Annotated in this window: 56 protein-coding genes and 1 tRNA gene (2 of these 57 running past the window's edge); 31 read left to right on the top strand and 26 right to left on the bottom strand. The window is 69.1% G+C overall.

From position 1 onward, the window contains the following. The 3 genes in view from sdhA to sdhC are tightly spaced (at most 14 nt apart) and all read right to left on the bottom strand, a layout consistent with a single transcriptional unit that may run on beyond the window. On the bottom strand, nt 1–727 hold the 5' end (the start) of the coding sequence (sdhA, locus tag OED01_RS10915) for a succinate dehydrogenase flavoprotein subunit (protein ID WP_264155306.1). It extends 1,079 nt beyond the left edge of the window; the window shows 727 of its 1,806 coding nt (coding positions 1–727); it begins with the start codon at nt 725–727; its stop codon lies beyond the left edge, outside the window. A gap of 14 nt (nt 728–741) precedes the next feature. After that, complete coding sequence (locus OED01_RS10910; RefSeq protein ID WP_264155305.1) at nt 742–1,197, bottom strand: succinate dehydrogenase hydrophobic membrane anchor subunit; 456 nt, start codon at nt 1,195–1,197, stop codon at nt 742–744. After that, complete coding sequence (gene sdhC / locus OED01_RS10905; protein WP_264155304.1) at nt 1,197–1,631, bottom strand: succinate dehydrogenase, cytochrome b556 subunit; 435 nt, start codon at nt 1,629–1,631, stop codon at nt 1,197–1,199. The genes OED01_RS10910 and sdhC overlap by 1 nt, the downstream gene beginning before the upstream one ends. A gap of 146 nt (nt 1,632–1,777) precedes the next feature. On the opposite strand from sdhC, the gene OED01_RS10900 reads away from it, so the two are divergent. From OED01_RS10900 to OED01_RS10860, 9 genes are all read left to right on the top strand, one after another. Further along, nucleotides 1,778–2,893 carry a mannose-1-phosphate guanylyltransferase gene (locus OED01_RS10900; protein ID WP_264155303.1) on the top strand — a complete coding sequence of 372 codons (1,116 nt, stop codon included), beginning with the start codon at nt 1,778–1,780 and terminating at the stop codon, nt 2,891–2,893. A gap of 131 nt (nt 2,894–3,024) precedes the next feature. After that, the gene (locus tag OED01_RS10895) at nt 3,025–4,137 is read left to right on the top strand and encodes a BMP family lipoprotein (protein ID WP_264155302.1); all 1,113 of its coding nucleotides are present in this window, start codon (nt 3,025–3,027) and stop codon (nt 4,135–4,137) included. 97 nt (nt 4,138–4,234) lie between these two features. Next, the gene (locus OED01_RS10890; protein ID WP_264155301.1) at nt 4,235–5,749 is read left to right on the top strand and encodes an ABC transporter ATP-binding protein; all 1,515 of its coding nucleotides are present in this window, start codon (nt 4,235–4,237) and stop codon (nt 5,747–5,749) included. Continuing rightward, nucleotides 5,746–7,062 carry an ABC transporter permease gene (locus OED01_RS10885; RefSeq protein ID WP_264155300.1) on the top strand — a complete coding sequence of 439 codons (1,317 nt, stop codon included), beginning with the start codon at nt 5,746–5,748 and terminating at the stop codon, nt 7,060–7,062. Before OED01_RS10890 ends, OED01_RS10885 begins: the two co-directional genes overlap by 4 nt. After that, nucleotides 7,059–8,345: an ABC transporter permease gene (locus OED01_RS10880; protein ID WP_264155299.1), complete on the top strand. Its 1,287-nt coding sequence runs from the start codon at nt 7,059–7,061 to the stop codon at nt 8,343–8,345. The genes OED01_RS10885 and OED01_RS10880 overlap by 4 nt, the downstream gene beginning before the upstream one ends. Nucleotides 8,346–8,353: 8 nt before the next feature. Then, nucleotides 8,354–8,752: a cytidine deaminase gene (locus tag OED01_RS10875; protein ID WP_264155298.1), complete on the top strand. Its 399-nt coding sequence runs from the start codon at nt 8,354–8,356 to the stop codon at nt 8,750–8,752. Next, on the top strand, nt 8,752–10,044 hold the full coding sequence (locus OED01_RS10870; RefSeq protein WP_264155297.1) for a thymidine phosphorylase: 1,293 nt from the start codon (nt 8,752–8,754) through the stop codon (nt 10,042–10,044). Before OED01_RS10875 ends, OED01_RS10870 begins: the two co-directional genes overlap by 1 nt. Nucleotides 10,045–10,086: 42 nt before the next feature. Next, nucleotides 10,087–11,202 carry an adenosine deaminase gene (locus OED01_RS10865; protein ID WP_264155296.1) on the top strand — a complete coding sequence of 372 codons (1,116 nt, stop codon included), beginning with the start codon at nt 10,087–10,089 and terminating at the stop codon, nt 11,200–11,202. Nucleotides 11,203–11,207: 5 nt separating this feature from the next. Next, nucleotides 11,208–12,059 carry a carbohydrate kinase family protein gene (locus tag OED01_RS10860; protein ID WP_264155295.1) on the top strand — a complete coding sequence of 284 codons (852 nt, stop codon included), beginning with the start codon at nt 11,208–11,210 and terminating at the stop codon, nt 12,057–12,059. 4 nt (nt 12,060–12,063) lie between these two features. Here the strand turns inward: OED01_RS10860 and OED01_RS10855 are convergent, their stop codons facing one another. From OED01_RS10855 to OED01_RS10825, 7 genes are read right to left on the bottom strand one after another with little or no spacing between them, the layout of a single operon-like run. Next, nucleotides 12,064–12,810 (bottom strand): alpha/beta hydrolase, encoded by a 747-nt coding sequence (locus OED01_RS10855; protein WP_264155294.1) that lies wholly within the window; start codon nt 12,808–12,810, stop codon nt 12,064–12,066. 9 nt (nt 12,811–12,819) lie between these two features. Further along, the gene (locus OED01_RS10850; RefSeq protein WP_264155293.1) at nt 12,820–13,965 is read right to left on the bottom strand and encodes a mannitol-1-phosphate 5-dehydrogenase; all 1,146 of its coding nucleotides are present in this window, start codon (nt 13,963–13,965) and stop codon (nt 12,820–12,822) included. Then, nucleotides 13,962–14,396: a PTS sugar transporter subunit IIA gene (locus OED01_RS10845; RefSeq protein ID WP_264155292.1), complete on the bottom strand. Its 435-nt coding sequence runs from the start codon at nt 14,394–14,396 to the stop codon at nt 13,962–13,964. Before OED01_RS10845 ends, OED01_RS10850 begins: the two co-directional genes overlap by 4 nt. Continuing rightward, complete coding sequence (locus OED01_RS10840; RefSeq protein ID WP_264155291.1) at nt 14,396–16,057, bottom strand: PTS mannitol transporter subunit IICB; 1,662 nt, start codon at nt 16,055–16,057, stop codon at nt 14,396–14,398. Before OED01_RS10840 ends, OED01_RS10845 begins: the two co-directional genes overlap by 1 nt. After that, nucleotides 16,054–17,745, bottom strand: coding sequence for a phosphoenolpyruvate--protein phosphotransferase (gene ptsP, locus OED01_RS10835; protein WP_264155290.1), 1,692 nt, complete (start codon nt 17,743–17,745; stop codon nt 16,054–16,056). Before ptsP ends, OED01_RS10840 begins: the two co-directional genes overlap by 4 nt. After that, nucleotides 17,745–18,026 (bottom strand): HPr family phosphocarrier protein, encoded by a 282-nt coding sequence (locus tag OED01_RS10830; protein ID WP_264155289.1) that lies wholly within the window; start codon nt 18,024–18,026, stop codon nt 17,745–17,747. Before OED01_RS10830 ends, ptsP begins: the two co-directional genes overlap by 1 nt. Beyond that, a complete protein-coding gene (locus OED01_RS10825) occupies nt 18,023–18,337 on the bottom strand; it encodes a PTS sugar transporter subunit IIB (protein ID WP_264155288.1) in 315 nt (104 codons plus the stop codon). Before OED01_RS10825 ends, OED01_RS10830 begins: the two co-directional genes overlap by 4 nt. Nucleotides 18,338–18,480: 143 nt before the next feature. On the opposite strand from OED01_RS10825, the gene OED01_RS10820 reads away from it, so the two are divergent. Further along, nucleotides 18,481–20,415 (top strand): BglG family transcription antiterminator, encoded by a 1,935-nt coding sequence (locus OED01_RS10820; protein ID WP_264155287.1) that lies wholly within the window; start codon nt 18,481–18,483, stop codon nt 20,413–20,415. 12 nt (nt 20,416–20,427) lie between these two features. On the opposite strand, the gene OED01_RS10815 is transcribed toward OED01_RS10820, so the two are convergent. From OED01_RS10815 to OED01_RS10795, 5 genes are read right to left on the bottom strand one after another with little or no spacing between them, the layout of a single operon-like run. Continuing rightward, nucleotides 20,428–20,688: an HPr family phosphocarrier protein gene (locus OED01_RS10815; protein ID WP_264155286.1), complete on the bottom strand. Its 261-nt coding sequence runs from the start codon at nt 20,686–20,688 to the stop codon at nt 20,428–20,430. Nucleotides 20,689–20,707: 19 nt separating this feature from the next. Further along, nucleotides 20,708–21,178: a hypothetical protein gene (locus OED01_RS10810; RefSeq protein ID WP_264155285.1), complete on the bottom strand. Its 471-nt coding sequence runs from the start codon at nt 21,176–21,178 to the stop codon at nt 20,708–20,710. Beyond that, nucleotides 21,175–21,432 carry a hypothetical protein gene (locus OED01_RS10805; protein ID WP_264155284.1) on the bottom strand — a complete coding sequence of 86 codons (258 nt, stop codon included), beginning with the start codon at nt 21,430–21,432 and terminating at the stop codon, nt 21,175–21,177. The genes OED01_RS10810 and OED01_RS10805 overlap by 4 nt, the downstream gene beginning before the upstream one ends. 13 nt (nt 21,433–21,445) lie before the next feature. Then, nucleotides 21,446–23,119 (bottom strand): phospho-sugar mutase, encoded by a 1,674-nt coding sequence (locus OED01_RS10800; protein WP_264155283.1) that lies wholly within the window; start codon nt 23,117–23,119, stop codon nt 21,446–21,448. Continuing rightward, complete coding sequence (locus OED01_RS10795) at nt 23,116–23,949, bottom strand: purine-nucleoside phosphorylase (RefSeq protein WP_264155282.1); 834 nt, start codon at nt 23,947–23,949, stop codon at nt 23,116–23,118. The genes OED01_RS10800 and OED01_RS10795 overlap by 4 nt, the downstream gene beginning before the upstream one ends. 48 nt (nt 23,950–23,997) lie before the next feature. On the opposite strand from OED01_RS10795, the gene OED01_RS10790 reads away from it, so the two are divergent. Further along, nucleotides 23,998–25,446, top strand: a complete 1,449-nt coding sequence (locus OED01_RS10790; RefSeq protein ID WP_264155281.1) for an NAD(P)H-quinone dehydrogenase — start codon at nt 23,998–24,000, stop codon at nt 25,444–25,446. A 59-nt stretch (nt 25,447–25,505) separates the two neighbouring features. On the opposite strand, the gene OED01_RS10785 is transcribed toward OED01_RS10790, so the two are convergent. Next, nucleotides 25,506–27,272 carry an acetyl/propionyl/methylcrotonyl-CoA carboxylase subunit alpha gene (locus tag OED01_RS10785; RefSeq protein WP_264155280.1) on the bottom strand — a complete coding sequence of 589 codons (1,767 nt, stop codon included), beginning with the start codon at nt 27,270–27,272 and terminating at the stop codon, nt 25,506–25,508. Nucleotides 27,273–27,364: 92 nt separating this feature from the next. Then, nucleotides 27,365–28,021 (bottom strand): Maf family protein, encoded by a 657-nt coding sequence (locus tag OED01_RS10780; RefSeq protein WP_264155279.1) that lies wholly within the window; start codon nt 28,019–28,021, stop codon nt 27,365–27,367. Nucleotides 28,022–28,058: 37 nt separating this feature from the next. Here OED01_RS10780 and OED01_RS10775 point away from each other — a divergent pair, with 37 nt between their 5' ends. From OED01_RS10775 to OED01_RS10755, 5 genes are all read left to right on the top strand, one after another. Then, entirely contained in the window at nt 28,059–29,339 is a 1,281-nt protein-coding gene (locus OED01_RS10775) for a class I SAM-dependent RNA methyltransferase (RefSeq protein ID WP_264155278.1), read from the top strand. Nucleotides 29,340–29,382: 43 nt separating this feature from the next. Then, nucleotides 29,383–30,045, top strand: a complete 663-nt coding sequence (locus OED01_RS10770) for a response regulator transcription factor (protein WP_264155277.1) — start codon at nt 29,383–29,385, stop codon at nt 30,043–30,045. Further along, nucleotides 30,035–31,270: an ATP-binding protein gene (locus tag OED01_RS10765; protein WP_264155276.1), complete on the top strand. Its 1,236-nt coding sequence runs from the start codon at nt 30,035–30,037 to the stop codon at nt 31,268–31,270. The genes OED01_RS10770 and OED01_RS10765 overlap by 11 nt, the downstream gene beginning before the upstream one ends. Then, entirely contained in the window at nt 31,267–32,265 is a 999-nt protein-coding gene (locus OED01_RS10760; RefSeq protein ID WP_264155275.1) for a hypothetical protein, read from the top strand. Before OED01_RS10765 ends, OED01_RS10760 begins: the two co-directional genes overlap by 4 nt. 249 nt (nt 32,266–32,514) lie before the next feature. Beyond that, nucleotides 32,515–33,759, top strand: a complete 1,245-nt coding sequence (locus OED01_RS10755) for an ROK family transcriptional regulator (RefSeq protein ID WP_264155274.1) — start codon at nt 32,515–32,517, stop codon at nt 33,757–33,759. A gap of 40 nt (nt 33,760–33,799) precedes the next feature. On the opposite strand, the gene OED01_RS10750 is transcribed toward OED01_RS10755, so the two are convergent. The 3 genes from OED01_RS10750 to OED01_RS10740 form a co-directional block, all read right to left on the bottom strand. Continuing rightward, entirely contained in the window at nt 33,800–34,018 is a 219-nt protein-coding gene (locus OED01_RS10750) for an acyl-CoA carboxylase subunit epsilon (protein ID WP_318841102.1), read from the bottom strand. Continuing rightward, nucleotides 34,015–35,613: an acyl-CoA carboxylase subunit beta gene (locus tag OED01_RS10745; RefSeq protein WP_264155273.1), complete on the bottom strand. Its 1,599-nt coding sequence runs from the start codon at nt 35,611–35,613 to the stop codon at nt 34,015–34,017. The genes OED01_RS10750 and OED01_RS10745 overlap by 4 nt, the downstream gene beginning before the upstream one ends. Nucleotides 35,614–35,720: 107 nt before the next feature. Beyond that, nucleotides 35,721–36,026, bottom strand: a complete 306-nt coding sequence (locus OED01_RS10740; protein ID WP_264155272.1) for a hypothetical protein — start codon at nt 36,024–36,026, stop codon at nt 35,721–35,723. 120 nt (nt 36,027–36,146) lie between these two features. Between OED01_RS10740 and OED01_RS10735 the strand changes: the two genes are divergently transcribed. Next, entirely contained in the window at nt 36,147–36,794 is a 648-nt protein-coding gene (locus OED01_RS10735) for a DUF6226 family protein (protein ID WP_264155271.1), read from the top strand. Here the strand turns inward: OED01_RS10735 and OED01_RS10730 are convergent. Then, the gene (locus tag OED01_RS10730; protein WP_264155270.1) at nt 36,791–37,738 is read right to left on the bottom strand and encodes a hypothetical protein; all 948 of its coding nucleotides are present in this window, start codon (nt 37,736–37,738) and stop codon (nt 36,791–36,793) included. The two genes, OED01_RS10735 and OED01_RS10730, sit on opposite strands and share 4 nt — an antisense overlap. Before the next feature lie 86 nt (nt 37,739–37,824). Further along, nucleotides 37,825–38,517 carry a phosphocholine cytidylyltransferase family protein gene (locus OED01_RS10725; protein ID WP_264155269.1) on the bottom strand — a complete coding sequence of 231 codons (693 nt, stop codon included), beginning with the start codon at nt 38,515–38,517 and terminating at the stop codon, nt 37,825–37,827. A 231-nt stretch (nt 38,518–38,748) separates the two neighbouring features. On the opposite strand from OED01_RS10725, the gene OED01_RS10720 reads away from it, so the two are divergent. The 3 genes from OED01_RS10720 to OED01_RS10710 are packed head-to-tail and all read left to right on the top strand — an operon-like array spanning nt 38,749 to nt 42,273. Next, entirely contained in the window at nt 38,749–40,425 is a 1,677-nt protein-coding gene (locus OED01_RS10720) for an ABC transporter ATP-binding protein (protein WP_264155268.1), read from the top strand. Further along, on the top strand, nt 40,401–41,966 hold the full coding sequence (locus tag OED01_RS10715; RefSeq protein WP_264155267.1) for a hypothetical protein: 1,566 nt from the start codon (nt 40,401–40,403) through the stop codon (nt 41,964–41,966). The genes OED01_RS10720 and OED01_RS10715 overlap by 25 nt, the downstream gene beginning before the upstream one ends. Before the next feature lie 40 nt (nt 41,967–42,006). Continuing rightward, entirely contained in the window at nt 42,007–42,273 is a 267-nt protein-coding gene (locus OED01_RS10710) for a DUF3039 domain-containing protein (RefSeq protein WP_264155266.1), read from the top strand. Here the strand turns inward: OED01_RS10710 and OED01_RS10705 are convergent. After that, on the bottom strand, nt 42,270–43,595 hold the full coding sequence (locus OED01_RS10705; protein ID WP_264155265.1) for a nicotinate phosphoribosyltransferase: 1,326 nt from the start codon (nt 43,593–43,595) through the stop codon (nt 42,270–42,272). The two genes, OED01_RS10710 and OED01_RS10705, sit on opposite strands and share 4 nt — an antisense overlap. A gap of 72 nt (nt 43,596–43,667) precedes the next feature. Here OED01_RS10705 and murI point away from each other — a divergent pair, with 72 nt between their 5' ends. The 5 genes from murI (at nt 43,668) to OED01_RS10680 (ending at nt 47,275) form a co-directional block, all read left to right on the top strand. Continuing rightward, a complete protein-coding gene (murI, locus tag OED01_RS10700) occupies nt 43,668–44,519 on the top strand; it encodes a glutamate racemase (protein WP_264155264.1) in 852 nt (283 codons plus the stop codon). Then, nucleotides 44,512–45,249: a ribonuclease PH gene (rph, locus tag OED01_RS10695; protein WP_264155263.1), complete on the top strand. Its 738-nt coding sequence runs from the start codon at nt 44,512–44,514 to the stop codon at nt 45,247–45,249. Before murI ends, rph begins: the two co-directional genes overlap by 8 nt. Then, the gene (gene rdgB / locus OED01_RS10690) at nt 45,246–45,842 is read left to right on the top strand and encodes an RdgB/HAM1 family non-canonical purine NTP pyrophosphatase (RefSeq protein ID WP_264155262.1); all 597 of its coding nucleotides are present in this window, start codon (nt 45,246–45,248) and stop codon (nt 45,840–45,842) included. Before rph ends, rdgB begins: the two co-directional genes overlap by 4 nt. 119 nt (nt 45,843–45,961) lie before the next feature. Then, nucleotides 45,962–46,243 (top strand): hypothetical protein, encoded by a 282-nt coding sequence (locus OED01_RS10685; protein WP_264155261.1) that lies wholly within the window; start codon nt 45,962–45,964, stop codon nt 46,241–46,243. A 114-nt stretch (nt 46,244–46,357) separates the two neighbouring features. Then, the gene (locus OED01_RS10680; protein WP_264155260.1) at nt 46,358–47,275 is read left to right on the top strand and encodes a cation diffusion facilitator family transporter; all 918 of its coding nucleotides are present in this window, start codon (nt 46,358–46,360) and stop codon (nt 47,273–47,275) included. A 1-nt stretch (nt 47,276) separates the two neighbouring features. Here OED01_RS10680 and OED01_RS10675 read toward each other — a convergent pair whose 3' ends face one another. Next, nucleotides 47,277–49,691 (bottom strand): ATP-dependent DNA ligase, encoded by a 2,415-nt coding sequence (locus OED01_RS10675; RefSeq protein WP_264155259.1) that lies wholly within the window; start codon nt 49,689–49,691, stop codon nt 47,277–47,279. A gap of 60 nt (nt 49,692–49,751) precedes the next feature. Here OED01_RS10675 and ku point away from each other — a divergent pair, with 60 nt between their 5' ends. Next, entirely contained in the window at nt 49,752–50,567 is an 816-nt protein-coding gene (gene ku, locus OED01_RS10670) for a non-homologous end joining protein Ku (RefSeq protein ID WP_264155258.1), read from the top strand. A gap of 36 nt (nt 50,568–50,603) precedes the next feature. On the opposite strand, the gene OED01_RS10665 is transcribed toward ku, so the two are convergent. Both OED01_RS10665 and OED01_RS10660 read right to left on the bottom strand, forming a co-directional pair. After that, on the bottom strand, nt 50,604–51,362 hold the full coding sequence (locus OED01_RS10665) for a DedA family protein (protein ID WP_264155257.1): 759 nt from the start codon (nt 51,360–51,362) through the stop codon (nt 50,604–50,606). Nucleotides 51,363–51,410: 48 nt separating this feature from the next. Continuing rightward, nucleotides 51,411–51,492: transfer RNA gene (locus OED01_RS10660), tRNA-Leu, on the bottom strand. A 142-nt stretch (nt 51,493–51,634) separates the two neighbouring features. Here OED01_RS10660 and OED01_RS10655 point away from each other — a divergent pair. From OED01_RS10655 to OED01_RS10635, 5 genes are all read left to right on the top strand, one after another. Continuing rightward, the gene (locus OED01_RS10655; RefSeq protein ID WP_264155256.1) at nt 51,635–52,777 is read left to right on the top strand and encodes a CpaF family protein; all 1,143 of its coding nucleotides are present in this window, start codon (nt 51,635–51,637) and stop codon (nt 52,775–52,777) included. Next, the gene (locus tag OED01_RS10650; protein ID WP_264155255.1) at nt 52,774–53,634 is read left to right on the top strand and encodes a type II secretion system F family protein; all 861 of its coding nucleotides are present in this window, start codon (nt 52,774–52,776) and stop codon (nt 53,632–53,634) included. The genes OED01_RS10655 and OED01_RS10650 overlap by 4 nt, the downstream gene beginning before the upstream one ends. Continuing rightward, nucleotides 53,631–54,590, top strand: a complete 960-nt coding sequence (locus OED01_RS10645; protein ID WP_264155254.1) for a type II secretion system F family protein — start codon at nt 53,631–53,633, stop codon at nt 54,588–54,590. The genes OED01_RS10650 and OED01_RS10645 overlap by 4 nt, the downstream gene beginning before the upstream one ends. A 9-nt stretch (nt 54,591–54,599) precedes the next feature. Then, on the top strand, nt 54,600–55,325 hold the full coding sequence (locus OED01_RS10640) for a hypothetical protein (protein WP_264155253.1): 726 nt from the start codon (nt 54,600–54,602) through the stop codon (nt 55,323–55,325). A 746-nt stretch (nt 55,326–56,071) separates the two neighbouring features. Continuing rightward, nucleotides 56,072–56,231, top strand: partial view of a hypothetical protein gene (locus OED01_RS10635; protein WP_264155252.1) — the 5' portion only. The gene runs 77 nt beyond the window's last position; only the first 160 of its 237 coding nucleotides appear in the window; it begins with the start codon at nt 56,072–56,074; the stop codon falls past the right edge of the window.

Raw genomic sequence — 56,231 nt, 5'->3', positions numbered from 1 at the left:
TGCGCCAGATGATCCCGACGCCGTCACCGGTCAGGGTGTGGGCGTTGGAGGTGGTCTTGAAGATCTTCCCGAAGCCGCCCGTTGCGAAGATCACGGCCTTCGACTGGAACACGTGCAGCTCGCCGGTGGCGAGGTCGTACGCCACGACGCCGGCGACCTGGGTGGCGCCGGACTCGTCCTGCACCGTGATGAGATCGAGGACGTAGAACTCGTTGAAGAAGTTGATGCCCAGCTTCACGCAGTTCTGGAACAGCGTCTGCAGGATCATGTGACCGGTGCGGTCGGCGGCGTAGCACGCGCGGCGCACCGGCGTCTTGCCGTGTTCGGCGGTGTGGCCGCCGAATCGACGCTGGTCGATCTTGCCCTCGGGGGTGCGGTTGAAGGGCAGACCCATGTTCTCCAGGTCGATGACCGCGTCGATGGCCTCTTTGGCGAGGATCTCCGCCGCGTCCTGGTCGACCAGGTAGTCACCGCCCTTGACCGTGTCGAAGGTGTGCCACTCCCAGTTGTCCTCTTCGACGTTGGCCAGCGCGGCGGCCATGCCGCCCTGCGCTGCGCCGGTGTGCGAACGCGTCGGGTACAGCTTCGAGATGACGGCGGTCTTCGCGCCGGGTCCGGCCTCGATGGCCGCTCGCATCCCGGCGCCCCCGGCGCCGACGATGACGACGTCGAACTGGTGGTAGTGCACTCCGTCGCGGACGACGGAGTCATGAGTCTGGGTGGTCACTCTCTAGCTCTCTCTCAGTTCCCGACCGAACCGTTGGCCACGCACATGTCCCACAGAGTGCTGGACTCGTCCACGCCCAGGCAGGGGTCGAACGTGAAGACGACCAGCGTTCCGAGCACGATGAGCAGGCCGGCGGCGAGACCGAGGGCCCAGATCAGTGCCTTGCGGGCGGTCGGGTGGGTGACGTAGTCGTTGACGATGGTCCGCATGCCGTTGGCGCCGTGGATGAGGGCGAGCCACAGCATCAGCACGTCCCACCACTGCCACCACGGGTCGGCGAACTTTCCGGCGATGAAGGCGAAGTCCAGCGCGTGGATGCCCTCGCCGAGCATCAGGTTGACGAAGAGGTGGCCGAAGATGAGGATCACCAGGAGCACCCCGGAGACCCGCATGAACATCCATCCCCACTTCTCGATGTTGAAGCGGCGGGTGCGGCGTCCGGATGCCGCGACGGCGGGCTGAGCGGTCATCAGTGTCCTCCTCCGAAGCCGGCGAACGCGAGGGCGAGGTGGCGCGGGACGAATCCAGCCATCAGCACCGCCCACAGGCCGATGACGATCCAGAACATCTGGCGCTGGTACCGCGCGCCGTTCTTCCAGAGGTCGACGAGGATGATGCGCAGGCCGTTGAGCGCGTGGAACGCGATTCCGGCGACGAGGACGACCTCGCCGAGCGCCATGACCGGATTCTTGTAGGTGCCGATCACCGCGTTGTACGCCTCCGGCGACACGCGGATCAGCGCTGTGTCCAGCACATGCACCAGGAGGAAGAAGAAGATGGCGACGCCGGTGATGCGGTGAAGCACCCAGGACCACATTCCTTCACGGCCTCGGTAGAGCGTGCCGCGCGGGGTCTTGGATGTCGTCTCCGAAATCGACGGTGTCAAGCGAGTGCTTGCGGACACGGTCGTCCTCCCTGATCGATCTGGATCGGCAGCGCGCACAGGCGTGCCCGAACGCTCCCCATCCTATTCCTGTCCCTGGCCGGGAGCGAGGAAGGCGAACCTAAGTATCTCGATGTCGAGATTTCTCGCCGCGGTAGGGTGAGGGCATGACGGAGCCGATCGATGACTTCTACGCAGTGATTCCGGCCGGGGGCATCGGGAGCCGTCTGTGGCCCCTGTCCCGTGCGGATGCGCCGAAGTTCCTGCACGACCTCACCGGATCGGGCAATTCGCTGCTGCGTGACACCTGGGATCGGCTCGAACCGCTCGCCGGCGCCGATCGCATCGCCGTCGTGACGGGACGCGCGCATCGCGCCGCCGTCGAGGCGGAACTGCCCGGCATCCCCGACATCAACGTCTTCCTCGAGTCGGAGCCTCGCGAGTCCGCGGCGGCCATCGGCCTCGCCGCCGCGATCCTGCACCGCCGCGATCCGGACGTGATCATCGGCTCGTTCGCCGCCGATCACGTGATCCGTGGCACGCGCACCTTCGAGTTCGCCGTCCAGCAGGCCGTGCACGTCGCGCGCGCCGGGTACATCTGCACGATCGGCATCCAGCCCTCGGAGCCGTCGGTCGGTTTCGGCTACATCCGCAAGGGGGAGGAGCTGATCGTCGACGGGGCGCCGGAGGCGGCGACGGTCGAGCGGTTCGTCGAGAAGCCCGACCTCGAGACGGCCAAGTCGTACTACGCCGACCGCTCGTTCCTCTGGAACGCGGGCATGTTCATCGCCAAGGCGAGCGTGCTGCTGGACGAGCTTGCCGCCAACGAGCCGGAACTGCACGCCGGACTGATCGAACTCGCCGCCGCGTGGGACGATCGCGATGCCCGAGGTCCGGCGGTCGATCGCATCTGGCCGGGACTCAAGAAGATCGCGATCGACTACGCCGTCGCCGAGCCCGCGGCGGAGAAGGGGCGCCTCGCCGTGATCCCCGGGCACTTCGACTGGGACGATGTGGGCGACTTCGCCTCCCTCACCAAGCTCATCTCCAACGGCCGCAAGAACGATCTCGCCGTGCTCGGTCCGCAGGCGCGCGTCCTGACCGATGCCGCATCGGGCATCCTCGTCAGCCAGACCTCGCGCGTGATCAGCCTGGTCGGGGTGAAGGACATCGTCGTGGTGGACACGCCGGACGCCCTGCTGGTGACGACGATCGAGCACGCGCAGCGCGTGAAGGGCGTCGTCGAGTCGCTCAAGCTCACCGGGCGCGGCGACGTGCTCTGACTCCGGGGTGCGTCGGCTCTATTTCGGGTTTGTAACCATTAACCGCGCTGGTGCTCCAGTCCGCCGTAACACTGGGTAATTTGTCCTCGGGGCCTTGCGAATGGCGCGGGCCAGTAGTCGTGGAGGCTTACGTGACCATTTCCACTCGAAAGCGCGCACTCGCCGCGCTCGTGGCGACCGGCGTCGCCCTGTCGCTTGCAGGCTGTGGAGCGGCTCCGGAGGAGACCGAAGGCGAAGGCGCTGGGCCGGTCGACTCCGACTTCCTGCCCTGCCTGATCTCCGACGCAGGCGGCTGGAACGACAAGTCGTTCAACCAGTCCGCGAAGCAGGGCATGGATGCCGCCGCCGAAGAGCTGGGCATCGAGCCGCTCGAGTTCGAGTCGGCCAACGACAACGACTACGCGCCGAACCTCGAGACCGCCGTGTCCGAGGGCTGCTCGTTCATCGTCTCCGTCGGCTTCAAGCTGTCGGCTGCGACCGTCGAGTCCGCACTCGCGAACCCCGAAGTCAACTACGCGATCATCGACGACTGGGCGGACAACGACTTCGACGGCGAGACCGACGCTCCGAACATCAAGCCGCTCGTCTTCGACACGGCTCAGGCCGCGTACCTGGGCGGCTACGCATCCGCCGCATGGTCGGCGCAGAGCGGCGTGAACAAGGTCGGCACCTTCGGCGGAATGCAGATCCCGTCTGTGGCCGTGTTCATGGACGGCTACCAGCTCGGTGTCGAGAAGTACAACGAGGACAAGTCCGCCGCGGTCGAGGTCTTCGGCTGGGATGCAGCCACGCAGAAGGGCTCCTTCACCGGCGGGTTCGACGCGAACGACACCGCGAAGCAGACCGCTCAGGGCGTGCTCGACCAGGGCGTGGACGTCATCCTGCCCGTCGGCGGCCCGGTGTACCAGAGCGCGGCAGCGGCCATCACCGACAGCGGCAAGGACACGCTGCTCGTCGGCGTCGACAGCGACCTGGCCGTCGCCGACCCGAGCGTGGCCGACCTGACGTTCGTCTCGATCATGAAGGCGATCGACGTCGCCGTCCAGGACGCGACCATCGCGGCCGCCGAGGGCGAGTTCGACGCGGCTCCGTACGTGGGCACGCTCGAGAACGAGGGCGTGAAGCTCTCCGGCTTCGGCGAGTTCGAGGCAGAGCTTCCCGAGGGTCTGACCGACGAGCTCGCAACGCTGCAGGAGCAGATCATCGCCGGCGACATCACGGTGGAGTCCGAGAACTCCCCGTGAGCTGAGTGAACACGAAGCGGGGCGAGTGGTCGTACGCGACCGCTCGCCCCGCTCCGTGAACGGACACTTCTGGAAATCTTCTGGATAAGGTGCAGATATGAAGCTCGAACTTCGCGGCATCACCAAGCGATTCGGCAGCCTCGTGGCGAACGATCACATCGATCTGGTGGTCGAACCGGGGCAGATCCACGCGCTGCTCGGCGAGAACGGTGCGGGCAAGTCGACGTTGATGAACGTCCTGTACGGCCTGTATCAGGCCGACGAGGGCGACATCCTCCTCGACGACGTCGTGCAGCACTTCCGTGGTCCAGGTGACGCGATGGCGGCCGGCATCGGCATGGTGCATCAGCACTTCATGCTCGTCCCCGTGTTCACCGTCGCCGAGAACGTGATGCTCGGACACGAGCAGACCAAGGGCGTCGGGGTGCTCGACATCTCCGCGGCACGCGCGCACGTCCGGGCCGTCGCCGAGCGGTTCGGCTTCGACATCGATCCGGATGCGGTCGTCGGCGACCTCCCGGTCGGAGTCCAGCAGCGGGTCGAGATCATCAAGGCGCTCTCCCGCGATGCGCAGGTTCTCGTGTTCGATGAGCCGACGGCCGTGCTCACCCCGCAGGAGACCGACGAGCTGATGGGCATCATGCGTCAGCTGCGCGACGAGGGGACCGCGATCGTCTTCATCACGCACAAGCTGCGCGAGGTCCGCGAAGTGGCGGACACCATCACGATCGTGCGGCTGGGCCGGATCGTCGGCGAAGCGTCGCCGACCGCGACGAACGCGGAGCTGGCGAACCTCATGGTCGGCCGCGCCGTGGAACTGACGGTGCACAAGGACGAGCCGCGGCTCGGCGACGGCGGGCTCGAGGTGCGGAGCCTCCGGGTGCTGACGCCGACCGGCGCGATCGTCGTCGACGACGTGGACTTCACCGTCCGGCCGGGCGAGGTGCTCGCGATCGCCGGCGTCCAGGGCAACGGTCAGACCGAGCTCGTCGAGGCGCTTGTCGGGCTCGCCGCTCGCGTCGAGGGCTCCATCTCCCTCGACGGTGCTGAGCTGGTCGGAAAGAGCGTGCGGGCGATCCTCGACGCCGGCGTCGGATTCGTGCCCGAGGACCGCACCGAGGACGGCCTCGTCGCCGGGTTCACCGTCGCGGAGAATCTCATCCTCGACCGTTCCGACGACCCGGCGTTCAGCACAGCAGGAACGCTGAAGCGCTCGGCGCTGGACGAGTTCGCGCGCGCCCGCATCAGCGAGTACGACATCCGCGCACAGGGACCGCAGACGCTTGCGGGAACGCTCTCCGGCGGCAACCAGCAGAAGGTCGTGATCGCGCGCGAGATGAGCCGTGAGCTCCGTCTGCTGGTGGCCGCGCAGCCGACGCGCGGCGTCGACGTCGGATCGATCGAATTCATCCACAAGCGCATCATCGAGACGCGCGACTCGGGCGTCCCCGTGGTCGTCGTCTCGACCGAGCTGGACGAGGTCGCCGCCCTCGCCGACCGGATCGCCGTGATGTACCGCGGCGCGATCATCGGGATCGTCCCCGGTGACACGCCGCGCGAGAAGTTGGGACTCATGATGGCCGGTGTGGCCGATGCGGAGGTGACCGCGTGAGCGGATCGACACCGGGTGCCGGTGATGTGACCAAGGGACTCCCGCCCGAGCAGCTGCCGCCGAGCTCCGGCGTTCCCGGCAGCGAGCGCGAGGAGCTCGCTCCGCCGCGCGGCAACGTGATCATCAAAGAGATGCTGCGCAGCAGCGCGGTGACGACGATCCTCGCGATCGTGCTCGCGCTCATCGTCGGCGGCATCCTGATCGCGGTCACGAACGAGGACGTGCAGAAGACGTCCGTGTACTTCTTCGCCCGCCCCGGCGACATGCTGGTCGCGGTCTGGGGCTCGGTCTACGACGGCTATGAGGCACTCGTGCGCGGTGCGATCTTCAACGCCCGCGGCAACAGCTTCGCCGCGCAGATCAAGCCGCTGACGAACACGCTGGGCTTCGCCGCGCCGCTGATCGCCGCCGGTCTCGGTGTGGCGCTCGCATTCCGCGTCGGCCTGTTCAACATCGGCGCACGAGGCCAGATGCTCTTCGGAGTCGCCCTCGCCGGCCTGCTCACATTCCAGCTCGACCTGCCGTTCTGGCTGCACATCCCGGCGACGCTGATCATCGGCATCGCCGGTGGAGCGCTCTGGGGCGGCATCGCCGGACTCATCAAGGCGCGCACCGGGGCGCACGAGGTGATCCTGACGATCATGCTCAACTACATCGCGTACTACCTGCTGCTGTGGATGATCCGTACGCCGGGTCTGCTGCAGAAGCCGGGCACGAACCAGGCGCTCGGATCGGCCACGCCGCAGAACGCGCAGTTCCCCGAGCTGCTCGGACGCCAGTTCCCGCTGCTCGATCTCGGCTTCGTGATCGTCATCGCCGCCACGCTGTTCGTCTGGTGGCTCATCGAGCGGTCGTCGCTCGGCATGCGCATGCGCGCGGTCGGCGAGAACCCGCACGCGGCGCGAGCGGCCGGCATCAACGTGCAGCGCATCTACGTGTACGCGATGCTGTTCGCCGGTGGCCTCGCCGGTCTCGCCGGAATGAACCAGCTGCAGGGCTCCGTCACCACAGGCATCACCGAGACGATCGACGCCGGCATCGGCTTCGACGCGATCACGGTGGCGCTGCTCGGCCGCAGCCGGGCGTGGGGGACGTTCGCCGCCGGCATCCTGTTCGGCGCGCTGAAGGCCGGATCGTTCTCGATGCAGGCGCAGGACATTCCGGTCGACATCGTCCTGGTGGTGCAGTCGCTGGTCGTGCTGTTCATCGCGGCACCGCCGTTGCTGCGCACGGTGTTCTTCCTGCCCAAGACGGATGCGGAGAAGGCCGTCAAGGCGAGAGCCAAGGCCGCGAAGAAGGCGGTGACGGCATGACCACGTTCACGCAGACCGAGGCCGCAGACGGCACCGTGCAGCTCGCCACCGTGCGGGAGCGCCACTTCAGGACGCCGATCGTCCTCGCCGTGGTGACCGTGCTGCTCGCGCTGCTGTTCCTCCTCGCCCCTCGGAGCGGGACGAGCATCTTCGTCCTCGGCGACCGCTCGTCGGCGATCGCCATGCCGGACATCCCGCTGCCGACCACGGTCACCTGCTGGGTGCTGATCGGACTGCTGTTGCTCATGACGGCACTCGCCTTCTGGCAGGCCTGGAACTACCGCCGCCCGCCGCTGTGGCTGATCGCGCTCTTCGGCGTGGTCGCGGTGTTCGCCTTCCTGGTGTGGGCCGCCGCCGGCGGAGTGGTGCCGGTCACGAGCCTGCTCGTCGGCGCCGTCTCGCTGTCGGTGCCCCTGGTGTTCGGAGCACTCGGCGGTGTGATCGGCGAACGCGCCGGCGTCGTCAACGTCGCGATCGAGGGGCAGCTGCTGCTCGGGGCCTTCTCGGCCGCCCTGCTGTCGAGCATCACCGGCAGCCCCTTCGTTGGACTCATCGGCGCCATGATCGGCGGTGTGCTCGTCGCGAGCGTGCTCGCGGTCTTCGCGATCAAGTACCTCGTCGAACAGGTCATCGTCGGTGTCGTGCTGAACGTGCTCGTCACCGGCCTGACCGGATTCCTGTACGGCGCGCTGCTCGCACCGAACGAGCAGGAGCTCAACACGGCGGCGCGCTTCACGCGCATCAAGATCCCTGTGCTCGGCGACATCCCGATCATCGGACCGGTGCTGTTCAACCAGACGGTCATCGTGTATCTGATGTTCGTCACCGTCGCCGTCGTCGCCTGGGGTCTGTACCGCACGCGTTGGGGCCTGCGTCTGAGAGCGGTCGGCGAGCACCCGAAGGCGGCGGACACCGTCGGCATCCGGGTGAACCCGACCCGGTTCTGGAACGTGCTGCTCGCCGGTGCGATCGCCGGCATCGGCGGGGCCTACTTCACCCTCGTTTCGGTGCCGCAGTTCGGCAAGGAGATGACCGCCGGTCTCGGCTTCATCGCCCTCGCCGCCGTGATCTTCGGACGGTGGGATCCGATCCGGGCGACCCTGGCCGCTCTGCTCTTCGGCTTCGTCACGAACCTGCAGAACCTGCTCACGATCCTGAAGACGCCGATCCCCGGCGAATTCATGCTGATGCTGCCGTACCTGGTCACCCTTCTCGCGGTGGCCGGTTTCGCCGGACAGATCCGCGCACCTGCCGCCAGCGGCAAGCCGTACATCAAGAACTGAGGGACGAGATGACCGATATCGACTGGGACGAGCTGCGCTCGGTCGCCACCGAGGCGATGACGAAGGCGTACGCGCCCTATTCGAGGTACAAGGTGGGTGCTGCCGCGCTCGTCGACGACGGTCGGATCGTCGCCGGCTGCAACATCGAGAACGCCTCGTACGGCGTCACGCTGTGCGCCGAGTGCGCCCTCGTCGGCGACCTGCACATGTCCGGCGGCGGACGACTGGTCGCGTTCGTGTGCGTCAACGGCGAAGGCCAGACGATCATGCCGTGCGGACGGTGTCGCCAGCTGCTGTTCGAGCACGCGACCCCCGGGATGCTGCTGGAGACGGTATCAGGCATCCGCACGATCGACGAGGTGCTGCCCGACGCGTTCGGTCCCCGCGATCTGGAGGAGGTGCGCTGATGGCCGTCGAGGCATTCGATGCGGTCGACGTGATCCGCGCGAAGCGCGACGGCGGCGTCGTCCCCGAGCCGGCGCTGCGCTGGATGGTCGACGCCTACACGCGCGGCTACGTCTCCGACGCGCAGATGGCGTCGTTCGCGATGGCGGTGTTCCAGCGCGGCATGGACCGCGACGAGATCCGCGTCCTCACGGACGCCATGATCGCGTCGGGAGAGCGCATGAGCTTCGCCGCTCTCGGCAAGCGCACGGTCGACAAGCACTCCACCGGAGGTGTCGGCGACAAGATCACTCTTCCGCTGGCTCCCCTCGTCGCCTGCTTCGGCGTCGCGGTGCCGCAGCTCTCGGGTCGCGGCCTCGGGCACACCGGCGGGACGCTGGACAAGCTCGAGTCGATTCCCGGCTGGCGTGCCGCTCTCAGCAATGAGGAGATGTTCGCACAGATGCAGTCCGACGTCGGCGCCGTCATCTGCGCCGCAGGCTCCGGCCTGGCTCCGGCGGACAAGAAGCTGTACGCCCTGCGCGATGTCACCGGTACCGTCGAGGCGATCCCGTTGATCGCGTCGAGCATCATGTCGAAGAAGATCGCCGAGGGCACGGATGCCCTGGTTCTGGACGTGAAGTTCGGCTCCGGCGCCTTCATGCAGGACATCGACCGGGCACGGGAGCTCGCGCAGACGATGGTCGCGCTCGGTACGGACTCCGGCGTCGCGACGACGGCCCTGCTGACGGACATGAACGTGCCCCTCGGGCTCGCGATCGGCAACGCCAACGAGGTCCGAGAGTCCGTCGAGGTGCTCGCGGGCGGCGGGCCGGCGGACATCCGTGAACTCACGGTCGCCCTGGCGCGGGAGATGCTCGCCCTCGCCGGGATGCCGGATGCCGACGTGGAGGCCGCTCTCGACGACGGTCGCGCGATGGACAGCTGGAAGGCGATGATCCGCGCGCAGGACGGCGACCCTGAGGCGCCGCTTCCGACACCGCGCGAGACGCACGTCGTCACCGCGCCGGCAGACGGCGCCGTGACCCGCATGGACGCCCTGCCGTTCGGAATCGCGGCGTGGCGCCTCGGCGCCGGTCGTGCCCGTGCCGAGGATCCGGTGATCCACGCCGCCGGCATCGACCTGCACGCCAAACCAGGCGACCGGGTCGTGGCAGGGCAACCGCTGTTCACCCTCTCCGCTGATGACGACGCGCGGTTCGCCCGTGCGATCGAAGCCGTCGAGGGCGCGTGGGAGATCGGTGGCGACGCCCCCGAGATCGGCCCACTCGTCCGTGAGCGCATCACCGCGTAGGCTGTGAGCCGCACACCCACCCGCACTGCTGAGAGGTCATCCATGTCGATCGAGCCGACCGGAGACGCCACGCTCGAGGGCGTCTCACTGCGCAGTCTGCCGAAGGTCTCGCTGCACGATCATCTCGACGGCGCGGTGCGTCCGGCGACGATCCTGGAGCTCGCCGACGAGGTCGGTCTCGAGCTCCCGGAGCGCGATGCTGCGCGGCTCGGCGGATGGATCGGGAAGAAGGCCGACTCCGGGTCGCTGACCGAGTACCTGACGACGTTCGAGCTGACCACCGGTGTCATGCAGACCGCTGCGGGGCTCACGCGCGTCGCGCGCGAGTTCGTCGAGGACCTCGCGGCCGACGGTGTGATCTACGGCGAGGTGCGCTGGGCACCCGAGCAGCACCAGGCGCGCGGGCTCTCCCTGGAGCAGGCCGTCGAGGCCGTGCAGCAGGGCATCGAGGAGGGCGAGGACGCCGCCGACCGCTCGGGTCGCAGCATCCGGGTCGGCCAGCTCATCACCGCGATGCGTCAGACCGACCGCTCTCGCGAGATCGCGGAGCTCGCCGTCGCCCACCGCGGTCGCGGCGTGGTCGGATTCGATCTCGCCGGCCCCGAGGACGGCTTCCCGGCATCGGAGCACCGTGCGGCGTTCGAGTATCTCGCCGAGAACTTCTTCCCGGTGACGGTGCACGCCGGCGAGGCCGCCGGCATCGCGTCGATCCGGTCCGCCCTGCTGGACGGGCGTGCGCTGCGGCTCGGCCACGGCGTGCGGCTCGCGTCCGATCTCCAGGTCATCAACCGGGAGGACGACGAGGTCCAGGTGCAGTTCGGCGACCTCGCGCGCTGGGTGCGTGACCGTGAGATCCCGCTCGAGCTGTCCCCGTCCTCGAACCTGCAGACCGGCGCGATCACCGCGTGGGGGACGGAGATCGCCGATCACCCGTTCGATCTGCTGTACCAGCTCGGCTTCGCCGTCACGGTGAACGTCGACAACCGCACGATGAGCGCCACCTCGCTGACACGCGAGCTTTCGCTGCTCGTGGACGCGTTCGGCTACGACCTCGACGATCTCGAGACGTTCCAGTTCAACGCCGCGGCCGCCGCCTTCCTGCCCGTCGAGGAGCGCGAAGAGCTCGTGGAGATGATCGCCGAAGGCTTCGAGGACTGACCCCGGTGGCCGTCTTCATCGCCGGCCCGGCATCCTGGAACCGGTTGGTGGTGCTCGACCGCCTGCCCGAACCCATCCCGCACATGCAGTTCGCGGAGGACTCGTGGGAGACCGTCGGCGGAACGAGCGCCGGCAAGGCTCTCAGCCTGACCTCGCTGGGGCGGGAGGTCCTCCTGTACGCCCAGACCGCCGACGACGAGGACGGACGCCGCGTGCGCTCGGCGCTGGCGGATGCCGGTGTGCCGACCCTGTGGGAGATGTCCGATCGGACCGAACGGCACCTCAACCTCATGACGCGCGCGGGGGAGCGGGTGTCGCTCTATCTGTCCTCGCCGTCGGAAGCGGATGGCGCCCAGGACGCACGGATCCGACAGGCGATGGCGGATGCCGATGCGCTGGTGCTCGATCTCGCGGCCGAGCCGCTCCGGCTGCTGCCGATGGCGGCCGAGACAGGCGTGCCGATCTGGGTGGACGTGCACGACTACGACGGCGAGGCGGAGTTCCATCGCCCGTTCCTGGCCGCGGCGGATGCCGTCTTCTGCAACGCCGATCGGTTGAGCGACCCGGTGGCGTTCCTGCGATCGTGCATCACCGGCGGCGCGACGCTCGCGGTGTGCACGCTCGGGGCCGACGGAGCCGTGGCCGTGGACGCCGAGGGAGTGGAGCATCGCGTGCCGGCGGTACCCGTCGAGGTGCGCGACACGAACGGCGCGGGCGACGCGTTCCTCGCCGGTGTCCTCGACGCGCGCCTCGCGGGGCGAGGCGTCCGGGAATCGCTCGAGGCGGGCGCGCGCTCGGCGTCGACCGTCCTCGGCACGATCCACTTGCATCCAGCGCTGGACCCGGTCCTGGGCTGACGGCTCAGTCCAGGGAGTCGGCGAACCGGCCGGTGAGGTCAGTCACGGTGGCGTGCATGTCCTCGTCGGAGATCGTGGGCGTGCCGTCTCCCGGCTGAGGGCCGTAGTCCCCGAACGAGGCGTGCGATGCGCCCTCGATCTCGATCAGCTCGGCATCCGCCGGAAGCAGGTGTCGAGCGTCGGCGATCTTCTGCGGCGTCGACAGGCCGTCCTCGCTGCCGGCCAGGCTCAGCACCGGCAGGTCCGTCGAGGCGAGGTCGTCGGAGCAGTACGAGGCGAACAGCAGCAGCGCGTCGGCGTCCGTTGCGAGCTGGCAGCCGCGCACGCCGCCCAGCGAGTGCCCGCCGACGATCCAGGTGTCCACGTCCGGTGCGGCCGACGTGAAGGCGTCCATGCCGCGCAGATCGAAGAAGGCGAGATTCAGCCACGGCCGGGTGATCACGACCGTGACGTCGTCCTCCGCCACGATGCCCTGCAGGATCGCGGCGTACGCCCACGGGTCCACCTTGGCTCCGGGGATGAACACGAGGCCGATCTCGCTCGAACCGCTCGCGGGGGAGAGCACGATGCCCTCGTCGGCGTCATCGATCACGACGTCCGGGTTCTCGCGGACGCTGGCCAGCGGCTCCGGCTCGGCCTGCATGACACCGACCTGGCTCCAGATGACCACCCCGATGACGCCGAGGAGGACGACAGCGGCGAGGCCGCCCAGGACCCATGCGACGATCCGTCGTCCGCGTCTCTTCTGCACCGGTCCAGGTTACCGGCGCTGATGCGCCGCGACGGCGTCGCGCACGGGCGCGAACAACGGGTGCGCCGGCTCGAGGCCGGTGACCGAGGCGGTGAGCTCGGCAGCATCCTCCGTGGACAGCCGGTTGCGCATCTGCACCGACTGCTCGTCGTCAGGGTCGTCGAACTCGAGGGCGGCCGCGACCGCCGCGACCAGCGCCGTCGTGGACAGCCCCCGTTCGGCGGCCTCTGCCGCCGGTCCGATGAACCGCTCGTGCCGGGAGAGCTTGCGCAGCGGCTGACGTCCCACACGCTGCACCGTGTCGATGAGCTCAGGATTGCGGAAGCGCTCCAGGATCGTCGCCCGGTACGCGGTCAGTTCAGCGGGGTCCAGCCCGTGGACGGCGGTCAGCATCGCCGACGTCTCCTCCAGCGCCGCTCGCACCGCGTCGGCCACCCGAGGGTCGGCGAGCGCGTCGGAGATCCGCTCGTGGCCTGCCGCGGCCCCGAAGTACGCGGTCGCCGCGTGGCCGGTGTTCACCGTGAACAGCTTGCGCTCGATGTACGGGGCCAGATCGTCGACGAAGTGCGCTCCCGGGATGCTCGGCAGGTCGCCGCGGAAAGGGCCCTGCTCGATCGCCCACTCGAAGTACGGCTCCACCGTGACATCGATGCCGGCGCCCGCCGGCTGCGCGGGGACGATCCTGTCGACGGCCGTGTTCGCGAACACGGCACGGGCGGTGAGCTCGGCGGCTTCGTCGCCAGCCAGCCGCTCGATCTCGGCGCGCAGCTGATCGGTCGCGCCGATCGCGTTCTCGCACGCCATGACCGCCAGCGGCGGGGCATCGGTCGAGCGCTGACGCAGCCCGTCGAGGATCACCGGAGCGATGTAGCGCAGCACCGTCGGACCGACAGCGCACGTCACGACATCCGCCGTCGCGACCTCGGTGACGACGGCATCCGGTTCCGTGCGGCTGTTGACCGCGCGGAACCCGGTCACGATCCGATTCAGCCCGCCGGGTCCCGCCTCCCTGACCGTGTAGTGCTCGGCGGCGTCGAGGGCGTCCACCAGGGCGTCGGCGACGTCGGAGAACACGACCTCGTAGCCGCCGTCGTGCAGCAGCAGGCCGACGAAGCCGCGCCCGATGTTGCCGGCGCCGAAGTGGACGGCCTTCATCCCTCGTTCACCTCCGACAGCAGGGCGTACAGCTCATCCGGCGTCTGCGCGGCCGTGAGACGCGCCACGTCGTCCTCCTCGGAGAACAGGATCGCGATCCGCGACAGGATCTCCAGGTGCTCGTCGCCGACCCCCGCGATGCCGATCACGAAGTTCGCCTCGTCGCCGGCCCAGTCGACGCCGCCGTCGTAGCGGACGACAGACAGCGCGGAGGCGAGGATCGTGTCCTTCGCGTCGTTGGTGCCGTGCGGGATCGCCAGGCCGTTGCCCATGAAGGTCGACACGGTCTGTTCGCGCTGCCGCATGGCGTCGACGTACCCGGGGGTGACGGCGCCGGCGGCGACGAGGATGTCGGTCGCCTCCTGCAGCGCGGCCTCCTGCGTCGCGGAGCCGGGATGGATGCGGACCTGGCCGAGGGTGAGGACGCTCATCATGATTCCTTTCGCTGGTCGCGGACCAGCTCCACGACCTCGTCGTACTTCGGCGAGTTCATGAAGTTGTCCACGGAGATGTGGATCGATTCCGGCGACTTCGCCTGTGCCCGGTCCGTCAGCTGCTGCTGGGTGATGACCAGGTCCGCGTTGCCGTCGAGGTTCGCGATGGCCGTGTTGACGACGGTGACGCCTTCGATGCCGGCCTTCTTGAACTTGTTGCGCAGCACGCTCGCGCCCATCGCGGACGATCCCATACCGGCGTCGCAGGCGAAGACGATGTCGGTGATCCGACGGGTCGTGACGATTCCGCCGTCGGCCATGCCGCCCGTCTCCGCCTGCGTCTCGAGCTTGTCGACGACCTCTTCCGCGGCAGCGACCGAGGCCGAATCCCCGCTGACGCGCAGGGCGTCCATGGCCGCCGACTTCTTGCCCTTGTTGGCTTCGGTCTGCGCGATCGCCGCGCCGAACGCGTCGGCCTCGGCGAGCAGGTCGCGCTTGCGGGAAGCGCGCAGGATGACGCCGGTGATGAGGAAGGTGACGGTGGCGGCGAGAAGAACCGACAGGTACACCACGAGGAGATTCGCGATGCCACCGGCCGCGGGGCTCACCGCCGCCGCGGTGACGGCGATGATGCTGCCGGGGGCGGCGGGGAACGCCAGACCGCCGCCGAGGATCATGTTCGTCGTCACGCCGGTGGCGCCGCCGGCGATCAACGCGAGGATCGTGGCCGGCTTGCTCAGAGCATAGGGGAAGTAGATCTCGTGGATGCCGCCGAAGAACTGGATGATCGCAGCCCCGGGCGCGGACGCCTTGGCGGCGCCGACGCCGAAGAACGAGAACGCCAGAAGCAGTCCGACACCGGGGCCCGGGTTGGCCTCGATGAGGAAGAGGATCGACTTTCCCGTCTCCTGAGCCTGCTCGATGCCGAGCGGGGTGAAGACGCCGTGATTGATCGCGTTGTTCAGGAACAGCACCTTCGCCGGCTCGACGATGATCGACACGAGGGGCAGCAGGTTGTAAAGGACCAGCCATCCGACCGCCAGTCCCAGGATGTCGCTGACCCAGAGGATCGCCGGTCCGAAGACGAAGAAGCCGAGAATGGCCAGCAGCATGCCGAGGATGCCGGCGGAGAAGTTGTTGATGAGCATCTCGAAGCCCGGCTTGATCTTGCCGTCCCAGAGCCTGTCCATCCACTTCGTCACGAGCGCTGCGAACGGCCCCATGATCATCGCGCCGAGGAACATCGGGATGTTGGTGCCGACGATCACGCCCATCGTCGCGATCGACGCGACCACGCCGCCTCGTTCGCCGTAGACCATACGGCCGCCGGTGTTCGCGATCAGCAGCGGCAGCAGGTACGTGATGCTCGGTCCGACGAGCCCGACGAACTGGGTGAAAGGATCACCGTTCTCATCGAGCGCGACGGTGGTCATGGCCCCTGGCCAGTTGATGACGTCGGCATCGCCGAAGCCGCCGAGCAGCGGAGCCACGGGCGTCCACCACCCGAGCCATCCGACCGCGATGAAGAGCATCGTGATGAAGCCCCAGGCGATGAAGGCTGCGATGTTCGGCATGATCATGCCGGACAGGAACGTGCCGAAGCGCTGGACTCCGACACGGAGTCCGTTCTGCTTCGGTGCGGGTGACGTCGTCGTCATGATGTCGTCTCTTTCTGCTGTGTGTTCGGGTGAAGGTCTGCGGCGGCCGCGGCGACGGCCGCGCGCGCGCCGCCGGCGTCGTCGGCGGCGAGAGCGATCTCGGCCAGGTGGCTGGCATCCTCGAGGGTGCGCTCGGAGAGCGCGAGCCGGACGTCGGCCAGCGCGGCTGGCGCCATCGAGAGGCTCGTCGCGCCGAGGCCGACGAGGACGACGGCCAGCAACGGATCGGCGGCGGCTTCGCCGCAGATCCCGACCGGCTTGCCGGCGCGTGCGCCGGCGGCGCCGACTTCGCCGACCAGGCGCAGCACCGCCGGATGCCAGGGGTCCTGGAATCCGGCGACGGAGCCGAGCATCCGATCCGCCGCCATCGTGTACTGCGTGAGGTCGTTGGTGCCGATCGAGGCGAAGTCGGCATGCGCGAGCACGCGGTCCGCGAGCAGCGCGCTCGCCGGCACCTCGACCATGACACCGGCCGTCTTCAGGCCGTACTCGCGCGCGAGCGTCGTGAAGTAGGCCGTCTCCTCGACGGTGGTGACCATCGGGGCCATGACCCACAGATCCGCGCCGGTCTCGGCATCCGCCTCGGCCAGAGCCGTGAGCTGTTCGCGCAGGATGTCCTCGCTGGCCCGCAGCGCCCGCAGGCCTCGAAGACCGAGCGCCGGGTTCTCCTCGTGCGCGTCGTTGAGGAACGCGAGCGGCTTGTCGGCTCCGGCATCGAGCAGGCGGACGACGACTTTCTTGCCCTCGAACGCGGCGAGCAGCTCGCGATACGACTCGCGCTGCTGCGCGATGGTCGGCGCCTGAGATGCGGAGAGGAACAGGAACTCGGTGCGGAAGAGCCCGACACCCTCGGCCCCCCGTGACACGGCATCGGCCGCATCGGCGGGTTTGCCCAGGTTCGCCAGCAGCGCGATGGGGGTGCCATCGGCGAGGGCGCCGGGTGTCGCGGGGAGCGCCTCGGCGCTCCGTCTGGCCGACGCGCGCTCGGACGCGCGTGCCAGCTCGTCGGCGGACGGCTCGCTCGTCACGGCACCGGCCGCCGCGTCCACGATCACCGTCTCGCCGTCGGGGAGCTCTGCCGCCTGCGTCACGCCGACCACCGCGACGATGCCCTTCTCGCGGGCGAGGATCGCCGTGTGCGATGTGGGTCCGCCGTCGGACGTGATGAGCGCCAGCACCTGATCGAGCTTGAGCAGGGCGGTGTCGGCCGGTGCCAGATCGCGGGCCACCAGCACGAAGGGATGACCTGGGTCCGGCACGCCGGGGGCCGAGACGCCGCGCAGTCGTGCGAGCACTCGCTGGGCGATGTCGTCGAGGTCGGCGGCGCGCTCGCCGAGGTAACCGCCGACGGCCTCGAGCGTCGCCTTGAATCCTGCGAACGCGTCGTGCACGGCCCATTCGGCGGTGGCTCCGTCGTCGATGCGCGCATCGACCTCGTCCTGCAGGGTCGGGTCCTCGGCGATCATCGCCTGCGCCTCGAGCACCTCCTGCGCTGCGCCGCCTGCGGCTTCCGCTCTGGCCGTCAACTCGCTGGCGACCGCGGCGATGGCGTCGCGGACGCGGGCGCGTTCCGCCTCGGCGCCGAGTGCGCTCTTCGCGTCGTCCGGCGCTGGCAGCGGATCGGCCATGCGGATCACGGGCCCCTGCGCGACGCCGACGCCGATGCCCACTCCCCGCAGGACACCCATCAGGCCGGCTCCTCGTCATGGTCGGTGGTCAGCAGCTCGGTCAGCGTGTCCAGCACGGCTTCGGCGTTGTCGCCGTCGGCCGTCAGCGTCACGTAGTCGCCGTGCTCGACACCCAGGGCGATCACCCCGAGGATGCTGGCTGCGTTGACCGGCTTGCCGGAATCCTTCGCCACGGTCACGGCGATGCCGGATTCCTTGGCGGCCTGCGCGAACAGCTTCGCGGGGCGGGCGTGCAGTCCGTGCGATGATCCGATCCGGACGGTGCGGGATGCAGCGGTCATGATGATCCTTTCTCAGCGGTGAGGGCCGACTGCACGAACGCGAGAGTGCGCGTGCCGTCGCGGTCGGTGAAGATGTCGTCCGGCAGGGCGAGGACGGGGCAGTCGACCGCGGCGCTGATGGATGCGAGGCGATCGGCGAGATGCGGGCCGACGAGGATCGCGTCTGCGGTGTCGGCGCCGATCGTCTGCTCGGTTCCGGCCGCCGTCTGCCAGGTCAGCCCGGCGTCAGTCGCCGCACGCTGCAATCGCTGCGCGACGAAGGTGCTCGACGCCCCTGCGCCGCACACCACGAGGATCCGCTTCGATGCCATGGAACCATTCTGGGAACGAGCTGTGAGCCGTACCACCAGGGTTCTTTCCGCCCCTGCGGAACGCCGGCCACCGCCGCTTTCCGCGCCTCCGCCTGGCATCATGGGAAAGCGACGATGCAGGCTCATTCGGACTCGGAGGCACCATGACGCGCCAGCGCCAGGACCAGCTCCTGTCCGCGTTGCTCCGCCAGGACGGCTGGGTCACGGCCGCCAGCCTCGCCGATCAGCTCGGTGTGACACCCCGTAGCATCCGCTCGTACGTCGCCGCTCTGAACGCCCGCGTACCGGCAGCCGATGCCATCGACTCGAGTCCCGCGGGCTATCGTGCCGGCGCCGGAGCCAGGGAGGCGCTGCGCCGTCGCGCCGATGAGTCGGCGCCGCGCGAGCGGCTGCACGGCATCATCCGGATGCTGCTCGATCAGCCGGAGGGCATCGACGTCTACGAGACCGCCGATCGGCTGCACGTGAGCGACGCGACCGTGGAGTCGGATCTCAGCAGGGTGCGCGCCCTGCTGGAGGGGACTGAGCTCGCCCTGGAGCGCGAACGCGAGACGATCCGTCTCCGGGGGACCGAGGTCGCGCAACGGCGGCTGCTCAGCAGACTCGCCCACGACGAGATGGATGCGGCCGCGTTCCACCCGGAGACCATCCGCAACGCGCTCGCCGGCGAGGTCGTCGGATCCGACGCGGTCGCAGGCTTCAAGACCGCGCTGGTGCGCGAACTGGGGGCACTCGGCTACTACGTGAACGAGTTGGCGATCTCCGACGTGCTGCTGCACATCGCGATCGCGGCGGACAGGGTCGCCGCCGGCCGCCCCTTGGAGACGGATGCCGCCGACGCGCGCCCGGCGGAGGCCCACGGCGAGATCGTCCGCGTCGGCGAGCAGATCAGTCGACTGGCGCACGAGCATTTCTCGGTGCGTCTGGGCGACGGCGACACCGCGCATCTCGCGACGCTGGTGCTGACGCGGGTGGTCGCACCGGGGCGCGGCACTGCCGTCGACGTCGCGCGCAGCGGCGTTGCCCCGGCGGTCGACGATGCCGTGCGGACGGAGATCGCTCGCGCCGCGCGGGACTACCAGGTCGATCTCGACGACGAGGCGTTCATCCTGCGTCTGTCCCTGCACGTGCAGAACCTGCTGCGGCGCGCCCAGGAGCAGGCATGGACGCGCAATCCGCTGACCAGGTCGCTCAAATCGTCGTACCCGATGATCTTCGAGGTGGCGGTGTCGATCGCCAGCGGGCTGCACGACCGGCTCGACCTGCCCGTGAACGACGACGAGATCGCGTACATCGCGATGCACATCGGCGGGCGGCTCGAGCGCAGCCGCAAGGCCGAGACGATCCTGAGCGCCACGATCGTGTGCCCCGGCTACTACGAACTGCACGAGCTGCTGCGTTCGAGCGTCGACAGGTCGCTCGGCTCGGCGATCGAGGTGACGCGCGTTGTCACCTCGGTCGACCCGGACTGGGCATCCTTCGACACCGACCTGGTCCTGTCCACGATCGAACCCGCCGCGGCGGGCGACCGCTTCGTCAGGGTGCAGCCGTTCCTGGGGGAGGCCGACGTCGAGCGGGTGCAGCAGGCAGCCGCACGCGTGCGGCGCGGACGGCGTCTGGCACGGCTGCGCGCCGAGCTGTCGCGCTACTTCGACGCGAGCGCGTTCCTGCACCCGCTGCCGGACGCGGGCGACGAGGAGATCATCCGTCTGCTCGGCGGGATGCTCATCGCGAACGGTCTCATCGACGACGACTACGTCGACAAGACGATCCAGCGCGAGCGGATGTCGTCCACAGCGTTCACGGACGCGCTCGCCGTGCCGCATTCGCTGCAGATGACGGCCCGGCGCACGGCGATCGCGATCGGCGTCGCCGAAGGCTCGGTGGCGTGGGGCGACGGTCGAGTGCAGGTCGTCGCGCTCGCCGCGTTCAGTGAAAGCGATCGCGCGGCCTTCCAGACCGTCTTCGAACAGCTCGTCGAGGTCTTCAGCGAGCGCGAGAGCGTGCAGCGGCTGGTCCGGCGGGCCACGAGTTTCGAAGCCTTCCTGGACGAGCTGGTCGCCGTGATCGACGGCTGACCCGGCGTCACGTCAACGAGGCGCCAGCACCTCGACCATCGCATCGAGAACGGCGTCCGCATCAGGTGAGGCGACGGTCTCGAGGGTGACGACGTCCCCTTCGGCGAGCGCGAGGTCCATGACCGCGAGGATGCTGGCCAGCTCGACGACCGCTCCGCCAGCGGTCGCGAGCGTGACCGGCGCGCCGTGCGCGATGGCGAGGCGGGCCAGCTCCGCCACCGGACGCGCGTGCACGCCGTGATGCGCACTGATGGTCACGCGTCTGCGGGGCATGCAGCGATGCTATCCGTCCTCACGGGACGAGGGCGACGAAAGCGCGGGCCAGGACGACGAGCACCCCCGCCCATGCGCACCACAGCATGAGCGCTCTGGCGACCCGGCCGGGCACCACCCGGGTCAGCAGGGCGCCGAGGATGATGCCCGCTGCCGTTCCGACGCCGAGCAGCAGCATCTCGCCGACCGGTGCGGAGGGCAGCCCGCGCAGCAGCACCGACACCAGGCCGTAGCCGAGGAACACGACCTGCGCGCTCGCGGCGAATCGGCGCTGCTCCCGTCGGTCGCCGACCGCGTAGGCGGCCAGCGCCGGGCCGGAAAGGCCGCTCGAGGCGTGCAGGAAACCGGCCGTCGCACCGGCGTACAGGGCGCCGCGCCGCCCGGTGAGCATCGCGGCGATCGGTCCGCCGAACCGCGGTGTCAGCAGAGAGGCGATCGCCATCAGCGAGATCATGAACAGCAACGCGGCCTCGGGGAGGATCCGGGTCACGAGCGCGCCGAACGGCGCAGCCGCCACCCCGCCCCGAGCAGCCACCACGTGCGCGGCCAATCGATCAGACGCCAGCCCGAGGGGATGGCGACCGCGGCGGCGACCACGGCGAGCAGGACGGCGACGGTCACCCCCTCGACAGGCCCGTAGATGAGCACGGCAGGGCCGATGAGCACGAGGACGAACGCGAGTCCGGTCAGACGTTGGATCGCACCGGCGATGACCGTCGCCGCGACGGCGAGGACGACGGTCATCGTGGGAGCCGGTTCAGGAGCGTTCGTCCAGCAGCACGCGCACTCCGGCTTCGATGGCCGCGACCGCAGCCGCTGCGGACTCGGCGGAGTCGGCCCGGGTGTCGATGTAGACCTTCAGCTTGGGCTCGGTGCCGCTCGGACGCACGATGACGCGCCCGCCGTCCGCGAGACGGTACCGCAGCACATCGCCGGACGGCTGGCCCTCTGGCGCGTGCAGCAGGTCCTCGGCGGACTCGACGACGGCGTCGCCGATGGATGCCGGAGGAGTCTGTCGCAGCGACGTCATGACCGTGCCGATGATCGACAGATCCTCGACCCTGATCGAGACCTGACCGCTCCCGAAGTGACCATAGGTCTCACCGAGCTCCGCGAGCAGCGTCGACAGGCTCTCCCCGCGCTCCCTGGCCTCGGACGCGAGGCCCAGCAGCGCCACCGCGGCCGAGATGCCGTCCTTGTCGCGCACGGTCTCGGGGTTGACGAGGTATCCCAGTGCCTCCTCGAAGCCGAACACGATGCCCTCGGCGCGGGAGATCCACTTGAAGCCGGTCAGGGTCTCGGCGAAGCCCAGGCCGTGGTGCCGGGCGATGACGCCGAGGCCGGGGGAGGAGACCAGCGAGCAGGCGAGCGTCGCCCCGGGCGTGCCCTCGGCCGCCCTGGCCGCCCGCGCGCCCAGCAGCAGGCCGACCTCGTTGCCGCTCAGGCGGCGCCAGCCACCGGGCGCATCCTGGTCGGGGATCGCGACCGCGAGCCGGTCGGCGTCGGGATCGTTGGCGATGATGAGCTCGGCGCGTGCCGAGCGGCCGACCTCGTAGGACAGGTCCAGCGCGCCCGGCTCCTCCGGGTTCGGGAACGACACCGTGCGGAATGTCGGATCCGGATGCTGCTGTGCACGCACCACGGTCGGCTGCGGGTATCCGGCCGTCCGGACGATCCGCTCGACCGTCTCCCCACCGACGCCGTGCATGGCGGTGTAGACCCAGCGCAGACCGTCGGCGCCCGAGCCGGCCGGCGCCACAGCGGCCGTCGCCTCGATGTACGCCGTCACGACCTCTTCGCCGGCGATCTCGTAGGCATCCGACCGGGGGAGCAGCCCGACGTCTCCGGCATCGGCGACGCGCTGGATACGGGCAGCGATCTCCGCATCGACAGGCGCGACGATCTGAGAGCCCTCGTCGGGTCCGCCGAGGTAGACCTTGTACCCGTTGTCGTTCGGCGGGTTGTGGCTCGCGGTGACCATCACCCCGGCATCCGCACCGAGGTGGCGCACGGCGAAGGCGAGGACGGGCGTCGGCAGCAGTCGCGGAAGCAGGATCGCCCGAAGGCCGGCGCCGGCGAAGAGCTCGGCGGAGTCCAGCGCGAAGCGGCGCGAGTTGCGCCGGCCGTCGTAGCCCACGACGACCGTGGGGGTCGCGCCGGCCGAGCGCTCGAGCAGGTAGGCGGCGAAACCCGCGGCCGCCTGCGCCACCAGCACGCGGTTCATCCGGTTGCTGCCGGCGCCGAGCGCTCCGCGCAGGCCGGCGGTTCCGAACGCCAGGCGGGTGCGGAACCGGTCGTCGAGGTCCTCGAGCGCGGCGGCATCGCCGCCGGCTGCACGGGTCACGATGCCGGCCAACTCGTCGCGGGTCTCGGCATCCGGGTCCTGACGGATCCAGGCGCGGGCCGACGCGAGGAGGTCCTCGGCGCTCACAGAGCCTCGACCACCTTGGCCAGCAGGGCGGAGATCACCGGCTCCGCCTCGCGTCCGGCCTCGATGACCTCGGCATGGCTCAGGGGCGTCTGCTGGATGCCGGCGGCGAGGTTCGTGATCAACGAGAAGCCGAGGATCTCCATGCCGGCCTCACGCGCCGCGATCGCCTCCAGCGCCGTCGACATGCCGACGATGTGCCCGCCGATGTGCTTCGCCATCTGGACCTCGGCCGGCGTCTCGTAGTGCGGGCCGCGGAACTGCGTGTAGACGCCCTCGTCGAGCGTGGGGTTGACCGAGCGCGCGATGTCGCGAAGGCGCTGCGCGTACAGGTCGGTGAGGTCGATGAACGTCGCGCCCTCCAGCGGGGAGTCGGCCGTGAGGTTGATGTGGTCGCTGATGAGCACGGGCTGGCCGGGCGTCCACGTCTCACGGATGCCACCGGCGCCGTTGGTCAGCACCATGATCGTCGCCCCCGTGGCGGCGGCGGTGCGGACGCTGTGCACGACGCGGCGTACGCCGTGGCCCTCGTAGTAGTGGGTGCGCGCACCGATGACCAGCACGTTCTTGCCGTCGGGGGTGCGGATCGATCGCAGGGTGCCGACGTGGCCCTCCAGAGCGGGCTTGGAGAATCCGGTCACCTCGGTCGCCGGGACGGTGGCGACGGTCTCGCCGATCAGGTCGGCCGCCTTGCCCCAACCGCTGCCGAGGGTGAGGGCGATGTCGTGCTTCTCGACGCCGGTGATCCGCGCGATGTCAGCGGCGGCCGTGGCTGCGACCTCGAACGGGTTCGTGTTCGGGTCGTCGAGGGGGTGGTCATGAATGTCGGTCATGGATCCACTCTAGGAAGCGTGCGGCTTCGGGGCCAGGATTGCGGAAGAATGGAAGCCATGTCCTCAACTCCTTTCGAGCGCACCCAGCGTGTCGCCGTCCTCGGCGGCGGTCCCGGCGGATATGAGGCGGCTCTGGCCGCCGCTCAGCTCGGAGCCGAGGTGACCCTGGTCGAACGCGTCGGAGTGGGCGGATCCGCCGTGCTCACGGACGTCGTCCCGTCCAAGAGCCTGATCGCCACGGCCGACGCGGCCGTCGCGATCTCGGAGGCCAGCGACCTCGGTGTGCAGTTCTTCGCGAAGGGCGAGAACGGCAAGCCGCTCAAGCCCGAGATCGCGATCAACCTCGCGGCCGTCAACAAGCGTCTGGTCGCGCTCGCGGCGCAGCAGTCCGAGGACATGCGCTCGTCGCTGCTCGACGCCGGCGTGCGCATCCTCTCCGGGCACGGCCGGCTCGAGAGCCCGAACGCGATCATCGTGGCCACCGGGCCGGACGGCACCGACTTCGACCGCGTCGAGGCCGACACGATCGTCGTCGCGGTCGGCGCGTCGCCGCGCGAGCTCGACTCGGCGAAGCCGGACGGCAAGCGCATTCTCACCTGGACGCAGCTGTACGACATGAAGGCGCTCCCGGAGCACCTCATCGTCGTCGGCTCCGGTGTCACCGGCGCGGAGTTCGCGTCAGCGTACATGAACCTCGGCGCGAAGGTCACGCTCGTCTCGAGCCGCGACCAGGTGCTCCCCGGTGAGGACCAGGACGCAGCCCGCGTGCTCGAGAAGGTCTTCAAGCGCGGTGGCATGACGGTGCTGTCCAAGGCGCGGGCCGACAAGGTGGAGAAGACGGATGCCGGGGTGCTCGTCACCCTCTCCGACGGCCGCACGGTCGAGGGCAGCCACTGCCTGATGGCGGTGGGATCCGTCCCGAACACGGCATCCATCGGTCTGCAGGAGGCCGGGGTCGAGCTGACCGAGTCCGGCCACATCCGCGTGAACAAGGTGGCGCGGACGTCCGTGCCCAACATCTACGCGGTCGGCGACTGCACGAACTTCTTCCCGCTCGCCTCGGTGGCGTCCATGCAGGGCCGTACCGCCGTGTTCCACGCGCTCGGCGACATCGTCATCCCGCTCGAGAAGGTCAAGATCACCTCGAACATCTTCACCGCGCCCGAGATCGCCACGGTCGGCTGGGGCGAGCAGGACGTCGAGGACGGCGTCGCGGACGGCATCGTCTACAAGCTCCCGCTGGCGGCGAACCCCAGGGCCAAGATGATGGGCATCAAGGACGGGTTCGTGAAGATCATCGCCCGCAAGGGCTCCGGCACCGTGATCGGGGGAGTGATCGTCGGCCCCAAGGCGTCCGAGCTCATCTACCCGATCGCCGTCGCCGTGGAGCGCCGCCTGACGGTCGATCAGGTCTCACGGGTGTTCGCGGCGTACCCGTCGCTGTCGTCGAGCATCACGGATGCCTCGCGCGCGATGCACCTCGTGAACATCTCCTAGGACGAACGACGAAGGGCGCCCCACCGCGGTGGGGCGCCCTTCGCATGCATGCAGCCGGGTCAGCTGATGGTGAGCAGCTGGTGACCTGCGGAGACGGTGGCCCCGGCATCCGCATTGATGTTGCCGATGACGCCGTCCTTGTGGGCCTGGAGCGGCTGCTCCATCTTCATGGCCTCGAGCACGACGACCAGGTCGCCCTTGACGACCTGCTGGCCGTCCTCGACGGCGATCTTGACGACGGTGGCCTGCATCGGCGACTTCACCGCATCGCCGGATGCGCCGGCCGAGACGGACGTCGCGTGGCTGCGGCGGGACGGCGGCACGGCGGCGGGGCGGCCGGTCGTACCCGGCGCGGCGGCGACGCGGTCGGGGAGGCTGACCTCGAGGCGCTTGCCGGCGACCTCGACGACCACCGTGTGGCGGGCGGCCGCGGCGGCGGGGGCCTCGAGCTCGCCGTCCCAGGCGGGGATGTCATTGACGAACTCGGTCTCGATCCAGCGCGTGTAGACGCCGAACTCTCTGTCATCGGCCGTGAAGGCGGGGTCGCGGACGACCTTGCGGTGGAACGGCAGGACGGTGGGGAGCCCGGCGACCTCGAACTCGTCGAGCGCGCGGCGTGCGCGCTCGAGAGCCTCGGCGCGGTCCTTCCCGGTGACGATGATCTTCGCAAGCAGCGAGTCGAAGGCTCCGGAAACCGCGTCGCCGGCCGTCACACCGGAGTCGAGTCGGATGCCGGGGCCGCCGAAGGTCTTGAAGACGTGGATCGGACCGGGCTGGGGGAGGAATCCGCGACCGGGGTCCTCGCCGTTGATGCGGAACTCGATCGAGTGGCCCTGCGGTGTCGGGTCGTCGTAGTCGATGGTGCCGCCGGCGGCGATGCGGAACTGCTCGCGCACGAGATCGATGCCGGTGACCTCTTCGGATACCGGGTGCTCGACCTGCAGGCGTGTGTTGACCTCGAGGAACGACACCGTGCCGTCCGCTCCGATGAGGAACTCGCAGGTTCCGGCGCCGACGTAGCCGACCTCCTTGAGGATGGCCTTCGACGCGGCGTACAGCTGGCGGTTCTGCTCATCGGTGAGGAAGGGCGCAGGGGCCTCCTCGACGAGCTTCTGGTGACGGCGCTGCAGCGAGCAGTCGCGCGTCGAGATGACCACGACGTTGCCCTCGGCATCCGCCAGGCACTGCGTCTCGACGTGTCGGGGCTTGTCGAGGTACTTCTCCACGAAGCACTCGCCGCGCCCGAAGGCGGTGACCGCCTCTCGGGTGGCGGACTCGAACAGCTCGGCGACCTCGTCGAGCTCTCGGGCGACCTTCAGGCCGCGTCCGCCGCCGCCGTATGCGGCCTTGATGGCGATGGGGAGGCCGTACTCCTGGGCGAAGGCGATGACCTCGTCAGCGCCGGCCACAGGACCGGGGGTCCCCGGGGCGAGCGGGGCGCCGACCTTCTCGGCCACGTGCCGGGCCGTCACCTTGTCGCCGAGTGCTTCGATCGCGTCGGGCGACGGCCCGATCCACGTGAGGCCTGCTCCGATGACGGCGCGGGCGAACTCGGCGTTCTCGGCGAGGAAGCCGTAGCCGGGGTGGACCGCGTCCGCACCGGAGCGTCGGGCGACGGACAGGATCTTCTCGATCTGCAGGTAGGTCTCGGCGCTCGTGGCGCCGCTGAGCGCGTAGGCCTCGTCGGCGAGTCGCGTGTGCAGGGCCTCGCGGTCCTGGTCGGCGTAGACGGCGACGGAGGCGATCCCCGAATCGCGAGCGGCGCGGATGATGCGTACGGCGATCTCTCCGCGGTTGGCGATCAGGACCTTGGCGATATCGGGCATGACTGCCAGCCTAGCGAGTGCGGGGGCCGTCGATTTGACGACCCTCCACAAGAAAACGCGCCGATCGTGTCGGTGAGCCTACGACCGGGCGGTCAGGATGCCGCGGGAGCCGTCCACAGGTCGGTCCACGTGACCCCCAGGTCCGTGGCCAATCGACGCAGCGTCGACAACGACATCCCGACCACGGTCGACGGGTCGCCCTCGACGCGCGTGATGAACGCGCCGCCGAGGCTGTCGACAGTGAAGGCGCCGGCGACATGCAGAGGTTCCCCCGACGCCACATAGGCGTCGATCTCGGCATCCGACACGTCGTCCGCGAACGTCACCGAGGCCTCGGCGACCGCCGTGGCCTCCTCGGCCGCAGCACCGGGCCGCACCCGGTGGACGGAGTGCCCGGAGTACAGGACGCCCGTGCTGCCGCGCATCTCGTGCCAGCGCCGCGTCGCCTCGTCCGGAGTGTAGGGCTTGCCGTACACGCGCCCGTTCAGCGCGAACATCGAGTCGCCGCCGATCACGATGCCGTCGAAGTCCGGCTCGCCATCCGCGAGCCGCCGCACGACGTCAGCCGCCTTCGCGCGGGCGAGCAGCAGCACGAGCTCGCCGGGCGGGAGCTCGCCCCCGCGGGCCTCGGCGGCGGCAGCGGCCACGGCATCCTCGTCCACCCGGGGCGCGATCGCGAGAGGTTCGATCCCGACCTGCCGCAGGAGCATGAGACGGGCGGGCGATGTGGAGGCGAGACAGACGCGCATGCACTCACGCTATCGGGCGACGTGGGATCCTGGGGTCATGACGTCTTCCGCCGAACTGCTCGATCTCGACATCACGGGCATCGCCCACGGCGGCACGTTCGTCGCCCGTCACGAAGGCCGCGTGGTGTTCGTCTCCGATGCGGTACCCGGCGAACGGGTGCGCGCCAGGCTGTCCGAGACGCCGTCGGATGCCGCGATGGACACGCGGCGTTTCTGGCGAGCCGAGACCGTCGAAGTGCTCGAGGCATCGCCGCATCGTCGGCCGCACATCTGGCCGGAGGCCGACGTCACGCGCGAGCCGTCCGCTCGCCCCGGTGGCGCGGACCTCGGCCACATCGACCTCGGCCATCAACGGGTGCTCAAGCGCCAGGTGCTCGCCGAGGCGCTGGATCGGTTCGCCGGTGGCGGCCTCGACGCCCCCGAGATCGCGGCGCTCGACGACTCGGACGGCACCGGCTGGCGCACCCGGGTGACACTGCATGTGGATGCCGATGGCGTCGTGGGACCCTTCGGAGCACGCAGCCATCGCGTCGTCCCCGTGTCGTCGCACCCGCTGGCACGCCCCGCCGTCGCCGCGGCGGCGGCGAAGATCGGTGTGGGCCGGCCGGGCAGCATCGAACTGGTCGAACCGGCGGACGGCGACGTCCGTGTGCTGGCGCTGCCCGAGAAGGGACGCCGCGCCGAGCCGGAGGAGATCGTCGAACGCGTGCGCGAACGGTCGTTCACGGTCGACGCCTCCGGGTTCTGGCAGGTGCACCACGGTGCCGCGGAGGCGCTGGACGCCGCCGTGAGCGAACTGCTCGCCGGACGCGTCGACCCCGATCTCACGCACCTGGACCTGTACGGCGGCGTGGGTCTGTTCTCGGCGAGCCTGGCCGATCTCGGCGGAACCGACATCATCACGGTGGAGTCGGACCGACGCGCCACCGAGCACGCGGCGCGCAATCTCGCGCCGCTCGACGTCACCGCGGTCACCGCGCGTGTCGACCGATTCCTCGGCGCTCCCGTCAGGGAGAGCCGACCGGTACGCGGGCGTCGACGCTCGCCCCGTCCGGCTGCGCAGGCCGTGCTGGACACCTCGACGCCGATCGGTGCGGTGGTGCTCGATCCGCCGCGTTCCGGTGCAGGGCGCGGCGTCGTGGATGCCGTGGCGGCGTTGTCGCCCGAGGCCATCGTGTACGTCGCGTGCGACCCTGTCGCGCTCGCGCGCGATCTCGGCACCTTTCGCGCACACGGATGGGAGCCCACCGAGCTTCGTGGTTTCGATCTCTTCCCGCACACGCACCATTTCGAGGTCGTCGCGCTGCTGACGCGCTGACACGCGACGCACCTCGGTCGTCCGCGATGGATAGGCTGACGGCATGAGCACGGTGGCCCTGATCGACGACCACGAGTCCGTTCGCCTCGGACTCGAGGCGGCGTGCGGACGCGACGGCTCCCAGGAGGTCGTCTTCTCGGGCAGCACGGTCGGGTCCTATCTCGAATGGCGTCGCGCGACCGGCGAATCACCGGCCGACGTCGTCGTGCTGGATCTGACACTCGGCGACGGCACGACGGTCACCGAGAACGTGTCCGCCCTCGTGGACGACGGCGCGAGCGTGGTCATCCACAGCGTCGCCGACCGGCCGGTCGCGGTTCGAGAAGCGCTGGTCGCCGGCGCGGCAGGGATCATCAGCAAGTCCTCCGCACTGGACGACGTGCTGGACGCGATCCGCACCGTCGCCCGGGGCGAGCCCCTGAACAACGTGGAGTGGGCCAGCGCCGTCGACGGCGACCGCGAGTTCGCGGACGCCCAGCTCTCCTGGCGCGAGCGCGAGGTGCTGCGCCTGTACGCGGCCGGCCTGCCGTTGCGGGCGGTGGCCGAACGACTCGGCGTCGCCTACTCGACCGCGAAGGAGAACATCACCCGTGTCCGGGTGAAGTACGTGGAGGTCGGTCGCCCCGCACCGACCAAGGTGGATCTGCTGCGGCGTGCGATAGAGGACGGTATCGTCTCGGCGGACGGAACGGCGAGTGTCAGCTGAACCGCTGAGCATCCGTGAGGCGTGGACGCAGATCCCGTCGCCCGGCTCGGCGGAGACCGAGTTCGAGCGCTTCACGGGCAAGCGCATGGAGCGCATCCTGCAGACGGTGGTGGCCATCGGCTCCGTGCTGACGGGGGCGCAGGCTCTGCTCGCCGCCCTCTCCGGCATGGGCGCGGTGGATGCCGTCCACATCGCGATGATCGCGGTCGTGTTCGCTCCGCTGACGGCCATGCTCGTGTGCTGCCTCCTCGGACGGGGTGTCCGCACCGCCGCCACGATGTTCGCGTTCCTCTACGTCGGAGCGCTCATCGCATGGCCTTTCGTCGTCGACCCGGCGGACGACGCCTCCCACCAGCAGCCCTGGATCTTCTTCCTCGTCAACGTCGGCGTGGTCGCCGCGATGCTCGCCTTCGCGTTGCGGATGCAGTACGTGTGGGCGATCGCGGTTCCGTTGATCTACGGGTTCGTCCGGTTGATGCAGGGCAAGTTCGAACGCGACTTCTGGATCACGACCGCGTTCGACGTCTCGTTCACCGTCATCCTCGGGCTGGTGCTGGTCTCGCTGGGGTGGATGTTCCGCGCGGTGGCGGCGGGCGTCGACGACGTCCGCGGACGTGCCGTCGCCGACTACGCGCACGCGGCCGCCGCGGCAGCCGCCGAGGAGGAGCGCGTCGCGGTGGCGGCGCTCATGCACGACAGCGTGCTCGCCGCCCTCATCGCGGCGGAACGCGCGGAGAGCCCACGGGCCAGAGATCTCGCGGTCGCCATGGCGAGGGAAGCGCTCACCCGTCTGGCGAACACGGAGGCCGCCGTTCTGGAGGAGGGCAGCGACGAACCCGTCGGGTCGGCGCAGATCGTCGCCGAACTGCGCCGTGCGCTTTCGGAATCGGGGGCGGATGCCGTCGTGGAGGAACGAGGTGGAGTCGGCCTGATCCCCGGCAGGGCCGCGCGTGCGCTGGTCCTGGCCGCGCGCCAGGCCATCGGCAACTCCGTCAAGCACGCCAGGGGCCGCGGTCTGCACATCGTCGCGCTCGCGCATGGCGACGAGGGCATCACCGTCACCGTCAGCGACACCGGGCCGGGGTTCGACCTCGACGCCGTGGATGAGGATCGTCTCGGCATCCGCGCATCGATCATGGCGCGGATGGCCGCGGTCGCGGGGACGGCCCGGATCGAATCCGACGAGTCGGGCACGGTCGTCGAGCTCGGGTGGGAGCGCGAATGAAGCTCACCGTCCGCACCGTGGCCACGGCGCTCGTCCTCGGGTTCGCCGTGTACTTCGTCGCCAGAGGCCTGTGGTGGATACAGGCACCGGCACAGCCGCTGCTCATGCTGCTCGCGATCGCGCTGTACCTCGGCGTGGTGGCGATCGCCGTCCTCGCCGATGCCGCGCACCACGTCAGGATGCCGTTGTGGGTCGGCATCCTCGCGATGATCGCGGCGTACGCGATCCCCGGGATGGTCAGCTTCGCGCTCGAGCCGCAGGACCGCGCGGCGCCGTTCGCGACCACCTACATCGGTGCACTGGGTCTGCTCGCGGTCGTGTGCATCGTGCGGCGCAGGTTCGTGATCGGGTGGATCGTCCTCGGCGAGCTCACGATCGCCGCGTCCTCGTTCCTCGGCGTGCTCGTCGCGCTCGAACTCGGTCTCGTCGGCTCGATCATGTGGGTCGTGGTCGCACAGCTGCTCGTGCTGTTCTGGGACCGGGCGATCGCGGACACCGAACGTCTCGCCGGCATCCAGCGCGCCGTGTCGGCGTGGCACGCCACGCAGCAGGTGCGTCAGCGCGAGAGACGACTGCGGACGCAGTACGCTCTCGCTGTCGCCGGCCCCGTTCTCTCGCGCACGGTCGCGGCGCACGGCATGCTCACGGACGAGGAGCGGCTCGGCGCCCGACTCGCGGAGGGGCGGCTGCGCGACGAACTGCGCGGCGCGAGCCTGCTCAACGACGCGGTGCGGACGGCCATCGAAGACGCCCGACGGCGCGGCGTCGCGGTGACGGTGTTCGACGAGGGCGGCCTGGACGGCGTCGATGAGAGCCGCCGCGGCGAGATCCGCGACGAGCTCGCGGCGGTCCTCACCGGCGTCGCCGAGGGGCGGGTGATCATCCGTGCCGCGCACGATCCGCAGGTCGCGGTGACCGTCGTGGGGCGTGCCGCCGGTGGCGGATCCTCCGATGAGGATTCCGTGACGCTCTGGCACGAGATCTCGCGCTCCTGACGCGTCAGGGGAGAAGGGCGAGGGGCGGCGAATACGCCCGCCCCTCGCCAGGCGCGGCACAGTTACCCGAAAACTGTCCGCTGTAGGCCGGTCACCGTCTGCCTACCCTGGGGCAGAGAGACCAACCGAACGCGTAGCGTCGGTAACAGTCTGACGCGTCGATCCGTATCTGTCTGTAGGTCGTTTGGGGGACAGGATTTGGCTTCGACCCGATCAAGGAATCCACGTCGGATGCGTGATGATGGAGCGATGAGCGTGCTGCGCCGCGGGACCAACCTGCCGAGGATGGGGGACTTCAATCAGTCCGTCATCCTCGAGGCGATCCGCCGCTCCGGAGAAGGACTCAGCAGGATCGAACTGGTCGATGCCACCGGACTCTCCGCGCAGACGGTCACGAACATCACGCGCCGACTGCTGGGCGACGGACTCATCGAAGAGGCCGGTCGCACGATCAAGGGTCCGGGCAAGCCCCGCACGACGCTGCGACTGATCCCGCGCAGCCGACTGTCCATCGGCGTGCATCTGGATCCGGCGGTGACCACCGTCGTCCTGCTGGATCTCAGCGGGGCGGTGATCGCGCGGAGCGTGCGGAGGACGCCGGCGACCGATCCGATGCATGTGATCCACTCGATGGCCGATGCGATCGAGGCGCTGCTGTCGCGTGCGGGCGTCGATCGGCAGACCATCGCCGGGGTCGGGGTCGCCGCCCCCGGGCCGTTGGACGCTGATCGCGGCACCGTGATCGATCCGCCGAAGCTGCACGAATGGCACCGGGTGCCGTTGCGCGACGCGCTGGCCGACGCGACCGGACTGCGGGTGGCGCTGGAGAAGGACACCACTGCTGCGGCCTTCGCGGAGGTGTGGACAGGCGACGTCCCGCCCGATGCATCGCTGCTGTTCGTGTACCTCGGCACCGGAGTCGGCGCGGCGCTCGTGCTGGACGGCGAGGTGATCCGGGGCCGGTCGCGCAACGTCGGCGAGGTCGGACACATCATCGTCGACACGGACGGTCCGCAGTGCGGATGCGGCCGGCGCGGTTGCGTGGAGGTGGTGTGCACGCCCCAGGCGATCGTCGAGCAGGCCGAGCGCGCCGGTGTGCTCGAGCTCGGCCGCTCCGGCGATGACGCCGAGTCCGTCGATGGACGGCTCACGGCGCTCTGCCGCTTGGCCGAGAGCGGAGATTCCGGAGCGCTCGCCGTGCTCGCCCGAGCGGCGGAGCACCTGTCCGTACTGATCTCGGCGCTGACGAACATGCTCGACGTCGACCGGGTCGTGCTCGGCGGCCCGTTCTGGGGTCGGCTGGCACCGGTGTATCTGCGGGAGCTGCCTGATCTACTGGATCGTCAGAGCGCGACCAGAGAGGTACGGGCGCTTCCGGTCGCGGGGTCGGTCGTGGGGGATGACGTGGGGGCCATCGGCGCCGGCTGCGTGATCCTGGCGGATGTGCTGTCCCCGCGTGCGTCGTCCCTGCTGCTCGAGGGCGGGGCATCCTGAGCCAGTGCCGTCGAGAAACGCGCTCGAGGCCGAACAGCCCTCAGCCCGCGAAGCGGCCCCAGGGGATGTCGCGACGCAGTGGTCTGCGCATCGGCCGCTGCGTGCGCTGCCACGCCGAGACGTGCGGTTCCTCGGCGACGGCATCCTCGGCTTCGCGCATGTAGGCGTCGCCGAGGACGGCGACGAGCGCGGCGAGCTCTTCTTCGGTGGGATGCCCGCGGACGATGTCCATCGCCGGGGTCTGGTCTTCCGTGCTCACAGCGGGATGTTCCCGTGCTTCTTCGGCGGGAGCTCGGCGCGCTTGCCGCGAAGAGCGCGAAGCGACTTCGCGATGGAGACGCGGGTGTTGGCCGGCTCGATGATGCCGTCGATCTCACCGCGCTCGGCCGCGAGGAACGGGCTCGTCACGCTGTAGGTGTACTCGTTGGCGAGGCGGGTCCGGACGGCGGCGACGTCTTCGCCGTTCTCCTCGGCCTTCTTGATCTCGCCGCGGTACAGGATGTTGACGGCGCCCTGGCCGCCCATGACGGCGATCTCCGCGGTGGGCCACGCCAGGTTGACGTCGGCGCCGAGCTGCTTGGAACCCATCACGATGTACGCGCCGCCGTAGGCCTTGCGGAGGATGACGGTGACGAGCGGGACGGTGGCCTCGGCGTAGGCGTAGATGAGCTTCGCGCCACGGCGGATCACGCCGGTCCACTCCTGGTCGGTGCCGGGGAGGTACCCGGGAACGTCGACGAGCGTGACGATCGGGATCGAGAACGCGTCGCAGAACCGCACGAAGCGGCTGGCCTTCTCGCCGGCCTCGATGTTGAGGGTTCCCGCCATCTGGGAGGGCTGGTTCGCGATGATGCCGACCGACCGGCCCTCGACGCGACCGAAACCGATCACGATGTTCGGCGCGAACAGCGGCTGGACCTCGATGAAGTCGCCGGCATCCACGATGTGCTCGATCACCGTGTGGATGTCGTAGGGCTGGTTCGGCGAGTCCGGGATGATCGTGTTCAGGCTGCGGTCGGCATCCGTGGTCTCCCACTCGAAGCCGCTCTCGTAACCGGGGATCTCGGCCATGTTGTTGTCGGGGAGGAACCCGAGCAGCGTGCGCGCGTAGTCGATCGCGTCGTCCTCGTCCTGGGCGAGGTAGTGCGCGACGCCGGAGCGCGTGTTGTGCGTGAGCGCGCCGCCGAGCTCCTCCATGCCGACGTCCTCGCCGGTGACGGTCTTGATGACGTCGGGGCCGGTGACGAACATCTGGCTGGTCTTGTCGACCATGATGACGAAGTCGGTGAGGGCGGGGCCGTAGACGGCGCCGCCGGCCGCCGGGCCCATGATGATGGAGATCTGCGGGATGACGCCGGAGGAACGCGTGTTCAGGCGGAAGATCTCGCCGTACTTGCTGAGCGCCAACACGCCCTCCTGGATGCGCGCTCCGCCGGAGTCGAGGATGCCGATGATCGGCATGCCCCCGGCGAGGGCGAACTCCATGATCTTGATGATCTTGTCGCCGGAGACCTCGCCCAGCGAGCCGCCGAACGTGGTGAAGTCCTGCGAGTACACCGCGACGGTGCGGCCGTGGATGGTGCCGATGCCCGTGACGACCGAGTCGCCGTAGGGCCGGTTGCGGTCCATGCCGAAGGCGGTGGTGCGGTGGCGGACGTACTCGTCGAACTCGACGAAGCTGCCGGGATCGACGAGCAGCTCGATGCGCTCGCGGGCGGTCATCTTGCCCTTGGCATGCTGCTTCTCCTTCGCCTTCGTCTCGGCGTCGACCACGGCTTCGGTGTATCGAGCTCGGAGGTCGGCGATCTTGCCGGCGGTCGTGGAGAGGTCAGGGGTGTCCGTCACGGATTCCACCCTAGTAGCGCCGGACGGCGCGACGTTGGATGCCTCGCACAACGGGTCGGCGGATCCTTTGGCGGTTCGGTGAGTGTCTCGTGAACGGCCTCACCTCGGCTGCGAGCTCACACGACGAACCGCCAGACGTATTCCAGCCCGTCCTGCTGACGGAACCATGCCACCGTCACCACGACCTCGTCGAGATCCGCCGTGCACAGGCACAATTCCACCCGCTCGCCGGGGAGCACCTGCCCCCAGAGCTGCGTGCGCTCCTCGCCGTCGACGTCCGCGTGGAAGACACGCACGAAATCGGCCGGGTCACGGCCCTCGTTCGTCACGCCCGGATGCGCTGGGTCAGCTCTGTCGATCGCCCACGGCACGCGATAGGCGAGGGGAGGAGGCAGCTCGGCTGGTTCGATCGGTCGCAACATGCCTCGACGGTAGGAACGGCATCCGACGCCGAAGCCGGGGCACATGACCGCGCGTCCTCTTCTGTGCACAACTCTCCGAGTCGATCCGATCGTGCAGGGTGAGTGGGGGACACTGAGTGCGTGAGCACCTACCTCCGCCCGCCGATCGACGATCCCGTCTTCCGTGACGCCGATGGGACGGTGATCGAGTACGGGAATCGGTGGCCAGGGTCGCCACCGGAGGACACGTACTCGGTCGACACGCATCCCGAGCGGTTCGCGCCCATTCACCGCGTCGCCGAAGCGCTCCTCACGCACCTCCGAACGGTGTACGACGTCGAGACGGACGAGGATTCCTCGGCGGCATCCGATCTGCTGCGTCCTGGCTACTTCGAGGTCGTCAAAGCCGTCAGGATCCGTCCCAAGGATCCTGCCTGCGCCACGCTGACGTTCGTCTTCACGTCGTACCCCGGCCGGTACGTGCATGCCGGGCTGCTTCACGACTTCCCCTACCCGGTGTGCGGTTGCGACGCCTGCGATGCCACCTGGACGGCCGAAGCGGACGAGCTCGAACGTCAGGTGTTGGCTGTTGTCGCTGGTCAGTACCGGGAGAGCATCGAACGAGGACGGGGCCCCTGGGCGGAGTATGCGTTCCGTCACCCCGACGGCGCGTCGTCGGGACGCTCGCGCGCGCAGGATCTGCCGCCCGATCGCCTGGCGCAGGCCAGGCGGGTGCTCCGGAAGCATCCGGATGGGTGGGCAGCCTGGCCGGAGTCGGCAGCCCCTTAGCGGTCGGTCTCCTCCTCGATCGCCGGCGTCTCGGCATCCGAGCGGTGCCGAGAGCGTCCGATCTCGGTCATCCGTCTGCCGGCCCAGCCGACGCCGCGCGCCGTCGTCCCGGCGGCAGCGGCGATCGCAGAGCCTGCGTACCGGGCGCCGCGCGCGACCCGGGTCTCGATGCGCTCTGCACCGGTCACCGGCTCCAGCTCCGGTGGCAGGGTGGCCGGCGCCGGACCGAAGGCGCGACGCGACGTCACCAGCACGCGACGGCCCAGGATGTTGTTGCCTGCGCCGCCGATGACGGCGCCGATGCCGAACGGCAGCGCCTTGCCGAGGAACGACGCACTCCCCGCCGCGGCGAACTGCTTCAGGAACATGCTCTTCAGCCGGTCGACGATCGGGCCGACGGCCGCGCGGGGGAGCGACTTCGTCACCATCTCACCCCAGTAGGCCGGTCGCGACGTTCCTCGCCCGGCCGCCTGGCCGGCGAGCTGCGAGAGCAGCTCGACGCCCTCCTTGCCCATCATCAGCGTCATGACGAGCGCCCGCGCGCGGTCAGGGTTCTGCACCGGAATGCCGTGCACCTCGGCGACCGACTGCGCGAACAGCGTCGTCGATTCGACGAAGCCCAGGGTCTCCACGCCGGAGAGCGCCAACGTGACGCCGGTGCCGATACCGGGCACGACCGCGGTCGCTCCGACCGTCGCGCCTCCGGCTGTCACCGCGGCGAGATACCTCTGCTCCAGAATCCGCACGATCTCGTCCGGGGTCGCGTCCGGATGGCGCAGGCGGATGCTGCGGATGTGCGCGAGCACCAGCGGGCGCTGGATCGCGAGCACCCTGTCGACGCCGCGGATGGCGAGCGGATGCTCGGGCGACCCGACGGGCGGAACGCCCTTGTCCCACGGGGCGTCGTCCGGAAGGGAGTGGATCTTGTGCACCTTGTCGGCCATGACCCGATCCTATGGACGGATGCCGCGAGAAAGCCGAAAGCCCGGCGCCTCGAGGGCACCGGGCTTTCGCGCTGTCAGGACGCGGCTCAGACGTAGAGGTTCGCGCGCTCCAGGTCCTCGGCGAAGTCGACCTCGACCGCATACAGGTCGGAGACGTCCATCGTCTCGAGCAGGAGACCGTCTTCGGCGATCGCCAGTTCGAGACCGCGCTCGAAGTAGTCCTGGTCCTCGACGCGCTGCAGCTGGCGCATGAACGCCTTCTTGTGCGCGGAGGAGATGTAGTTGATGCCGACGGCCTCGCCCAGACCGCCCTTGACGGTCTTCGAGAGCTCCTTGATGAAGCCCTCGGCCGTGACCGTGTACTTCACCTCTTCGTCGCTCACCTTGGAGGTGTTGACGGTGACGAACGACTGGTCGCGCTCGATGTACTCGAGTGCGCGGCCGAGGATCATCGGGTCGAAGACGACGTCGCCGTTCATCCAGAGCACGCCGCTCTTGCCGGTCGCGCCGAGCGCTCGCAGCAGGCTCTTGGACGTGTTGGTCTCGTCGTAGCGCTCGTTGTGCACGTAGTTCACGTGCGGGAACGCCTCGATGATCGTCTCGGCGCGGTAGCCGACGACGGTCGTGATGCGGGCGTCCCTGCCGAACGCGGCACGGATGTTCTCGTGCTGCTGCTGCATGATCGTGCGGCCGTCGCTCAGCTCGGTGAGGGGCTTGGGCAGTGCACGCCCGAGGCGCGAGCCCATGCCGGCTGCGAGGATAACGGTCTGAAGAGTCACGAAAGCTCCTAAAAGAATCTGTGTTCACGGCCGGTTCACCGACCAGACACCTCTTCGTGCCGCCTTCATGCTAGCCATGGCACCTGGAAAGCCCCTGGTCCGGGTGGACGCCGTTGCCAATTCGTGACCGTCTGCACACCCAGTTCTCAGGTTGTCTCAGCTGTCGCGCGGATCCGTCCGAATGTTGCACGGGAACCGGGCAAAGTCGGTCCCCGTTGATACCGTAATACAGTGACTCCTTCCCCTGACGACCAGCTGGACGAGGCGACTGCCGCGGCTCAGGCCAAGAAGGCGCGCCCGGCCCGCAAGAGCGCCCCGGATGCCGCGGGCAGGACCGCCGCCGTGAAGGCGCGTACCGCGAAGTCGGAAGCGACGACCAAGGCTGCGCCCGTGAAACCCTCGACGTCCGCATCGGCCGCCAAGACGGCGGCGGCGAAGGCCGCGGCGGCGAAGGCGAACGCCGCGAAGGCTGCGGCGAAGACGACGGCCGCGCGCAGCGCAGCTGCGAAAACCGCGGCTGCCAAGACCGCAGCAGCGAAGGCGGCGGCGGCGAAGGCCGCGGCGCAGGAAGCGGCCGACAGTGGTCAGACGGCCACGGCCGATTCGGACATCGAACCGGCCGCCGCGACGACGGCGGCACGCCCGCGCACCAAGGCTCCAGCAGCGAAACGGGCCTCCACGCCGCGGAAGCCGCGGGCCGCCGCGGCGCGTGCCGTGGCGGCAGAATCCGCTGCCCCCGTCATCGAAACGGTGGCGCCGCCGGCCGCGTCGACCACGGCGACCGAGCAGCAGGACGACTCGGTTGTCACCGCTGACCCCGTGGGGCAGCCCGTCGTGGAATCGGACGCGGCACCGGTGGCGGAACCGCGGACTGGGGAGGCGGAACCGTCCGTGGTCGGATCGGACGACGCATCGCAGCGCATCGTCGATGAGGCCCAGCCCGAGACCGCGACCACCGAAGAGCCCGTCTCGATCACACCTGCGCTGCTCGAATCGGTCGTCGCGGCTGAGCCGTTCGCGACCGTCGAGGAAGCGGACGTCGAAGAGGTCGTCGAAGGCGAGCCTGCTGAGACGGATGCAGAGGCCGAGCCCGTCCTCGCGGCCGAAGCCGCGGACGAGACGTTCGCCGACCTGGAGGAGCCGACGAACGAAGAGGCTCTGCGGGTGCGAGGCCTGATCAAGGACTTCGGAGACCAGCGCGCCGTCAACGGCATCGATCTGACCGTTCCGGCCGGGTCGTTCTACGGCATCGTCGGTCCCAACGGCGCGGGGAAGACGACCACGCTGTCGATCATCACGGGCCTGCTGCGCGGCGATGGCGGCACGGTGCATGTCGCGGGGATCGATCAGAAGGCGGACCCGCTCGCGGCCAAGCGCGTGATGGGCGTGCTGCCCGACCGCCTGCGCACGTTCGATCGGCTCACGGGCCGTCAGCTGCTGCACTACTACGGACTGCTGCGTGGGCTCGATGCGCACGTCATCGAGAAGCGGTCGGCGGATCTGGCCAGGGCGTTCGATCTCACGGGCGCGCTCAACAGAGTCGTGTCCGACTACTCCGCCGGCATGACGAAGAAGATCATGCTCGCCGGAGCCATGATCCACTCGCCGCGCGTGCTCGTGCTGGACGAGCCCTTCGAGTCCGTTGATCCGGTGTCGTCCGGCGTCATTCTCGACATCCTGCGCGCGTATGTCGCGCACGGCGGCACCGTCGTGCTCTCCAGCCACGGCATGGACCTCGTCGAGCGGGTCTGCTCCCGCGTCGCGATCATCGTCGCCGGAGAGGTCCTCGCCGAGGGGACCGTCGACGAGGTGCGCGCCGGTCAGACCCTCGAGTCGCGGTTCGTCGAGCTCGCCGGCTCCAACAGCGAGGTGGAGGGCCTGGAGTGGTTGCACACGTTCTCCGACTGAGGATCGCCCTGCTGATCGGGGCGCTTCGGGGACACCACGTCGCGCGCACGGTGATCGGGGTGCTCGGTATCGCCGCGGTGACGGTCATCGTCTGCATGGCCGTACTCAGCCTCGCCGACGTCTCCACGGACGTCGCGCGCACCGTGATCGTCCTCGGCGGTGCCGCAGTCTTCCTCGCGTTCCTCGTCGGGCCGATGCTCACCGGCGCGGTCGATCAACTCGACCCCCGCCGGTTCGCCGTCTTCGGCGTGGACGAACGACGGATGCCGTGGATCCTCGCTCTCGCGTCCCTGATCAGCGTTCCCACGTTCGCACTCATCGCCGTGACGGTCTGCGTCACGATCGTCGGAATCCGTCTCGGTGTCCCCGCGTACGCGGCGATCCTCATCGGCGTCCTGGGCCTGGCCAGCACGGTGCTGGCCGCCCGCGTCGGAATGGCGATAAGTGCGATCTGGCTGCCGGAACGGCGCTCCCGCGAGCTGACCGCACTGTTCACGCTGGCCATCGTCGTCGTCGCCTTCCCGGTGGCGGTGTTCCTCGCTTCGTTGGAGTGGCAGGGGACCACGCCGGCTGCGGTCGCGACAGCGACCACGATCGTCGGCGCGACGCCATTCGCGGCTCCGCTCGGGCTCCTCTTCGCCCTCGCCGGCGGTGACGCGGGAGCGGCCTGGATCAGCGGCCTCGTCGCCGTTGCCACCCTTGCGGCCATCGCCGCAGCCTGGGCACTGCTCGTGCGTCGCATGCTGACGACCACCGAACGGCCGGTCACCGCGCGCGAACGCACCGGCCTCGGATGGTTCGGGCTGCTGCCCTCGAACGCGTTCGGTGCGATCGCAGCACGCAGCCTCGTCTACTGGCTCCGCGACCGGCGCTACATCGTGAACATCGTGGTCGTGCCGATCGCCGGTGTGCTCACGGTCTTCCCGCTGCTCGTGGCCGGTGTGCCGTTCGAAGTCGCCGTGCTCGTTCCCGCGCCGGTGATGGCGTTGTTCTTCGGATGGCTTCCGCACAATGACATCGCCTACGACTCGACGGCGTTCTGGGTGCACGTGGCCAGTGGCGTCCGCGGTCTGTCCGACCGCTTCGGCCGGCTCATCCCCGTCTTCCTGGTCGCCGTGCCCGCCCTGGCCATCGCCGTCCCGGTGACCCTCGCGCTGACCGGTGACTGGCGGCTGCTGCCGCCGCTCACCGGCGTGGCCGTGTGTCTGTTCTTCGCGGGGCTCGGCCTGTCCAGCGTCGTCTCGGTGATCGCGCCATACGCCGTCTCGCGTCCGGGGGACAGTCCGTTCCAGCAGCCGCAGCGTGCGGCCTCGCGCGGCGCATTCGGACAGGCCGGTGTCTTCGCTGGAGCGATCCTCGTCGCCGCACCGACCCTCTGGGTGTTCTCCCTCGCGGTCCGCGAGGGCGGAGAGCACACGTGGAGCACGTTCTGGGTCGGCACCGGCACCGGCATCGTCGTCCTGCTCGTCGGCGCGGCGATCGGCGGACGCATCTTCGAGCGCAGCGGCGAGCGGCTGATGGAGTTCGTCGAGACCGCGTGATCGCGGCCCGCGCGCTCGCCCTCCCGGCTAGAATCACCCCATGAGCACTCCCTTGGACAGCCCCGATCAGGGCGGCGTGGCAACGCTTGATCGCGAACTCGAAGAACTCCTGAACCAGGAGAACATCGAGCCGGGCGACCACGAGCGCTTCAGCCACTACGTGAAGAAGGACAAGATCCTCGAATCCGCGATCACCGGCAAGCCGGTGCGAGCGCTGTGCGGCAAGAAGTGGACTCCGGGCCGCGACCCGGAGAAGTTCCCGGTCTGCCCTACGTGCAAGGAGATCTACGAGTCGATGGTCGGCTAGACCGCGTCGACGAGGACCGTCGGGATCGCCGGATCCGACTTGCTGAGCGCGAGCGCCTGGACGGGCAGCTCCTCGCGCACGCGAAGGTGATGCGCACGCGCGGACGCCGTCCCCGCGGCTCCTTCGAACGCGGTGTCGATGTCGCCGTTCTCGACGAACCGCACCTGGAGCGGTCGCGAGTCCGGGTGCTCCGCCGGTGTGTCCAGCTCCTCGAATCCGTCCGAGACCACGACCGTCTCGGCCGTCGCGACGCCGTCGGCGAGGGTGCGGAACGCGGCCTTCCGGCCGCCCTGAGACGCTTTGTCGGCGGAGGCCTTCGCGACTGAGATCCAAGCGCCTGCGGCATCCTGTCGTGCGACGAGCTTGTAGACCATGCTGGCCGTCGGATAACCGGACCCGGTGACGACGGACGTCCCCACGCCGTAGGAATCGACGGGGGATGCCGCGAGCGACGCGATCGCGTACTCGTCCAGATCGCTGGTCACGGTGATGCGCGTCTCCGTGGCGCCGAGGCCGTCCAACTGGGCGCGGACCTCCGCCGCGACGATGGGGAGGTCGCCGGAGTCGATGCGCACACCGCCCAGGCCGGTTCCGGCGACGCGGATCGCGGTCTCGACGCCGGTGCGGATGTCGTAGGTGTCCACGAGGAGCGTCGTATCCGTGCCGAGACTGGAGATCTGCGCCCGGAACGCATCCTCTTCCGTCTCGTGCAGGAGGGTCCAGGAGTGCGCCGCCGTGCCCATGGTCGGGATGCCCCAGCGGCGACCGGCCTCGAGGTTGCTCGTGGCCCGGAACCCCGCGATGTACGCGGCACGGGCGGCGGCCACGGCGGAGTGCTCGGCGGCACGGCGCGAGCCCATCTCGGCCAGTGGGCGGTCGCCGGCGGCGATGCTCATGCGCGCGGCGGCTGTCGCCACGGCAGAGTCGTGATTGAGCACGCTCAGCGCCAGCGTCTCCAGCACCACAGCGTCGGCGAAGCTGCCTTCGACCGTCAGGATGGGCGAACCGGGGAAGTACAGCTCTCCCTCGCGGTAGCCGCTGATCGACCCCGTGAAGGTGTAGTTCTCCAGATAGGTCAGGGATGCGGCATCCACCACCTGCGCGTCGCGCAGGAACCGCAGCTCGTCGTCTCCGAAACGGAAGTCGCGCAGCAGCGAGAGCAGGCGCCCTGTTCCGGCGACGACGCCGAAGCGGCGCCCGCCGGAGAGGCGGCGCGAGAAGAGTTCGAAGACGCACGGGCGTGCGGCCGTGCCGTCGCGCAGCGCGGCGCCCAGCATCGTGAGTTCGTAGCGGTCGGTCAGAAGCGCCGTCGACGAGGTCATGCGCTCAGCATAGTGAGCGCGGCGGCCTCACGACGCGGTGGCGCCGTGGATCGGAGGGTAGGCTGGGGAGTCATGAACGACGCGCCCATCGGTATCTTCGACTCGGGTGTCGGCGGACTCACGGTGGCGAGGGCGATCCGTGCGCAGCTGCCCCGTGAATCGTTCGTGTACATCGGCGACACTGCCCATTCGCCGTACGGACCCAAGCCGATCGCCGACGTGCGCCGCTACGGACTCGAAGTGCTCGACACGCTCGTCGACCAGGGCGTCAAGATGCTCGTGATCGCGTGCAACACGGCGTCCTCTGCGATGCTGCGCGACGCCCGCGAACGCTACGACGTACCGGTCGTCGAGGTGATCGGACCCGCCGTGCGCCGTGCGGTCTCGACGACCCGCAACGGTCGGATCGGCGTGATCGGCACGGTCGGCACGATCGGCTCGCGCGCCTACCAGGACATGCTCGAGGTCAACGAGCGCCTGAGCGTCTTCACGGCCGCGTGCCCGCGTTTCGTCGAGTTCGTCGAGGCCGGCATCACCGGCTCTCCGGAGGTGCTGGCCACCGCCGAGGAGTACCTCGCACCGCTGCGCGAGGCGGACGTGGACACGCTCGTGCTCGGCTGTACGCACTACCCGTTCCTCCGCGGCGCGATCGGCTACGTCATGGGCGAGGGCGTCTCGCTCGTCTCCAGCGACGACGAAACCGCGGCGGATGTGTATCGCCAGCTCGTCCGCGGTGATCTGCTGGCGCCGGCGGATGCCGTGGCCACCTACGTCTACGAGGCCACCGGGGATTCCGCCGACGACTTCACTGCGCTCGCCAATCGGCTGATGGGCCGCGAGGTCCGTGACGTCCAGCTGGTTCAGACCGGTGTCATCACTCTTCCGGAAGCACAGTCCCTCGAAACGAAGGAAACCCATGTCTGACATCGTCCGCTCCGACGGCCGGGCCACGAACGAACTCCGCACGATCACGATCGAGCGGGGCTGGAGCGCCAACGCAGAGGGGTCGGCGCTCATCAGCTTCGGCGGAACGAAGGTGCTGTGCACGGCGTCGTTCACGAACGGCGTGCCCCGCTGGCTCACGGGCAAGGGCAAGGGCTGGGTCACCGCCGAGTACGCGATGCTCCCTCGCGCGACGAACAGCCGCAACGACCGCGAGAGCGTGAAGGGCCGAATCGGCGGCCGCACGCACGAGATCTCCCGCCTGATCGGCCGCGCGCTGCGCGCGGTCGTCGACACCAAGGCGCTGGGCGAGAACACGATCGTCATCGACTGCGACGTGCTCCAGGCCGACGGAGGTACCCGTACCGCGGCGATCACCGGCGCCTACGTCGCCCTCGCCGACGCGATCGAGTGGGGCCGCGAGAAGAAGTTCATCGGCAAGAACTCCACGCCGCTGCTCGACTCGGTCTCCGCCGTCTCGGTCGGCATCATCGACGGCGAGCCGATGCTCGACCTCGCCTATGTCGAGGACGTCCGCGCCGAGACCGACATGAACATCGTCGTGACCGGTCGCGGTCTCTTCGTCGAGGTGCAGGGCACCGCGGAGGGCGCTCCGTTCGACAAGCGAGAGCTGGACGCGCTGCTGGAGCTCGGCGTCGCCGGGTGCGAGGACCTGAAGGGTCGGCAGCTCGCGGCGCTCGCGGGGGAGTGACCGTGCGCGTCGTCCTCGCCACGCACAATCCGCACAAGGTGTCGGAGTTCGCGCAGATCGTCGCACGCACCCGGCCGGACCTCGAGGTCATCGGGTACGACGGGCCGGAGCCCGTCGAGGACGGCGTGACCTTCGCAGAGAACGCGCTCATCAAGGCCAGGGCCGCCGCCGCGCACACGGGTCTGGTCGCACTCGCCGACGACTCCGGCATCTGCGTCGACGTCCTCGGCGGCTCGCCCGGCGTCTTCTCCGCCTACTGGGCCGGGCAGAAGAAAGACGCCCGAGCGAATCTCGAGTTGCTCCTGGACCAGCTCGCGGACATCGCCGACCGGCACCGGAAGGCCCAGTTCGTCTCGACGATCGCGCTCGTGACGCCCAGCGGCGAAGAGCACGTGGTCGAGGGCGTGTGGCACGGGCGACTCGCGCGCGCGGCATCCGGTGCCGGTGGCTTCGGCTACGACCCGATCTTCGTGCCGGACGGCCAGGAGGGCACCCCGCGCAGCGTCGGCGAGTTCAGCGCCGAGGAGAAGCAGGCGCAGTCGCATCGCGCACGGGCCTTCGAGTCGCTGATCCCGCTGCTCGAGAAGCTCTGACCCGACGCCGGGCGTTTCCGAGGATCGTCATCGACCGATCGGCCGTTCGCAGAATAACCATTCATCGGCATGAAATCAACGGGTTCGCGATCGTGACGGGCATGCGCTGAGATCGGACCATGACGGACATGGACACGATGGTGCAGACCGAGATCGTCATCGACGGCACGAGCAATCTGCTCGCCCAGGACCAGGACGTCGACGACCTGATGGGCCGCATCGAGGATGCGACCGCGACGTCCGGACGCTTCGTGACCTTCACGGTGGTGGGCAACCGCACGATGCGCGTATTGGTGACCCCGAGAACGCAGGTCGCCATCAGCGTCGCGACGGTGCAGTTCGACGCGCGCGACACAGGTGACACGGATGCTCCCTTCGGCGGATACTACGATCTCCTCTGACCCGACTCCGGCGGCCGGACCTGCGGCAGACCGCCTGCTGAAGGTGATTCTCATCACCGTTCCCGGTTCGGCGAAATCGCTTCTGACGGCCGTTTCCGCTCGTACGCTTGAGGCATGCACGACCACGCTCATCCCGCAGGCATCCGAGGCGCCGGCAGTCGCCGACTGCTGACGATCTCGCTGTGCCTGACTGCGACGATCATGATCGTGCAGGTCGTCGGTGCCGTGCTGACCGGATCGCTCGCCCTGCTCGCGGACGCCGCGCACATGTTCACGGATGCCTCCGCGCTGGTGATCGCGCTCATCGCGAGCGCCGTCGCCGCTCGACCGGCCGATGACCGCCGCACCTTCGGATATCAGCGCGCCGAGGTCTTCGGAGCGCTGATCAATGCGATCATCCTGATCGTCCTGGCCGTCATCGTCGCGATCGAGGGCGTCTCGCGCCTGCTCGCCCCCGGTGAGGCGGAGGTCGCCGGCGGCCTGATGCTCGTGGTCGCCGTGGTCGGCCTCATCGCCAACGGGATCTCGATGTGGTTGCTGAGCGCCGCGCAGCGCACGAACATCAACGTCCGCGGTGCGTATCTCGAGGTGCTGGGCGACCTCATCGGCTCCGCCGCTGTCATCGTCGCCGCGCTCGTGATCATCGTCACCGGGTGGATGCCGGCGGATGCCGTCGCGTCGCTGTTCATCGCCGCCATGATCATCCCTCGTGCGATCACGCTGCTGCGCGAGGTCTTCTCGGTGCTCGCGGAATCCGCGCCGAAGGGCATGACGGTGGCGGACATCCGTGCCCACCTGCTCGAGATGGACGGGGTGACGGGAGTCCACGACGTGCACGTCTGGCAACTGACCAGAGGCGCCCCCGTCTTCACCGCGCACGTCGGCGTCGCACCGGAACTGATGGAGCAGGGACGATCGGCTGGGCTGCTGGCGAGGATGCAGGAGTGCCTCGCCGACCACTTCGACGTCGAGCATTCGACGTTCCAGCTCGAGCCGGACGATGCGGCCCGGTGCGAGCAGACCCACGCCTGATTCAGGACTCCACGACGATCTCGTCGACCCGTTTGTCCGGCCGTAGGCCGCGCCAGCGGGCGTGACGAAGGATGCCGTCGGGTGTCCAGTTCGCGAACTCGACCTCGCCGACCAGTTCCGGCCTTACCCATTCGGCATCCGAGGCATCCGGGGCAGGCACCCCGTCGATCTGGCGCTTCGGCGTGCGCAGCGGCTCGAGGCGCGCGGTGAGATCCCGCAGGATCCGATCGGTGAAACCGCTGCCGACGCGGCCGATGTAGCGCAGCCCGTCGCCCTCAGGGATGGCGAGCAGCAACGAGCCGATCCCGCCGGAGCGGTTGCCCTTACCGGGGCGGATGCCGGCGATCACCACCTCCTGCGTGCGGGTGTGCTTGATCTTCAGCCAGGATCCTGAGCGAGCGCCCGGCCGGTAGACCGAACCCGTGGCCTTGACGACGACGCCCTCCAGGCCGAGCTCCTCGCTGGTCTCGAGGGCAGCGTCGATGTCGTCGAACACCGGAGGGACGATGACGGGCCCGTCGACGCTCTCTGCCAGCGTCTCCAGCAGCCGCCGACGGTCTCGCAGCGGCGTCCGCGTGAGGTCGTGCCCGTCGAGCCGGAGCAGATCGAAGAGCTCATACACGACAGGCGTGCGCACCACCTCGCGTTCGATCTCGCGTCCCTTCGTCAGGTGCATGCGGTTCTGCAGGCGGCTGAAACTCGGCCGTCCCGTCGCATCCAGGGCGATGATCTCGCCGTCGACCACGGCGTCCGAGACGGCGAGGTGCGGAGCTCCGTCCGCGGTCAGCTCCGGATAGCGGGCGGTGATGTCGGTGCCGCTGCGTGCGTACAGCCGCATCCGTCCGTCACGCCAGACGCCCATGGCACGGATGCCGTCCCACTTGATCTCGGCCCACGCGTCGCCGAGGCCGCGCGCCAGCCCAGGGGTCCCGTTCTCGGCCAGCATCGGTTCGGGGGCGCGCTGCGGCTCGGGGTCGGCCACCGGTGCGGGAGCGGGTTTCGCGGATCGCACGGCGACCGGATGCCGAGCGGAGCCGGCCTCGGCATCCTTCATCCGATGCAGCAGCCAGGAGGACTTCTCGCCGCTGCCCTCCGTGCGGATCAGCGCCAATCGTGCGCGACCGAGCGGGCCCTGCCCGGTGAAGGTGGCGATGACCTCGTCGTCGCGCCACTTCTCGATGTCGACGGTTCCGGTGTCCCAGATCGTCATCGTCCCCGCGCCGTACTCGCCCTTCGGGATCTCGCCGTGGAACTCGAGGTACTCGAGGGGGTGCGGTTCGGTCATGACCGCGAGGTGGTTGCGGTCTGGGCGATCCGGAACGCCCTTCGGGACGGCCCAGCTCACGAGGACCCCGTCGTGCTCGATGCGCAGGTCGAAGTGCAATCGGCGCGCGTGATGCTCCTGGATGACGAACCGGGGCGGAGCGCCGGGAGGCGACGGTTCGACCGCATGCAGCTCCGGCATCGGTTCCGGCGTGCGGCCGGTGGTGCGCTTGGAGAGATAGGGAACCAGATGGTCCGCCGTCGCCCGCCGCGCGAACTCCGCCAGCGGATCGATGCCGGTCTCGATGCGCTCGAGCACCTCGTCGAACTCGAGATGGCGCAGATCGGGGTCGTCGAGCTCGTCCCAGGTGCGCGGTGCGGCGACGGTCGGGTGGGAACGTCCGCGCAAGGAATACGGTGAGATCGTCGTCTTGGAGCCGTTGTTCTGGCTCCAGTCCAGGAAGACCTTCCCGCCCCGAGCGGCCTTGGCCATGACGCTCGTGGCGATGTCGGGGTGATCGGCCTCGATGGCTCGCGCGAGCTCTCGCGCGAGGGTCGAAGCCTGATCGCTGGTCTGCGAGCCGTCCAGGCGCGAGTACAGGTGGATGCCCTTGCTGCCGCTGGTCACCGGCACGGGGTCGAGACCGATGTCGCGCAGGATGCCGCGGGCCAGCCGCGCGATGTGCGCGCACGCGGCCAGGTCGGCGCCCGGCCCCGGGTCGAGGTCGATCACGAGGCGGTCCGGATTGCCCCGGTCGCCGTCGGGGGTGAAGCGCCACTGCGGGACGTGGAGCTCGATCGCCGCGATCTGCGCGAACCACACCAGCGAGGGGAGGTCCTCGATGAGCGGATAGTCCTTCGGCCCGTCGGAGTGCTCGATCGGTCGGCGGACGATCCACGACGGCGCCCCCTGCTCGAGCTGCTTGGTGAAGAACGCCTCACCAGGCGCATCCGCCGTGCCGACGCCCTCCACCCACCGCTTGCGCGTGACGGGCCGGCCGGACAGCAGCGGAAGCATCCGGGAGGCCACGGCCGAGTAGTACGCGATGACCTCGCCCTTGGTCGTGCCGGTCGCGGGGTACATGACCTTGTCGAGATTGGTCAGACGCACGCGTCGACCGTCGACCTCGACGATCTGCGCGTTGCTTGGCATGTCGAAATCGTAGCCGCAAGCCCCTGGCCACCGACGGCTCCGGCGGTGTTCACTGGTGTCATGAGGTCGATCTGGAAAGGCGCCCTGACGTTCGGGCTCGTGAACGTCCCGGTGAAGGTGTACTCCGCCACCGAGGATCACGACGTACCGCTGCACCAGGTGCACGACGAGGACGGCGGACGCATCCGGTACAAGCGCACTTGCGAGGTGTGCGGCGAGGTCGTGCCGTACCAGAACATCGACCGGGCGTACGAGGACGACGGTCAGCGCGTGGTGCTGACAAAGGACGACCTCGATGCGCTTCCGGCGGAGCGCAGCCGGGAGATCGACGTCGTCGAGTTCGTGCCGACCGAGCAGGTCGATCTGCTCACGCTCGACAAGGCGTACTACCTCGAGCCGGACTCGAAGTCTCCGAAGGCGTACGTCCTGCTGCGCAAGACGCTCGAGCAGACCGATCGCACCGCCATCGTGCGGTTCACGCTGCGTCAGAAGACGCGTCTGGCCGCGCTGCGGGTCCGCGGCGACGTGCTGGTGCTGCAGACGCTGCTCTGGGCGGATGAGGTGCGGGAGGCGTCGTTCGAGTCGCTGGACGAGGACGTGAAGATCTCGAAGAAGGAACTCGAGCTCTCGGCGAGCCTCGTCGACAGCTACTCGAGCGATTTCGACCCTGACGCGTTCGTCGACGAGTACCAGAAGGAGCTGCGCACGCTCATCGACGCCAAGATCGAGGCCGGGGACACGTTCGACGTCTCCGAGACGTTCGGCGAAGAGGGCGAGGAGACGCAGAAGGGCGGCGAGGTCATCGACCTCATGGAGGCGCTCCGAGCCAGCGTCGAGAAGTCCCGTTCGAAGTCGAAGAAGCGCGACGCCGGGTGATCCGGGCCCGCGGCGAGGCCGGCCAGCGGGCGCGGGTCAGTGCTTGCCGTCGCCGTCCAGGTCGGGTGCGCGGTCGAAGACCTCGGGGTCGAGCGTCAGTTCGGTCGCCTCGACGGCATCCGTGACCGGGTCGCCGCCGGCGGCGAGTTCCTTGCGGACCTTGTGGCGCTCCGAGAAGTAGTGCCACAGCGTGATGATCGCCGTGCCGCCGACGGCGGCGAGGAGGATCAGGTCGATGTACTCGGTCACCAAGTCTCGAACCCACGGAATGTAGGCGATGAGGTATCCGACCATGGTGAGACCGAAGCCCCAGATGACCGCACCGATGAAGTTGTACAGCGAGTAGCGCCGCCAGGGCATATGTCCGACGCCGGCCGCAACGGGGGCGAAGGTACGCACGATCGGGACGAAGCGAGCGAGGATCACAGTGATGCCGCCGAATCGCTCGAAGAAGGCGTTGGTGCGTTCAACGTTCTTCCGGCTGAAGAGCCCCGACTCCTTGCGCTCGAACACAGCCGGTCCGCCCTTGTGGCCGATGAGGTATCCGACTTCACCTCCCACGAACGCTGACAGGGCGATGAGCAGCGCCACCACCCAGATGTTGATGCCGAACACATTGCTCGTGTGCGTCAGCAGCCCCGAGATGACCAGCAGCGTGTCGCCCGGGAGCAGGAATCCCACGAGCAGTCCTGTTTCGGCGAAGACGATGAAGCAGACCACGAGCAGAGCCCAAGGGCCTGCGGCGCCGATGATCGTCGCCGGGTCGAGCCAGGGGATGAGCGCGATGTGGTGCATGGTGTCCCGTCGTGCGAGGCGGTCGAGCGCGCATATGCACGCCCTGCGTGCGGAAGGTGGGACTTGAACCCACACGCCCGAAGGCACAGGAACCTAAATCCTGCGTGTCTGCCAGTTTCACCACTCCCGCGCTGCGCGAACACAGTCTATCGGGGGCGCCGACAGTCGCGCCGCGAGGATATCCGCCAGTTCGCTTCGGGATTTCCCGATCAGGTCGGGGTGCCTGTGGATAACTTCTGAGGCGCTGGTCGGATTCTTGCGAGGATGCACGGGTGAGTCATCCAGCATCCGTCGTCGCCGACCGGGTACGGCAGCGTCTGCGCGCGGATCGCACCGATCCGTCGATCGACCCCGTGGAGGCCAGAAGGGTCGCGCAGGCCGAGGTGCGACGGCACAACGACCTCGCGCTGTCGCGCGGCGAGGCGATGGTCGACGACGAGATCGCGCTCGTACGGGAGGTGCTCGCGTCGGTCCACGGCTACGGTCCTCTCCAGCCCCTGCTCGAGGATGCCGAGATCGAGGAGATCTGGATCAACGGCACCGAACAGGTCCACGTCGCCCGCGGCGGGGTCACCGAGCGCATCCCCATGCGTCTGACGGATGCCGTGGTGCGCGACCTCGTCGAGCGGATGCTGCAGTCCACCGGGCGGCGCGTCGATATCAGTCAGCCGTTCGTGGATGCGTCGCTTCCGGACGGGTCGCGCCTGCACGTCGCGATCGCCGACGTGGTGCGCGGCGGATGGGCGGTCAACATCCGGAAGTTCCTGCCGCGATATCGGACGCTCGAGGCGCTCGTCCAGCAGGGTGCGATGTCCGCGGAGGTGGCAGAGACGCTCCGTGGCGCGATGCGCGAGGAGCAGAGCGTGCTCGTCTCCGGCGCCACCCACGCCGGTAAGACGACGCTCCTCGGCGCACTGCTGGCGTCCTGCGCCTCCACGCAGCGGATCATCACGGCCGAGGAGACGTTCGAACTCGCCGTCGAGGGACCGGATCTCGTCGCCCTTCAAGGCCGACAGGCGAGCCTCGAGGGCACCGGCGAGATCACGCTTCGCCGTCTCGTGAAGGAGGCGCTGCGCATGCGTCCCGACAGGCTCGTCATCGGCGAGGTGCGCGACGCGGAGGCGCTCGACCTGGTTCTCGCACTCAACACCGGCGTGCCAGGGGCAGCGACCATCCACGCCAACTCCGCGGCGGAGGCGCTCGAGAAGCTGTCGATCCTGCCGCTGCTGGCCGGGCGCAACATCGACCGTTCCTTCATCGCCCCCGCGATCGCCTCGTCGGTCTCGCTCGTGGTGCACTGCGCGCGGGATGCCGATGGGCGCCGCCGGATCGTCGAGGTGCTCGCGCCGACCGGTGAGGTCGTCGAGGGCCGGATCATCACGCGCGTCGTGCATCGCGCGGAGGCTGCGACGTGACGCTGCTGATGGGTGCGGTGCTCGCGGCGGGTGTCCTGCTGTGCGCATCGCCGTGGCTCTGGCCGACGCGCGACAGTCCGGTGGAGCAGAAGCGGCGGGCCGGCGCGCTCACGCGGCTGCTCGAGGAGGCGGGCCTCGGCGGCGTCCGTTCGCGCACCCTGGTGATCCTGATGGTCGCCGCTGCGGCCGTCGCGGCATCCGTCGTCTGGCTGCTCACGGGTCTCGGCGCGCTGGCCGGGCTCGCCGCCGTCGCGGCTGCTGCCGCACCGATCGCGTATCTCCGCGGACGCCGGCTGCGGCTGCGCAAGGCGCGCCGCGGGCTCTGGCCGGACGTCTGCGACCTGCTCATCGCCGGCATCAGGGTGGGTCTGTCGCTCCCGGATGCCGTCGCCGGCCTCGCCGAGTCCGCGCCGCAGGCGGTGCGGCCCGGGTTCGCGGTGTTCGCGCGCGATCTGCAGGCCACGGGACGTTTCGAGACGAGCCTGGACCGGCTGAAGGGGACACTCGCCGATCCGATCGCCGACCGCATCATCGAGACGCTCCGGATGGCGCGACAGGTCGGCGGCACGGACTTGACCGGGGTGCTGCGTGCGCTGTCGTCGTCCGTGCGCGCCGACGCAGCGCTGCGCGGCGAGGTCGAGGCACGGCAGTCGTGGATCCACGGCGCCGCCGTGCTCGGGGTCGTCGCGCCCTGGGTGATCCTCGGCCTGCTCGTGATGCGGCCGGAGGGTGCGGAAGCCTACGGCACGTCCGAGGGCATGCTGGTGATCGTCGCCGGGGCTGCCGTATCGGTCGTCGCCTACCGGATCATGATCCGCGTCGGACGCCTCTCCGAGCCGAAGCGGTGGTTCGGATGACCGCCGTGACCGACCTCGCGATCGCCGTGCTGCTGGGCGGCCTGCTCGCCGTCGGCGTGCTGTGTGTCCTGGCGACGCTGCCGCGATGGCGGGCTGCGTCGTTGAGCGTACGCATCGCACCCTACGTGCGCGACGTCGTGCCGGACGCGCTGCTGCCTCGAGGAATTCTGCCCGAGGCCGGGATCCTCTCGGTGTCCGGTCGAAGCGGGTGGGAACGGGTCCGCGGCGTCTTCGAGCGGCTCATGGGCGGGGGCGAGACGTTGCGGATGCGCCTCGCTCAGGCGGGGAGTCCGCTCGGGGCGAGCGCGTTCCGAGGGCGTCAGCTGGCCTGCGGCCTCGCCGGCCTCGCCGTCGGCGCCGTGCTCGTCATCGCGTTGGCGGTCGCCGGTCGGATGTCCGACCCGACCGTACTGCTGCCGGTCATCATCGGCATCGGAGCGGCCGTGGGCTACGACATGCTGCTCACGGCCAGGGCGAAAGGCCGGCTGACCAGGTTGGGGGAGGAGCTGCCCACCACGCTCGAGTTCCTCGCGCTGTGCCTGTCGGCGGGCGAGGGGCTGCTGGATGCGATCCGTCGCGTCGCGGCCGTCGGCTCCGGCGAGCTCACCGATGAGCTGCGCCAGGTCGTGCTGGCCGTGAACACCGGGTCGCCACTGGCGGAGGCGCTGGCCGAGATGGCATCGCGCCTGCAACTGCCCGGCTTGTCGCGCGCCGTCGATCAGCTCATCGCCGCTCTCGAACACGGTGCCCCGCTCGCGGCTGTCCTGCATGCGCAGGCGGCCGATGCTCGCGAGGACGCGAAGCGCTCGCTGATCGAGCAGGCCGGGCGGAAGGAGATCCTGATGCTCCTCCCTAACACAATTGGGAAAACATACTTCCACGGAATCCAGGGGAACCGTATGCCGCAGGAGCGTCCGGCAAGCGCGGAGGTGGCGCAACCTCAGCAGTGTGGATAGGTTCTCGATATGCCGCCTGCCGCTTCGATTCTGAAAGACCTCAGGGACGGACCCAAGGGCCGTGTGCCCGAGATTAGGAACGCCTACCGCTTTCTTCGCGGGGCACACTCCACCGTCGAAGGCATTCTCCAGGCGGCTGAACTAGTCGCCAGGCAGCGCCGCGTATCGAACAGCTCGACAGCCGGGCGCCCCAGCAGCGGTGAGACCGATCTCTATCGCTCGGCGATCGTCATGACGTCTAGTGGGATTGACGCTTCAATGCAACGACTCATATGGGACGCCGGCTCATACCTCATACCGCGTCCGGGGACGTTGGCTCGCAAGCAGTACGAGCTCGGTATTAAAGAAGAGCTGTCCGGCACGCGGAAGGTTGACGAGGATCTGAAAGCGGCCGTCGTCGCCGCTGATCCCGCGCAGCAGCTTCTACGCTTCTACCTCAGCAGGAAAGCGAAGTCGAGTTTTCAGGGGAGTGGCGATCTGAAGACAAGGGTCCGCAACACTCTAGGCATACCTGGGACGCGTGTGGACGACGCTACTCTTGCGACGCTTGACCGCTTCTTTCTTTCGCGCAACCGGATCGTTCATGAGATGGATTACGAGAATGTCGTCCGCTCGGAGGGCAGAGCAAGGCGACATCGAACCCGCGACGAGGTAGTGAGTATGTGCAACCGGGCGTTCTTGGTGACCTCGGATCTTGTCCACGCGACCGCCGACGTCATCTTGGCCGAGCGGTGAACTGCGCAGGGTTCTGCCCGTTCCGCGTGAGGAGGGTCAATCTGTGGACGACCTTGACCTGACTACGCCCAACTGCCCCGAGTGTCTTGAGCGGATGGAACCTCGCGCAGCCTGGTGGTTCTGCCAGGCATGCCGCGTCTACGTCGATCTGCTCGGGAACAGGCACTACTAGCTCTGTCGGCGGACGGCCCGGGTGCGTGCGAGCGGCTCTGAGCGCCCTCTGAGCAGTCTCGCAGCCCGCTCGGCCCTTACCCCCTGCCCCCGGCAGCCACACACGTCTCAGGGCCAAACACGCCACAGAGAACGAATTGGGGTATCGACCACGGGTTGGGGTGTAATAGCAAACATGCAATCCACTATCAAGGTGGTCTGTCGGGGCACCAAGCGCCACGGGAGCCACCCTTCGCGCATCGTCGCTCAGTACCGCTGGTCTGAGTCTGACTCTGTGTGGGAGCGGGTTGATCAGTTCGGGTCAGACCGAGACTGGTTCATCCAGGTGGGCACGGATGGCGCGCTCACCGGCTACCCTACGCCGCGCTTCAAGTGCGCGTGTGGCCGTGATGAGCAGCCCCGCGACGAGGACTTGCAGGCCCGCCTTCAGCGGGCGCAGGCTGCGGGCGAACTCGTCTTGTAGGCTCGACACCGACAACTGAATAGCCGCTGGTGATCGGCGGCATACAAAAGCAAGGTCACATTCCAACTCCTCACCGGGAGTCAGTTAGTCAGCCAAGCGCTGACCTGACTCCGTGGGGAGTTTTCCGTTGTCTAGCTCCAATCCTCCAACACAGGCCAAGGCGCTGTCCGACGTCATGGTCGGCGTGCGCACTGGTGACCCCCAGAGGGAAGCCAAGGGACGCCGGGACCTGGCGGAAGCCAAGATCGCCGCCTACATCGAGCGCAACCTCG

The organism is Microbacterium sp. M28, from assembly GCF_025836995.1.
Taxonomy (GTDB): domain Bacteria; phylum Actinomycetota; class Actinomycetes; order Actinomycetales; family Microbacteriaceae; genus Microbacterium.
The sequence above is the reverse complement of the archived record's forward strand: the minus strand, read 5'-3'. Positions and strand labels throughout refer to the sequence as shown.

Coding starts and splice junctions, on each gene's coding strand:
- OED01_RS10910 (WP_264155305.1), bottom strand. CDS start 1,197: ATGACCGCTCAGCCCGCCGTCGCGGCATCCGGACGCCGCACCCGCCGC.
- OED01_RS10900 (WP_264155303.1), top strand. CDS start 1,778: ATGACGGAGCCGATCGATGACTTCTACGCAGTGATTCCGGCCGGGGGC.
- OED01_RS10890 (WP_264155301.1), top strand. CDS start 4,235: ATGAAGCTCGAACTTCGCGGCATCACCAAGCGATTCGGCAGCCTCGTG.
- OED01_RS10880 (WP_264155299.1), top strand. CDS start 7,059: ATGACCACGTTCACGCAGACCGAGGCCGCAGACGGCACCGTGCAGCTC.
- OED01_RS10875 (WP_264155298.1), top strand. CDS start 8,354: ATGACCGATATCGACTGGGACGAGCTGCGCTCGGTCGCCACCGAGGCG.
- OED01_RS10870 (WP_264155297.1), top strand. CDS start 8,752: ATGGCCGTCGAGGCATTCGATGCGGTCGACGTGATCCGCGCGAAGCGC.
- OED01_RS10865 (WP_264155296.1), top strand. CDS start 10,087: ATGTCGATCGAGCCGACCGGAGACGCCACGCTCGAGGGCGTCTCACTG.
- OED01_RS10850 (WP_264155293.1), bottom strand. CDS start 13,965: ATGAAGGCCGTCCACTTCGGCGCCGGCAACATCGGGCGCGGCTTCGTC.
- OED01_RS10845 (WP_264155292.1), bottom strand. CDS start 14,396: ATGAGCGTCCTCACCCTCGGCCAGGTCCGCATCCATCCCGGCTCCGCG.
- OED01_RS10840 (WP_264155291.1), bottom strand. CDS start 16,057: ATGACGACGACGTCACCCGCACCGAAGCAGAACGGACTCCGTGTCGGA.
- ptsP (WP_264155290.1), bottom strand. CDS start 17,745: ATGGGTGTCCTGCGGGGAGTGGGCATCGGCGTCGGCGTCGCGCAGGGG.
- OED01_RS10830 (WP_264155289.1), bottom strand. CDS start 18,026: ATGACCGCTGCATCCCGCACCGTCCGGATCGGATCATCGCACGGACTG.
- OED01_RS10825 (WP_264155288.1), bottom strand. CDS start 18,337: ATGGCATCGAAGCGGATCCTCGTGGTGTGCGGCGCAGGGGCGTCGAGC.
- OED01_RS10820 (WP_264155287.1), top strand. CDS start 18,481: ATGACGCGCCAGCGCCAGGACCAGCTCCTGTCCGCGTTGCTCCGCCAG.
- OED01_RS10815 (WP_264155286.1), bottom strand. CDS start 20,688: ATGCCCCGCAGACGCGTGACCATCAGTGCGCATCACGGCGTGCACGCG.
- OED01_RS10805 (WP_264155284.1), bottom strand. CDS start 21,432: ATGACCGTCGTCCTCGCCGTCGCGGCGACGGTCATCGCCGGTGCGATC.
- OED01_RS10795 (WP_264155282.1), bottom strand. CDS start 23,949: ATGACCGACATTCATGACCACCCCCTCGACGACCCGAACACGAACCCG.
- OED01_RS10790 (WP_264155281.1), top strand. CDS start 23,998: ATGGAAGCCATGTCCTCAACTCCTTTCGAGCGCACCCAGCGTGTCGCC.
- OED01_RS10785 (WP_264155280.1), bottom strand. CDS start 27,272: ATGCCCGATATCGCCAAGGTCCTGATCGCCAACCGCGGAGAGATCGCC.
- OED01_RS10780 (WP_264155279.1), bottom strand. CDS start 28,021: ATGCGCGTCTGTCTCGCCTCCACATCGCCCGCCCGTCTCATGCTCCTG.
- OED01_RS10775 (WP_264155278.1), top strand. CDS start 28,059: ATGACGTCTTCCGCCGAACTGCTCGATCTCGACATCACGGGCATCGCC.
- OED01_RS10770 (WP_264155277.1), top strand. CDS start 29,383: ATGAGCACGGTGGCCCTGATCGACGACCACGAGTCCGTTCGCCTCGGA.
- OED01_RS10760 (WP_264155275.1), top strand. CDS start 31,267: ATGAAGCTCACCGTCCGCACCGTGGCCACGGCGCTCGTCCTCGGGTTC.
- OED01_RS10755 (WP_264155274.1), top strand. CDS start 32,515: ATGAGCGTGCTGCGCCGCGGGACCAACCTGCCGAGGATGGGGGACTTC.
- OED01_RS10740 (WP_264155272.1), bottom strand. CDS start 36,026: ATGTTGCGACCGATCGAACCAGCCGAGCTGCCTCCTCCCCTCGCCTAT.
- OED01_RS10730 (WP_264155270.1), bottom strand. CDS start 37,738: ATGGCCGACAAGGTGCACAAGATCCACTCCCTTCCGGACGACGCCCCG.
- OED01_RS10710 (WP_264155266.1), top strand. CDS start 42,007: ATGAGCACTCCCTTGGACAGCCCCGATCAGGGCGGCGTGGCAACGCTT.
- OED01_RS10705 (WP_264155265.1), bottom strand. CDS start 43,595: ATGACCTCGTCGACGGCGCTTCTGACCGACCGCTACGAACTCACGATG.
- murI (WP_264155264.1), top strand. CDS start 43,668: ATGAACGACGCGCCCATCGGTATCTTCGACTCGGGTGTCGGCGGACTC.
- rph (WP_264155263.1), top strand. CDS start 44,512: ATGTCTGACATCGTCCGCTCCGACGGCCGGGCCACGAACGAACTCCGC.
- OED01_RS10685 (WP_264155261.1), top strand. CDS start 45,962: ATGACGGACATGGACACGATGGTGCAGACCGAGATCGTCATCGACGGC.
- OED01_RS10680 (WP_264155260.1), top strand. CDS start 46,358: ATGCACGACCACGCTCATCCCGCAGGCATCCGAGGCGCCGGCAGTCGC.
- OED01_RS10675 (WP_264155259.1), bottom strand. CDS start 49,691: ATGCCAAGCAACGCGCAGATCGTCGAGGTCGACGGTCGACGCGTGCGT.
- ku (WP_264155258.1), top strand. CDS start 49,752: ATGAGGTCGATCTGGAAAGGCGCCCTGACGTTCGGGCTCGTGAACGTC.
- OED01_RS10665 (WP_264155257.1), bottom strand. CDS start 51,362: ATGCACCACATCGCGCTCATCCCCTGGCTCGACCCGGCGACGATCATC.
- OED01_RS10645 (WP_264155254.1), top strand. CDS start 53,631: ATGACCGCCGTGACCGACCTCGCGATCGCCGTGCTGCTGGGCGGCCTG.
- OED01_RS10640 (WP_264155253.1), top strand. CDS start 54,600: ATGCCGCCTGCCGCTTCGATTCTGAAAGACCTCAGGGACGGACCCAAG.